The sequence below is a fragment of the Cupriavidus sp. 2KB_3 genome, from assembly GCF_052115685.1.
GTDB classification, from domain to species: Bacteria; Pseudomonadota; Gammaproteobacteria; order Burkholderiales; family Burkholderiaceae; genus Cupriavidus; species Cupriavidus campinensis.
On the sequence record NZ_JBFRHD010000006.1, the window covers coordinates 223,317 to 276,544 of the forward strand.

The window sequence follows — 53,228 nt, forward strand, 5'->3', positions numbered from 1 at the left end:
GGCTGGGGGCTCCAGTCCTCCACCGTCACCAGTCCGCAGACCGCATCGGCGCGTAGCGCGAGCTGCGCCACCAGCCAGTCCGGCGCCACGCGGCTGTCGGCATCGGTAAATGCCAGCCAGCGCGCCTGCTGGGCCAGCAGGTGCTGGGCGCCGGCGCGGCGCGCCTCGCCCACGTTGCGTGCGGCAATCGTCAGGCAGGTGATGCGCTCCGGCGCGTGGCGTTGGGCGATGGCGGCCGAGCCGTCGTCGCAGGCGTCGAGCACGATCACCACGCGCACCGCTTCGCCACCGAGCGCCGGATGGGTGGCCGCCATGGCCAGCGCCCGCAGGCACGCCTCCAGATGGTCTTCTTCATTGTGAACGGGCACGACTACGCCGATCATGCTGGCTCCCGCTGGCGGAGCGGCCGCGCGTTGCGCGACCAGACTTCGAGCAGGAAGTCCGGCTCCAGATGCCGCACATGGCGATACAGGCCCGGTTGCCGCGCGATGGCCGCGTGCACTTGCCGCGTGGGCTGCGTGCGCCCGGCAAACGGCCGCAGCCAGTGGCAGGCCAGGATTACGCCTGCCTCGGTCAGCGCGCCGGCCGCGCGCTGCGCGGTTTCGCGCCAGGCGTCGGGGTCGAAGAAGTAGCCGATCTCGCTGAGCACGATCAAGTCGAAGGGGCCCTCGGTTCCATCCGGCCATTCCGTCGGCAGGTTGGCGGTGGCCACCTTCACGTGCCCGTATCGCGCCATGCGCTCGCGCGCGCAGCCCACGGCGCGGGGCACGAGATCCACGGCGAGCAGGTGGTCGCAGCGCGCGGCGAGGCGCTCGGTCAGCATGCCGGTGGCGCAGCCGGCCTCGAATGCTGTGCCGTAGCGCGCCTCGGGCAGCGCGGCGAGCACCACGTCGCGCTTGCGCGCCTCGTACCAGAGCGACTCCAGGCCCCACGGGTCGGGGTTCTCGAACATGGCGTGGAAGTCCGTGGCGGTAGCGGTCATAGCGTCCCCACATCGCTATCGCCCTGCGCCAGCCGCTGGCCCAGCGCGGCGAGGTCACGTTCGGCATGGCTCTGGCGCAGCAGCACGGGCAGGTCGGCGTACAGCGCGGCCAGCGTCGGGTTGCGGCACAGCGGGCCGGCGCCCAGTGTGTTGCCGGCGTGCTGGATCACGCGCAGCACGGCGGCCTCGATCACGGTGCGGGCGCGCATGGCCGGCACGAAAGCATCTTCGGTGGGATGGTCATCGATCCATCGCGCGGTCTCGCGCAGCAGCGCGGCGCTGGCGTGCAGGTCGCCGTCGATGGCGGCGAGGTGGGCGGCGGCGTGGGGGTCGTCCCGCTTCTTCAGCGCTGCGCGCACGGCGTGGGCCACGGCGTTGGCCAGTGGCAGCGCCGCGCCATGCCAGCAGGCTGCGATACCGGCCCCGCCATGCCAGAAGCCGGGGCGGCGCAGGTAAGCGTCCGGCGCGGTCAGCAGCAGCGCGGGGCAATCGTCGAACAGGACATCGCCACTATCGGTGGCGGCCATGCCCACGGCGTGCCAGCCCTCGCGCGTGACGCGGATGCCGGGGCTGGCCATGTCGACGACGGCCAGCCGCTGCGCGCCGGGCTCCGCCTGATCCAGCCAGCCCGTGACGAGCGCGTGCGAGACCTCGCCGGCGCCGGAACACCAGGCCTTGCGGCCGGTGAGGCGGGCGGGGGTGAAGCGGTCGGTGGCGGTCAGGCCGGCCTGTTGCGCGAGGCGGCGGAGGTCGGGCGAGTCAGTGGTCCGCACGCGCAGGCGTGCATCGGGCGGTTCCGCTGCCCAGATCGCCCAGCGCGTGTCGGGGGCCGGCGTGGCATCGGCAACTTCGGCGAGGATGGCCAGCGCATCGGCATGGGCCTCGAATAGCTTGATGGCTACCGCGCCCCGCTCGGCGGCGATGGTGGCGAACAGTCGCCAGCGCGCCAGTGTCTGGCCATGGCCGGGCAGGGGGATGCCCTCGGCGCCGACGAACTCCTCGATCAGCGTGCCGAGGCGGTGGGCGTGCGCGCCGCGATTGTCCGGAAAGTCGCCCATGGTGCCTCCATCCTCGTGCCAGCATCGGAATCTGTCACTTGGAGGGTACGCACGCCGCCGCGCGGCGCCTGCCGGCAAACGGCGCGCCGCGATGTCAGCCGAATCCCACAGGGGGTTTGGTTACGGCAGGTAGCCCAGCAGGCGCCACCAGAGGTAATCCAGCGGCAGCAGCACCACCACCGTGATGGCCGCCAGCGCCAGGCACAGCCGCGTGCCGTGCCGCAGGCCCACGCCGCCCAGCTGCATGGCGATGACGATGGGCGGCGACTGGTAGGGGAAGAACACCGTCGAGAACACCGGCACCTGCAACATCAGCACGGTTTCCAGCGGCAGGCCGGTGGCGGTGGCCAGGTCGCGCGCCAGCGGCGTCATCACGGCGGGGAGCGCGGGCAGCGTGGACATCAGCCCGAGTACGGCCCCCATCGCACCCAGCGCGCCGACGTTACCGGCGGTGTGGCCCGGCGCCAGCGGCAGCCAGTGCAACAGTGCGGCGCTGATGGCCGTGCCGAGGCCGGTGTGCTCGACTACCGCGCCCAGGCCAAGAAACCCGGCCACGTAAAGCAGCGGCACCAGGTGCACCTGCTCGGTCAGCGCCTTGGGCGAGACCAGCCCGATGCCGGGCAGCAGGCAGACGATGCACGCCGCCAGCGAGATCCAGGCGGGCGAGATGCCGTGCCAGGCGTCGGTGGCGAACGCGGCCACGGCCAGCGCCAGCAGCAGCGCGAGCAGCGTCTCCGGCTTGCTCATGGCCGTGCGTGCGGCGGGCGGCTGCGGCGTCATCGCCGCCGTCTCCGGGAACAGCTTGCAGACCAGCCAGATCAGCACCACGGTCTTCAGCGCGCCCAGCACCGGGAAATGCAGCAGCAGGTAGCTGCCATAGCTCAGGTTGATGCCATAGAGCGAGTTGGCCGCGCCCAGCAGCACGCTGTTGGGGATGTTGGCCGGCAGGATCGAGGTGGGCGGCATGTAGCTGGCCGCCGCCACGGTCAGCACCATGCCGATGCGCCCGTTCGATCCGGGCCGGAAGCCGAGACGGTCTGACAGCGCCAGCACGATCGGCATCAACAGCAGCACCCGGCCCGTGGTGGACGGCATCAGGAACGCCAGCCCCACCGCGCTCATGGCCACCGTGGCAATCACCTGCGGATAGGTGTTGACGCGCTTGTGGAAGATGATGTCCGCCAGCCGCAACGCCAGCCCCGTGCCGCGCAGCGCCACGCCGGTCACCGCGCCGCCGAACATCAGCCACCAGGCCGTGGACGTGAAGCCGGAGAACACCACCGGCGCGGGCGCGATATGGAGGACCACCGCGCACAGGAAGAACAGCAGCGTGGCGGTGGGTTCGGGCAGCACGCCGGTGGCCCAGCAGGACACGGTGGAGACCACCAGCGCGCCGGCCCAGATCAGCGCGGGCGGCGCCCCGGCGGCCTGGCCGGCGATCCAGACTGCGGCAATGCTGGCTGCGATCAGCAGGGCGGCGCGGATGGAGTCTGCCGGCCGGCCGGAAAATTGCGGGGCGGTTGGCGTTGGCGTAGGCGTGGGCGTGGGCGTTGGCGTCGGCGTCGGCGTCGGCGTTGCCGTTGCCGTTGGCTTGGCGGCGGGGGAGGCGGGGGTCGAATCGGCAGGCATCGCGGTGTCTCTTCGGATGCCGGTCGCGCGATTGTTGACGTCTGGCGCCGGCAGCCATTTGTCGTGGTGCCGTATCGTACTGCACGCCTCCGGCGCGTGCCGGAGGCGGAACTGGTGCCCGGCGCGAGGATTTGTCGCTTGTGTTTTCCGGTTCAGCGTGTCTTGCGGAAGGTCAGGTTGATGCGCGTGCGCCCGGTGAGCGCGTGATCGTCATCGGCCAGCGGCGCAATGCCGTGGAAGACCAGCCGCGACGGGCCGCCCCACACCACCACATCGCCATGGGCGAGCCGGATGCGCGCCGGCTTGTCCGCGCGGCGCAGGCCGCCCCAGAGGAAGGTGGCGGGCAGGCCGAGCGAGACCGAGACGATGGGCGCGCGCAGGTCCAGTTCGTCGCGATCCTGATGGAGCGAGAGCCGCGTGCCGGGCAGGTAGCGGTTGATCAGACAGGCATCGGGCGCGAAGCCGGGGTAGCCGGCGCTGGCGGCGGCGCGCTCGGCCAACGCGCGAAACACCTCGGGCATGGGCGGCCACGGCGCGCCGGAATCGGGGTCGACGGGGTCGTAGCGGTAGCCGGTGCGGTCGGAGACCCATCCCGCCTCGCCGCAGTTGGTCATCGCCACGGACATGCGCAGCCCGCCGGGGGTGATCAGGTGGCGGAACGCGGCCTGCGCGCTGACGTGGTCCACGGCGGCCAGCAGGCGGGTATCGACCTCGCGCGCAAAACCCCGCAGCACCATGGCGCCCGGGCCCAGGGGCTCGGTGGCGGGCGGGGTGTCGGGGTCGGTGGGGAGGGCGTCGAAGAGGTCGAAAGTCATGATGGGTGGGGGACCGGGCGGGCGCGGCATGCCGATGATAGCGGCTTGCCGGGTGGCCGGGCGTCGGGGCGTGCAGCGCGTTCACGCTATTGGGGTGCCAACGGGCTGCCAACGGACAGTGACCACCGTTGTAAATGGGCAAACCGGCATGGATTCCGAGTGCGCTTCCGTTATCATCCGCGAGTTCCGTCAAGGGACGATAGCGCGAATCGACAAAAACATAGCGCGCACGGGAATAACCAGAAGGGGTCAATACGATGGAAACCAAGCAATTCGCGCCACGGCGCGGGATGGCACTTGCCCGGCGCATGCTGGGCGCGGGACTGATCGCCGGCATGCTGGCACTGGCCGCCTGCGGTGGCGGGGGCGAGGAGGCGGCCAGCGGCACGCCTGGCGCCGGCGCGCCGTTGACGCCGGCGAATCCGCCGGTTCCGCCGGTGCCGCCGGTGAACAATCCGGACCCCGGCACGCCGGGCGTGACCAAGAGCGCCAAGCGGGGCGTGGCCTACGACCTGGTCAGCGCGCAGGACTTCGCGGCGCTCGCCCCCGGGGTGTCCTGGTGGTACAACTGGGCCGCCAAGCCCAACGGCACGGCGCCCGCCGATGCCACCACCACCTACAGCATGGACTTCATTCCCATGCTCTGGAACGACAACTTCAACGACGCCGCCATCGAGGCCTGGCTGCTGGCCAATCCGCGCGTGAAGTACCTGCTGCTGATGAACGAGCCGAACCTCACCGATCAGGCCAACCTGACCCCGGCGCAGGCCGCCACGGTCTGGCCGCGCTACGAGGCCATTGCCGCCCACACCGGCGTGAAGCTGGTGGGCCCCACCATCACCTGGGGCACCATGCCCGGCTACCAGGACCCGGTGATCTGGATGGACGCGTTCTACGCCGCCTATCGCACCGCCAACGGCAACCGCGACCCGCGCATCGACTACCTGGCCTTCCACTGGTACGACTACGGCCTCGGCGGCCAGCTCGACCGGCTGATGAAATACAACAAGCCGTTCTGGGTAACCGAGTTCGCCAACTGGCACAGCAACGCCGACGGCGCCCAGATCGACACCATCGAGAAACAGAAACAGCAGATGAAGGAAATGGTCGCCATCTGCGAACAACGCGCCGACGTGTTCCGCTATGCCTGGTTCACCGGCCGCTGGAACAACGACATGCACTTCACCAGCCTGCTCGGCGGCGATGGCCAGCTGACGGAGCTGGGCAAGTACTACATCGGGCTGCCGTTCTGAGCGGTATCCATCGAGACACTTCGTTTCGTTTATTGCGACTTTCGTTTGTTTCGATTAAGCTCCGGTCATTCGCTTGACTGACCGGAGCTTTCCATGACCTCTCCCACCCTTCAGAAGACGACCCTGCCGTTGGAAGGCGAGGTCCAGGCCGCCGTGCGCGGCCAGCGCGCACTTGCAGCATTTCTCGCCACGCGTGTGGAAACGCAACGCATCCAGATCTTCGACGAGAACAATGAGGCGCATCAAATCGAGCTGCCTACCTCGGCGCTACGCTTGCTGCTCGACATCCTCGCCGAACTGGCCAACGGCAACGCCGTCAAGATCGTGCCGGTTCACGCCGAACTGACCACGCAGGAAGCTGCGGACATCCTCAACGTGTCTCGACCCCATCTCGTGAAATTGCTCGAAGACGGCGTGCTGCCGTTCCACCGCACCGGCAAGCACCGGCGCGTGCGCTTCGCAGACCTGATGGCCTACAAGGCCGTCCGCGCCGAGACCAGCGACGCCGCCATGGACGCACTGGCCCGCGAAGCGCGCGACCTGGGCATGGGCTACGAATGAGGTGTTCCCCGTTCACGGCGGTGTACGACGCATGTGTCCTGTACCCGGCGCCGTTGCGGGACTTCCTGATGGAACTGGCGCTGACCGGCAGCTTCCGCGCCCGCTGGAGCCGCGAGATTCACGACGAATGGCAGCGCAACCTGCTGCGGAACCGGCCGGATCTCAGCGCGGAACGCCTGACCCGGACAGTCCGGCTCATGAACGAAGCGATTCCAGACTCGGTAGTGAGCGGGCACTTGCCCCTGATCGACGGACTTGTCCTGCCCGACCCGGGCGATCGCCATGTCCTCGCGGCAGCCATTCGTTGCAACGCCAGCGTGATCGTGACCTTCAATCAGAAGGACTTCCCCCAGACCGCCCTGGACCCGTTCGGCATCGAGGCACAGCACCCCGACGAATTCATCGACAACCTGTTTAATCTGGACCCCGGCGTCGTGCTGACCGCGGCACGGCGGCAGCGGGCACGATTCCGCCAGCCGCCGATGAAAGCGGACCACTACCTGAGCGTGCTGCTCCGGCAGGGTCTCGTGCAGACGACCAAGAATCTCGTCGGCTTTCGCGCCGTCCTCTGAGCGGGCCTGGCGCTCAACGCCCCACCGCCTTCATCCCCTCCAGCAACGCCTTATGAAACGCCGCCGGGTCCTGCATCTGGGGGGCGTGGCCGAGTTCGGGGAATTCCACCAGCGTGGTGTTCGGGATTGCGCTGGCCGTGATTTTGGCCAGTTCAGGGTAGCGGCCTAGCCGGGCCTGGACGTCTGGCGGGGCGGCGTCCTTGCCGATGGCGGTGGTGTCCTTGTCGCCGATCAGCAGGAGGGTCGGGGCCTGGATGGCGCCCATTTCGTAGACCACCGGCTGGGTGTAGATCATGTCGTACAGCAGGGCCGAATTCCACGCCACGATCTGCTTGCCCGGACCCCGGTTGAGGCCGGCCAGCATCTGCACCCAGGGTTCGTAGTCGGCACGCCACTGGCCCGCATAGTACGTGGCCTTCTCATAGTTGCGGATGCGGTCGGCGGTGGTGGCCAGCTCGCGCGTGTACCACTGGTCCACGGACAGCGGCGGCACGCCCTTGGCCTTCCAGTCCTCAAGCCCGATCGGGTTGACCAGCACAAGCTGCTGGGTCTCGCGCGGGTACATCAGCGCGTAGCGCATCGCCAGCATGCCGCCCGTGGAATGCCCCATCACCGTCACGTTGCTGACGCCGATGGATGCCAGCAGGTCGTGCGTGTTGCGGGCGAGTTGCTGGAAGGTGTACTGGTAGCGCGCCGGCTTGGTCGATTTGCAGAAGCCGATCTGGTCCGGCGCGATCACGCGGTAGCCGGCGCCGCTCAGCTGATGGATGGTTTCCTGCCAGGTGGCGGCGCAGAAGTTTTTGCCGTGGAGCAGGACCACCGCGCGGCCGTTGGGCTTCTCGGGTTTGATGTCGAGAAAGGCCATCTGCATGGCTTCGCCCTGGGAGGTGAAGCGGTAGCGCTGGACCGGGGCGGGGTAGTCGAAGCCTTCGAGTTCGGGGCCGTAGGCGGGGCCGCTGTCGGCGGGCGGTGTGGCTGATGGTGTGGCCGATGGTGTGGCCGATGGTGTGGCTAATGCCGGGTCGGCGGCATGGGCGAGCGGCGCAGAGAATGCGGCGACGGTTGCGGCGGCAAGCAGGGTCTGGCGGAGCGGGGACATGTCGGGGGCGGGGTGCGAGGAAGAGACAGGATCGTCGCACAACTGACCGCCCCGCGTGCGGGGAAGTTCCGGACGGGCACCTGCTGGCCGCAGGCGCCGTCCGATGCCCGGCGCATCAGGCGAACGTATCGACCTCGCCGCGCGCCAGCGGGCGCGGGGTGCGGGGGGCAGGCGTAGCGGCCACGGCGGGCGCCGTGTCCTTGCCGAAGCCGGTAGCCTGGCCGAATGCGCTGCCGCCGGACTGGCGTTGCGGTTGCTGCTGGCCGCCGTTGCCGGCCTGGGCGAAGCCGTCCGAGCCGACCGAGGCCTGGCCCAGCTGGATGCCTGCTTCCGCCATCGACGTGCGCAGGTGCGGCAGCGCGGCTTCCACGGCGGCGCGCACGGCCTGGTGCGGCGACACGAATTGCGCCTGCGCCTGATCGTTCACCACGTTCAGCACCACCTTCAGCGGACCGAGGTTGGGCGGGTTGAGATCGAGTTCGGCGGTCTGGTTGCCTTGCGTGGACAGGCGCACCATCTGCTGGCCGAGGGCCTGCGCCCACTGGCTGTCGCCAACGTTCGGCGCGACGGCCGGACGCGCGGCGGCTGCGGCGGCGGCCGGCGTGGCATGCACGGCCGCCTGCGCGGCGATGGCCGAGGCCAGCGTGGCGGCGCTGCTGGCGTTCGTGGCGCCGGTATCGGCCGCTTCGCCGGTACGCGCCGCAGCCGCTGCGGCGGCGAACGGGTTGGCGGCGGGAGCGTTGGCGTTCGGCGTGGCGGTGGCTTGCAGGGCCGGCTGGGCGGTCTGGCCGAGGCTCGATTGCTGGCTACCGGACTGGCCGCCGGTGTGGCCGCCCGCGTGGCTGCCCGACTGGCCGCGCGCGTCTTGCGCGCCGGCAACCGGCGCCTGCTGCGTGGCGGCGGCGATCTTGTCGGCGGTGGTCGGCGCGGTGCCCTGGAGCGCGGCGCGTTGCTGGGCGATGGTCGCCAGCGTGTCGGCGGGGCTCGGCGTGGAAGCCTTGGCGGTGGCGGTGGCGGTGGCGTCGGCGGTGGCCGTGGCCGGCAGTTGCGCGAGCGGGTCGGTCTGGGCTGGGGCGGCGGCATCGCCAGCTGCGGCGGCGGCCTGTGCGGCCTGTGCGGCGGCGGCTTGCGCGGCGGCCTGGCCGGTCAGCGTGCTCTGGCCATTGAGACCGCCCAGGCCATTCAGGCCATTCAGCCCAGCAAGGCTGTTCAGCCCGGTGGGGTCGGCAGCGGTCTTGTCGGTCGGGGCCGGTTGCTGGGGCAGCGGTTGCAGCAGCATGGCAGCGGCCAGCGCGGCGGCAGCGGCGGCGGCGTCAGACGCCACGGTGCTGTCTTCGCCGTCTGCGGCATCCTGCGCGGGGTCCGTGGCTGCATCGGCCTTGCTGCCGGCCTTCCCGTCGATCTTCCCGTCGGCCTCCTTGGCCGGGCGCGTATTGGCCTGTGCCGTCTGGGTGTCGCCCTGGTTCTGCGTCGATGCTTCGGCCGACTTGTCCTTGGCAGCCGTGTCCTTGGCGTCCGCCTTGTTGCCGGCGTTGCCGGACGGCTTGGCGGGCACGCGCACGGCCGGCTGGCCGCTGTCGCGGGCGCGCGTCAGCGCGTCCTTGAACGCATTCGCTTCGGCGCTGGCGCGGGCGTCGCCGGCCGCGCCGGAGGTCGGGGTCTTCAGGCCGGCGTTGCCGACGAGCTGGCTGATATCGATCATGTTCTTCTTGGCAGATTAGTTCTGGCCGCTCGCCGGCTGGCGGGCGATACGGGCGGCGTATTCGTCATTGGCGCGCTGTTCGCGCCGCGCGGAAACCTGCTGCTCGCGCACTTCGGCGCGGGTGATCAGCGTGTCGTACGAGTTCTGGCGGCGCTTCTGCTGCTGCCAGTTGGCGCGGCCGGCCAGCAGGTCGGCCTCGGCCTTGGCCAGCGCGCCGGTCTGCTGGCGGATGGCGTGGTCGAGCGAGTCGAGAAAGCGCGAGAAGTCCTGCCAGCGCCCCGAGGTCATGCCTTCCGCCGCGATGGCCTGCATGCGCGTGCGGTACTCGTGGCGGTATTCGGTCAGCGCCAGGAGCTGCTGCTCGGCCTGCGTGCGCAGCCCCTGCAGCCGGCCCAGCTCGCGCGCGGCCTTGTCCGTGTTGTCCTGGGCCAGATCGGCCAGCGTGTTGAGCGGGGTGTGCTTAGCCATGTTGCGTCCTCTCGAAGAGATCGTGCAGGCGGGCGATGGAAGCCTCGTAGTCCGCGCGCTCATGGATGTCCTGTTGCAGGAACGACTCCATGCGCGGGTGCAGGCGGATTGCGAGGTCCAGTTCCGGATCGTTGCCGGGCACGTAGGCGCCCACGCTGATCAGGTCACGGTTGCGCTGGTAGCGCGACATCAGTTGCTTGAAGCGCCGCACGGAGGCGAACTGCGGCGGCTCGATCAGCGCGGTCATGGCGCGGCTGATGGAGGCTTCCACGTCGATGGCCGGATAGTGGCCGCTCTCGGCCAGGCTCCGGGACAGCACGATGTGGCCGTCCAGAATCGCGCGGGCGGAATCGGCGATGGGGTCCTGCTGGTCGTCGCCCTCGGTCAGCACGGTGTAGAAGGCGGTGATGGAGCCGCCGCCCTCGGGGCCGTTGCCGGTGCGCTCCACCAGCGTGGGCAGCTTGGCGAACACCGAAGGCGGGTAGCCCTTGGTGGCCGGCGGCTCGCCGATGGCCAGGGCGATCTCGCGCTGGGCCATCGCGTAGCGGGTGAGCGAGTCCATGATCAGCAGCACGTGCTGGCCCTGGTCGCGGAAGTATTCGGCCAGGCGGGTGGCGTAGGCGGCACCCTGCATGCGCAGCAGCGGCGAGGTATCGGCCGGCGCGGCCACCACCACCGAGCGCTTGCGGCCTTCTTCGCCCAGGATGTTCTCGATGAAGTCCTTCACTTCGCGGCCGCGTTCCCCGATCAGGCCCACCACGATCACGTCAGCGCTGGTGTAGCGGGCCATCATGCCCAGCAGCACGGACTTGCCCACGCCGGAACCGGCGAACAGGCCCATGCGCTGGCCCCGGCCCACGGTCAGCATGCCGTTGATGGCGCGCACGCCCGTGTCCAGCACGGTGTCGATCGGAGCGCGCATCAGCGGGTTGATCTGCTGGCCGGCCAGCGGCACTTCGGTGGCGGCGCTGATCGGGCCGAGCCCGTCGAGCGGCCGGCCGGCGGCGTCGAGCACGCGGCCCAGCAGGCCGTGGCCCACCGGCAGGCGCTTCGAGCCGGGTTCGCGCGGGGAAGCCATGCCGGACGGCTGCGGCGACGGTTCGAGCGGATAGACACGGGCGCCCGGCACCAGGCCGGCGACGTCCGATTGCGGCATCAGGTAGAGGCGGTCGGCGCCAAAGCCGACCACTTCGGCCTCGGCCGTGCGCGGGCCGCCATGGGCGTGCTGCGTGCCCGGCAGTTCGATCAGGCAGTCGCTGCCCACCGGCATGCGCAGGCCCACGGCTTCTAATACGAGCCCGGCGGCGCGCGTCAGGCGGCCACAGGCGCGCTTGCTATCGACCTCGGCAATGCCTGCCGAGGCGCTGGTCAGCGCGTCGCGCCAGCGCGCGGTGTGCAGCGCGGCGGTAGCGACCTCAGCGGCTGCCGACGGGGGCAGCGGCTGGGCCGGCGCGGCGGGCTGGGCGTCATGCATGCGGGGGCTCCCACGGGTCGTTGCGGCCCAGGGCCTTGATCACACGGCTCCAGCGGGTGGCCAGGCTGGCGTCGAGTTCGCCGCTCGCGGCGCTGGCGATGCAGCCGCCGCGCGCTACGGTGGCGTCGGCGCGCACGGTCCAGCCGGCGCCTTCCAGTTCGCCGGCGAGGTGGGTTTCCACCAGCGTCACGTCTTCGGGGTTCAGCAGCAGGCAGGGCGAGCCGGAGAGCGGCGGCTCGGCCGCCAGCAGCTCGCGCGCGGCGGGCAGCAGCGCGGCGGGATCGGTCTCCATGGTCTTGCGGACCAGCTGGCGCGCCACATCGAGCGCCAGTCCGACCAGTGCGTCGGCAATCTCGGTATCCACGCGGCCCAGCGCGTCGCGGAAGTTGCCAGCCAGCTCCTGCAGCCGGGCCGCTTCATTGCGGGCCGATTCCAGGCCGCGCGCATAGCCTTCGCGGTGGCCGTCGCCATAACCCTGGGTCTGGCCCTGGGTGTAGCCCTGGGCATAGCCTTCCTTGCGCGCGCCTTCGCGCATCGCATGCAGGGCTTCGAAGTCGATGGACGGCGGGGGCGGCGGCTCGGCGGGCAGCTGGACGGACTCGAGCGCCTTCTTCAGCGCGTCGCGCGGGTCCAGCGACACCATCTGCCAGCGCTGCCAGGCGTCTCCGCGTGAGCGGACGCGCACCGGGCTGGGCGGCTCGAACGCGCTGAAATTGTCGAACGGGTCGCTGGCACCGGCGCCACTGCCGATGCTGGTGCCGGTGTCGCCGCGGGCGGGCCCGCGGCTGGCGGCAAAGCCGCGCTCAAACGTAGGCATCGTCTCCTCCGCCAATCTGGATTTCGCCCGATTCCGCCAGGCGCCTCACCACCTGCAGGATGGCCTTCTGCTCGGCCTCCACCTGCGACACACGCACCGGTCCCAGCGCTTCCAGGTCTTCGCGCAGCATCTCGCCCGCACGGGTGGACATGTTGCGGATGAACTTGTCGCGCAGTTCCTGCTGGGCGCCCTTGAGCGCCACGATGAGCGATTCGGTAGCCACTTCCTTGAGCACGCGCTGGATGCCGCGGTCGTCCACTTCCAGCAGGTTCTCGAACAGGAACATCTCGTCGATGATCTTCTGGGCCAGGTCGCTGTCGTGCGTGCGCACGCCATCGATGACCGCTTCCTCGTGGGCCGTGCTCATCAGGTTGATGATCTCGGCCGCCGTGCGCACGCCGCCCATGCGGCTGCGCTTCAGGCTCTGGCCGGCCAGCAGCTTGGTCAGCACGTCGGTCAGCTCCTGCAGCGCGCCCGGCTGTACGCCGCCGAAGGTGGCAATACGCAGGATCACGTCGTTGCGCAGGCGGTCCGTGAAGAAGCCCAGCACTTCGGACGACTTCTGGCGGTCCAGGTGGATCAGGATGGTGGCGATGATCTGCGGGTGCTCGTCCTTGATCAGCTCGGCCACCGAGGTGGCGTCCATCCAGTTCAGGGAGTCGATGCCGCCGCCCGGATCGCGCGATTCCAGGATGTCCTCGATCACGGACAGCGCGCGTTCCTCGCCCAGCGCCTTGTTCAGCACGCTCTTGATGAACGAGCTGGAGTCCACGTTCAGTGCCAGGTACTGCTCGGTCTCGCCGCGGAACTCGGCCAGCACCTCGGCCATTTCCTCGCGCGTTACCGACGACAGGCTGGCCATCGCCGAGCCCAGCCCCTGCACTTCACGGGGCGACAGGTGCTTGAACACCTCGGCGGCAGCGTCCTCGCCAATCGCCATCATCAGGATGGCGCTCTTCTGCAGGCCCTTTTCGGGCATTCCCTTACTGGCGTTCGTCATGGGCCATCCAATTCTTGATTACGCTGGCGACCAGGCGCGGGTCGCGTTGCGCGGCGTCGCGCACCAGGGCGAGATCGCTTTCGTACTTCGCGGCCAGGCGCAGGACTTCCGGATTCTGGGCTTCTTCCGGCGGCAGGAGCACGGCCTCGGCGGCTTCCGTCGTCTCGGAGGGCGCGGGCAGCGGCGGGGCGGTGTACTTGCGCAGCACCGGACGCGCCACCTTGAACCACAGGAACATTGCCAGGATGGCCAGCAGCAGGTAGCCGACGCCGGTTTTGGCCAGGTCGATCATCTGCGGTTGCTTCCACAGCGGCAGCTCGGGTTCCTTCTCCGCGTTGTCGGTGAACGGGCTGTTGACCACGTTCAACGAGTCGCCACGGTCGGCCGAGTAGCCCATTGCTTCCTTGGTCAGGTTCTCGATCTGGGCCAGTTCCTTGGCGGAGAGCGCCTCGGTCACCGGCTTGCCCTTGGCATCGAGCTTCTGGCGGTAGTTCACGACCACGGCCACCGACAGGCGCTTCACGCCGCCCGGAGCCTGCTGCACGTGGCGCACCACGCGGTCCACCTCGTAGTTGGTGGTGGCGTCGCGGCGGCTGGTGCTCGGGCCGGTCTTCTCGGCGGTCTGCGTGGTCTGGTTCGCGTTGGCCTGGGCCGGCGGATTAGGCTGGCCCGGCTGGCGCGGCGGCTGCGGCGTGGTCACCGGCGCCACGGCGGCGGCCGGCGGCTGGTTCGACAGCGCGCCCGGCACGCCGCCCACGGGGGAGGCACCCTGCGTGCTCGACTCGCTGGTCTGCTGGCTGCGGATGACCGCCTTGGTCGGGTCCTGGTTCGGCTTGTAGCTTTCGTCGGTGTGCTCGACGGACGAGAAGTCCACGTCGGCGGTGACCTGGGCGTGGACGTTGTCCTTGCCGAGGATCGGCGCGAGGATGGCTTCCACGCGCTTCACGTAGTTCTGTTCCACCTGCTGCACGAACTTGAGCTGGCTGGCGTCCAGCGAGCGGTCGTTGGTGCCGGAGAGCAGGTTGCCGTGCTGGTCGACGATGGAGATCGACTTCGGCGTGAGTTCGGGCACGCTGGACGAGACCAGGTGGCTGATGGCGGCGACCTGGCCTTCATCGACGGCGCGGCCCGGGTAGAGCTGCAGCACGATCGACGCGGTGGGCTTCTGGCGCTCGCGCACGAACAGGGTGGGCTTGGGGATGGCCAGGTGCACGCGGGCCGACTGCACGGCGCCGATCGACTCGATCGAGCGGGCGAGTTCGCCTTCCAGGCCGCGCTGGTAGTTGACCTGCTCGGCAAACTGGCTGATGCCGAACTTCTGGTTGTCCATCAGCTCCATGCCGGTGTTGCCGCTCTTCGGCAGGCCCTGGCTGGCGAGCTTGAGGCGCATTTCGTGCACCTTGTCAGCCGGCACCATCAGCGCGCCGCCGCCTTCGGCGAACTTGTACGGCACGTTCATCTGCTGGAGGGAGGCCACCACGGCGCCGCCGTCGCGCTCGGACAGGTTGCTGTACAGCACCTTGTAGTCCGGCGTGCGTGACCACATCACGCCTACGGCGATGGCCGCGACCAGTGCCGCCCCGCCCAGCATCAGGGGCAGGCGCGGATTGGCCTTGAGCTTGTCGACCAGTGCCGCACCGTTCGGCAGGGTAGCTGCCGCGTTCATGCGCGCGACTCCGGCGCGGCAGGGTTAGTCCTGCCCTTGCCACTTTCGCCTTGGCTGCCGTTAATCATTTCGGCTTGGCTCACATTACGCTGCTGAAAAAACACGCGCACTCCCCGCTGGTTGATAACAGGCCGGGGCGGTGCGTCGATACGCTTGGATCCGCCAGATCCGGCACGGTAGCGATGATCGGCCAGAAGGCTGATGGACAATTGGCTGAATAGGCGAGGTTTTCCCGCCGAATTCATCCTTTGGGCTGGTGGCGCGGGTGGGTACAGTGCGAGCACTGAAAACGGACTGCGTGTGATGTATCAGGCGCGTGGTTCGGGAAACCCTCTCACAGAACCGGACGCGTCATGACGATTTCCTCGATTGAAGGCATGCTCCAGCAACTGCGCGGCCTGGCGCAGGTGGCTGGCGGCGGCAGCACCAACCAGGCCCCGGCGGCTTCCACCGAAGGCTTCGCGGGCGAGCTGCAGCGCTCCCTGCAACGCCTGAACGCCGTGCAGGACCGCGCCTACGGCCAGGCCGAAGCCTTCGAACTCGGCAAGCCCGGCGTGGCCCTGAACGACGTGATGATCGACATGCAGAAAGCCAACGTGTCGTTCCAGACGGCCGTCCAGGTGCGTAACCGCCTGGCCGCGGCGTACCAGGAAATGATGAATATGCCGGTTTGACGACGGCTTTCCGGCCCGCGTAGCGGTTGGCGCGTGGGTTGGGAACGACAAAAAGGCCACGTCGCGCTCCCGCGACATGGCCTTTTTGTCGTCTTTCGTCGTCTGTTATCCCGTCACACCCTGAAATACTCCGCCGCCGCCCGTTCGTAGGCCGGCTTGCAGATCAGGTCACCCGCTTCGCCAGCGTAGACCAGGCAGTCGCCCGGGGTTTCGCGGTTGAGCACGCTGACGCCCTGGGAGATCACCGAGCCGTTGCGGACGTGGCTGCGGCCGATGATGGCGGTGTTGGGGTACATGACCACGCCGTCGCCGATGACCGGGGCCACGCCGTGGTTCTTGCCCACGGTGGAGTTCTGGTACAGCACGAGGTAGTTGCCGTAGGTGGCCTTCGCCAGGACGATGCCGACAGAGTGGCCGATGAAGAACACCTCGGGCATCTCGATCTCGTAGAACAGGTCGATCGCGTTGAGCGCCTTGTTAAGCAGGAACAGCTTGGTGCAGGCCTCGCCGTTGCGCTCGTTGCGCCAGATCGTGTTCGACAGGTAATACAGGTACTGGCAGTACTGCGACGAGTGCAGGTAGTTGAACTGGCCGGGGCGCCACATGCGCACGGCGTCGATGCAGCGGCCCACGCGGGCCAGTGCCTCGTCCATGTGGCGGGACACCACGGGCAGCAGCGCTGCGTGGCGGCCGTCCGGCACCAGGTTGGCCACCTGGGCGCAGGTGTAGGCGGCCAGCGACTCGCGGGTATGGCCGATCAGTTCCATGGCTTGATCCCTTCCAGATGGCTGGCCACCACGTCGCGGACATCGCGCGGGGCCACGCCGAGGCCGCGCAGTGCCGCCGTGCTGCACACGGCAGCCCGTTGCACGGGCGAGGCGCGGGTCAGCGCGATATCCCAGCCGAGCCGGTTGAAGACCTCGGCCAGCTCGCCATTGGACACATTGGCGCCGCTGGCCACGTTGAAGATGCCGCTGGCGCCGCCCGTGGACATCGCGGTCAGCGCGCCGACCACGTCGTCCAGGTGGATGTAGTCGCGCACGAAGCCTGCGTCGCTGTCGAGCGTGAAGGCGCGCTCGGTGGCCGCGCGGATCAGCCATTCGGACAGGAAGCCGGGCGAATCGGCCGACCAGTCGAACACGCACGAGAGCCGCGCCACGGCGGCGCGGCCGGCGGCCACGGTCAGGCAGAGGTTCTCGCCCAGCCCCTTCGACAGGTCGTACAGCGCGCGCGGGCTGGCGGGTTGCAGCGTCAGCGCGGCGGCCTCGTCGCCCACGGGGAGCTGCGAGGTGTCGTACAGCCGCGTGGAGGACAGGTAGACCAGATGCGCGAAGCGGTTTGCGCGCAGCACGTCGGCCAGCAGCGAGACGTGCGCCGTGACGGTGTCGAACGGGCGCGCCGCGAAGTCGGCGGTCAGGCCGGCGCAGTAATACACATGGCCCAGGTCCCGGGTGAAGAGCGCGCGGTCGCCGCGCGCGGGCACCCAGACCTCATGGCCGGCACGCCGCAGCGTGTCCGCCAGGCGGCGGCCGACAAAGCCGGCCCCGCCAATCACCGTACAGCGCATCACTTTCCTCGGGGGCGATCAGTTGACGGGATGGTGGAGCGCCGGGTCACGGTGCCACAGCAGCTTGGGGCTCACGCCCGGCACCACCGCGAAATCCTTGCCCGCCAGCAGCGCCGGGTCCTTGACGGCCACCATGTTGAAGCCGTGCGCCGGGCCTTCCAGGTAGACCTGGTCCACCGGCACCAGCTCCACGGGGCGGCCTTCCATGTTCACGTTCGAGTTGAAGTCGCGCACGGCGTAGACGTGGTAGCCGAAGCCGGTGAGCATGCGGATGATCTCGGCGTTCTGCAGGCCGGCGCTCCAGTCCACGTAGTGGCGGTGCACCTCGAACACGAGGTTCGGCGCTTCGCCGGCCGGGCGGGCCAGCTGCTTCGCCGCGCCCTTGAACACGTTCAGTTCGGCGCCTTCGATGTCGAGCATGATCAGGCCGAGCTTGTCCACGTTCTGCTGGGCGCAGTATTCGTCGATGGTGATGGTCGAGAAGCTGTCGTCACCGGCGGGGCCGTCGCTGTGCTCGGCGTGGGCGAACGAGTCGTGGCCCACCAGGCGCAGTTGCGTGGTGCTGTCCGACCACAGGCCCAGGCGCCAGCTGCGGATGTTCTCCACGCCGTTCAGCGTGGCGTTGTTGCGCAGCATGCCGAGCTGGTCGGCATTCGGCTCGAACGCGTGGCAGGTGCCGCCCGCCTGCGCCAGGCGCCGCGCCATCAGGATCACCTGGTCGCCGAAGTAGGCGCCGCCCACCACGGCATGGCCGCCGCGCTCGCACAGCTTCAGCAGCAGCTTGGTGGTCTGCGGCTCCCACACGTGGTCCGGTTGCGGCGGCGTGCTCATCAGGAAGTCGCGCGCGATCTTGGTGCGGTACAGGAATTCGAACACCGTGCCGTCGGCCAGCGTCTTGCGCAGGCGCGACTGCTCGTTGTACATGGCGTCGACGATCGGGCCGGTAATGTCGTCACGCACGCTGCCTTCGTAGGCGTCCAGGTCTTGCTCGATGCTCTTGCACAGGGCAATGACCTTGTCGCGGGCGGCGGCGCTGCCGCCCACCGTGCGCAGGGCGTCGGACAGCTTTTGCAGATGTTCAGTCGTCATGGGTGGCTCCGCTTGGATTGTCAGGTTCGAATAAAAGGGGTTGTCAATGCTCGCCAAGCCCGGCGAGCAGGGGAAGCGCCAGGTCCTTCGCAGAGACCATGCGGTCCGCGCAGTCTGGCCAGTCAATGCCGATGGCGGGGTCGTCCCAGCGCACGCCGGCACTGCTGCCGGGCGCGAACGGCACCGTCATCTGGTAGAACACCTCGGAGAGCGCCGTGCGGGTCTGGAACCCATGCGCGACGCCCTTCGGGATATAGATCGCCCGCTGGTTGTCCGCCGACAGCTCCACCGCCTGCCATTGCAGGTAGGTGGCGGACGCGCGGCGCAGGTCGAGGATTACGTCGTACACCGCCCCGGTGGTCACGCGCACGAGCTTGTCCTCGGCATGCGCCCCGGTCTGGAAGTGCATGCCGCGCAGGATGCCGGCGCGCGTGTTGCGCGAGACGCTCTGCTGCACGAAGCGCGCGTCGAGGCCATGCTCGGCGAACGCCGCCACGCAGACCGTGCGCGCGAAGAAGCCTCGCGCGTCGGGCAGCGGCTCGGGGTCCACCAGCCAGGCGCCGGCGATGCGGGTCGGGGTGAAGATCACGGCAGGACCACGGTATCGGGAATGGGCACCACGAAGCGGCCGCCCCAGGCGCGGATGCCGGCCATCTGCTCGACCACCTCGTCCTTGATGTTCCACGGCAGGATCACCAGGTAGTCAGGCCGGCTGGCGTAGATGGAATCGGGCGAGCACACCGGAATGCGCGTGCCGGGCAGCAGCTTGTTCTGCTTGGCCGGATTGCGGTCCACCACGTACTCGATCAGGTCGGCGTCGATGCCGCAGTAGTTCAGCAGCGTGTTGCCCTTGGCGGCGGCGCCGTAGGCAGCCACGCGCTTGCCGGCGCGGCGCGCCTCGATCAGGAAAGCCAGCAGGTCGCGCTTGGCCTGGCGCACGCGCTCGGCAAAGCGGGCGTAGCGGTCCGGCGAGGTCAGGCCGCCGGCGACTTCCTCATCCAGGCAGGCTTGCACGGCCGGCGTGGTGGCGCGGCGCGAGGCCTGGTGGCAGGCAAACAGCCGCAGGCTGCCGCCGTGCGTGGGCAGGTGCTCGATATCGAACACGCGCAGCCCGGCGCGGGCGAGGATCGGCACCAGCGCCGTCAGCGACAGGTAGGAGTAGTGCTCGTGGTACAGCGTGTCGAACTGGTTCTGCTCCAGCAGGCGCAGCAGGTGCGGGAACTCCAGCGTGATCACGCCTTCGGGCTTCAGCACGATCGGCATGCCGCCCACGAAGTCGTTGATGTCCGGCACGTGGGCCAGCACGTTGTTGCCGAGCAGCAGGTCCACCTGCCAGCCTTCCACGCGCAGGGCGCGTGCGGTGCGCTCGCCGAAGAACAGCTCGCGGCTGTCGATGCCCTTGGCGCGGGCCGCCTCGCCGGTATTGGCGGAGGGCTCGATGCCCAGGCACGGCACGCCGTTCTGGTGGAAGTACTGGAGCAGGTAGCCGTCGTTGCTGGCGATCTCCATCACGCTGCTCGCCGGGGTCAGGTCGAAGCGCTCGGTCATCGCCGTCACGTAGCGGCGGGCGTGTTCGAGCCACGAGGTGGAGAACGACGAGAAGTAGACGTAGTCGTCGTGGAAATGGGTCTCCGCCGGCGTGGCGTCGCGCAGCTGCACGAGCCAGCACTTGTGGCACACCATGGCGTGCAGCGGGTAGAACATCTCGCCCTGTGCGATGTGCTCCGGCCGGATGAAGGCATTGGAGACCGGCGACAGGCCGAGGTCCACGACGGTTTGCGTCAGCGGCGCGCCGCAGGCGCGGCAGCAGGGGGTAGGAGCGGTGGCAGCAGTGGTCATGCGCAGAATTGCTCGATCTGTTGTTCGGTGATGGCGCGGGCCTGGCCCGGCTCGTGCTGGACCGTGCGATACCAGCGCGCGGTGGCGGCCAGCGCCTCGTCCAGCGTCCAGCGCGATTGCCAGCCCAGCAGCGTGTGCGCCTGAGAGGAATCGAGGTACAGGTTGCGGGCCTCGTGCGGCGCGGCGCCCGGCGGCGGGCAATGCGCCCACTGGAGTTCCGGCCAGTGTGGCTGCAATCCGCCCAGCACGCGCGCGACCGGCAGGTTGTCGCGCGCTTCCGGGCCGAAGTTGAACGCGGTGGCCAGCGCGGCGTCGCCGGCCAGCAGCCGGGCGCCCAGCAACAGGTAGCCGTGCAGGGCTTCCAGCACGTGCTGCCACGGCCGCGTGGCCTGCGGGCTGCGGATCTCAAGGACGGCGCCACGGGCGGCAGCGCGGGCGGCATCGGGAATCAGGCGGTCCTCGGACCAGTCGCCGCCGCCGATCACGTTGCCGGCGCGGGCGGTGGCCAGCTGCACGCCACGCTCGGCCAGGAACGACTTGCGATAGCTGGCGGCCACGAGCTCGGTGCCGGCCTTGCTCGCGCTATAGGGGTCATGGCCGCCGAGCGGATCGGTCTCGCGATAGCCCCAGAGCCATTCCTTGTTGTCGTAGCACTTGTCGGTGGTGACCACGATGACCGCGCGCACGGACGGGCAGGTGCGCACGGCGTCGAGCAGGTTGACGGTGCCCATGACGTTGGTGGACCACGTCTCGGCCGGGTCGCGGTAGCTCGCGCGCACCAGCGGCTGGGCCGCCAGGTGCAGCACGATCTCCGGTTCCGCCGCGTGCAGCGCGCGCGTGAGTGCGGCGGCGTCGCGGACATCGCCCACCGTATGCTGCGCGAGCGCCGGCGCCACGCGCGCGGCCTCGAACAGGCTCGGCGTGGTGTTGGGGGCCAGGGCGTAGCCGCTGACGCGCGCGTCCAGGCGCGCGAGCAGCAGCGCCAGCCAGGCGCCCTTGAAGCCGGTGTGTCCGGTGACGAAGACGCGCCGGCCTGCGAACGCGGAGAGCGCCGCCGACGGGGAGGCAGTCGACACCATTACCAGGTCTTCCAGGGCGCCTTGCCGGATTGCCAAAGGTCTTCCAGCAGGTTCTTCTCGCGCAGCGTGTCCATCGGCTGCCAGAAGCCGGTATGTTCGTACGCGGCCATCTGGCCGGAGCGCGCGAGCTGGCGCATGGGGGCTTCTTCCCAGCTCGTGGCGTCGTCCGGCACCAGGTCGATGACTTCCGGCTGCAGGATGAAGAAGCCGCCGTTGATCCACGCGCCATCGCCGCGCGGCTTCTCGGTGAAGCCGCACACCTTGTCGTTGTCGCGTTCGAGCGCGCCGTAGCGGCCCGGCGGCTGCACGGCAGCCACGGTGGCGCGGCGGCCGTGCTCGCGGTGGAAGGCGATCTCGGCGGTAATGTCGATGTCGGACACGCCGTCGCCATAGGTGAAGCAGAACGGCTCGCCCGGCGTCAGGTATTCGCGCACGCGGCGCAGGCGGCCGCCGGTCATCGAGTCCTCGCCGGTATCCACCAGCGTCACGCTCCACGGCTCGGCCTTGCGGTGGTGCACGGCCATGCGGTTCTCGCGCATGTCGAACGTGACGTCGGACATGTGCAGGAAGTAGTTGGCGAAGTACTCCTTGATGACGTAGCCCTTGTAGCCCAGGCAGATCACGAACTCGTTCACGCCGTGCGCCGAGTACATCTTCATGATGTGCCAGAGGATGGGCTTGCCGCCGATCTCGATCATCGGCTTCGGCCGCAGGTGCGATTCCTCGGAGATGCGGGTGCCCAGGCCCCCGGCCAGGATGACGGCCTTCATGCTGCCACCTCCTCGGCGGCGGCCTCGGGCGCCGCCTGCGTGGCGACCTCGATACCGATCACTTCGAACACGGTGGGCGGCGGCGAGGCTTCCAGCACTTCCAGCGCCAGGCCGAACTGCTCGTCCAGTAGCTGGGCGAGCGCGGACTTGTCCAGTTCGAGCTCGTCGAGCCAGAGCGCCAGCTTGCGGTACAGCGGCAGCGCGTACGGGCGCATGCCGATGGCTTCCACCAGCAGGTCGATGGCCGCGTCGGCCTCGCCGTTGTGGTACTTGAATTCGGCCAGGCCGTAGGCCACCACCCAGTTGCGGTACCAGGTGGAGGTCAGGTTCTCGAGCACGTTGAGCAGCGGCACCCATTCCTTCAGGTGGATGTGAGCGGCCACCGACATCACCAGGTCCTCGGCGGGATACCACGCGCCAGCGAAGAACAGGCCGGAGCGGCGCGGTTCGGTGCGGGCGGGAATCGGCTTGGTCTCGCTGCAGATCTCGGTCAGCTGGTCCTCGAACCAGGTGGCGAAGCGCTGCGCGTCGAACATCTCGCTCTGCTCCGCACGCGGACGGATCGACATGCGGATCTCGTTGAGCTGCTGCACGTCCTCGGCCAGCGCGCAGGCGACGTCGACGTAGCGCTCCTCGGTGTCGCAGATCAGGTCGTCCAGGCCGGCAGCGTGCAGGAACGGGGCCGACACGCGCTGGTGGAAGGTGTTGCCGGAGAAGGTGACCACGGGCACGCCCATCCAGATGGCGTCGCAGGTGGTGGTGCCGCCAGTGACGGGCGCGGTGTCCAGCGCGATGTCGATGCGGTTGTAGGTCACGTACTGCGCTGCGCCGTCACGGTTGATCAGCTCCACGCGGCTGGTGTCGATGCCATGGGCCGCCATGCGCTCGTAGAGCATCTCGCGCACGTTGTCGCGGTCGCAGCCGGTGGCTTCTACGAGCATACGGGCGTTCGGGCAGCGTGCCAGCACGGCGCTCCACAGGCGCATGGTCTTGGGGCCCAGCTTGGCGATGGTGTTGCAGGAGCCGAAGGTGATGTAGCCGTTGTTCAGCGCCGGGGTCGGCTGCACGCGGAATTGCGGGTCGTAGATCTTCAGCGGGTTGGTGACGATCGGGTGGTAGGCGCTGAACACGGGCGCACGGAGCAGCTTCTCCGTGTAGTTGTGGTCGAAGCCCTCCGGATCGGCGGTCCAGTCGGTCACGCGGTACTCGATCTGCTCCATGCCAGTGGTGCCGGGGTAGCCCAGCCACGTCAGCTGCTTCGGGGCCAGGCGATGCACCATGTAGGTCAGGGGCGAGGCGCCCGTGTAGCCGCCCAGGTCGACCATCACGTCGCAGCGCTGCGCGCGCACGGCCTTGACCACGTCGGCCTCGGACATCTTGTAGAGGTCGTGGAAGCCTTCCGCGTAGACGCGGATCTTCTTGGTGATGTTGTCGTTGACGTTCGACAGCGAGAACAGGTGCACCTCGAAGCGCGTGCGGTCCAGGTTGGCGATCAGCGGGATCAGGAAGTAGGCGCAGGCGTGGCGGCGCAAGTCGTTCGACAGGATGCCGATGCGGATCCGCTCGCCTTCGCTGGCGCGCAGCGCCGGGGCTTCCACGGGCGTGCGCGCCAGCGTGCGGGCCCAGTCGGTGGCCTCGCGGCGCAGTTCCTCGGCGCCGATGGTTTCGTCGTAGAGCAGCGAGAACAGCAGGTTGGAGCGGTTCACGCGCTGCAGCGGGTCCAGCGCGCAGGCGCGGCGGAACACGGGAATGGCTTCGATGGTGCTGCCCGATTCGCGCAGCGCGGAGGCGTAGTTGCCCACCGCCACCGGGTCATTCGGCAGCAGCGCGGCGGCCTTCTCGCCGGCCAGGCGGGCTTCGAAATAGTCGCCGGTATAGAACATGGCCGTGCCGAGCACCTGCCACAGGTGGGCGGAGCCGGGCTGGAGTTCCAGGCTGCGCTGGAGCAGCGGAATGCCGGCCGTGTAGTTCTCCAGGGCCACCTCGAGCGCGCCGACCAGGCCCAGGAAGCCCGGATGGTTCGGGAAGCGCTTCATGCCGACTTCCGCCAGGCGCTTGGCTTCCTCGCTATGGTTCATGCCCGACAGGCACAGCGATTCGATGTAATACGGTTCGGGGAGCGTGCCGGCAATGCGCTTGGCAGCGCGGGCGAGCTTCAGCGCGTCCGCATACTTGCTGGCGTTGTAGGCAGTCCAGGCCTGCTGGATCGTCCGCTGCGCGGGACTCGAAACGTTCTTGGTCATGGCGTTGTGCTTTGCATAGGCGCGGGGTCAGCCCGGACAGCAGACGGGCTGATCGATGCATGCACAGTAACAAGGGACGTTCCGCGTCATCGGCCGGAACACGGGCCGAAATTGGCGCTATTTCAGCGTGGGTGCCGTTCTCGGCGCTCGGCGGCCGAGGTGGGATGCGGTCAGGTGAGGGCCGGCACGCCGTCCGGCTGTTCCATCCGGTGCAGCCAGACCAGCAGCTCGGCCACGGCCACATAGAGCTGCGGCGGGATCTGGGTGTCGAGATCCACCTGCATCAGCAGGTTGACCAGCGCCGGGGAGCCGTGCACGTAGACGCCGGCCTCCCGGGCGCGGGCGATGATGGCTTCGGCGGACAGGCCGTAGCCCTTGGCCACCACGCGCGGCGCCTTGTCGGCGGACTGGTAGGAGAGCGCGACGGCGGCGTCGCGGTGCGGATCGTTCGCGCTCATGGCTGGGTTCCTGCCGTGTCGGCGGTCAGGCGTGCTTCCACCTCGGTGGCCGCGCTGACGTTGAGGTTCAGCAGGGAGATGCCGTGGGCTTCCAGCTGGCCGCGGAAGTCAGCGCCTGCTTCGGCCAGACGGCCAGCGGTGGCGCGGTCGTCGGCCACCAGCCGGGCTTCCAGCCCGTGCGCGCCGAGGGTCAGCACGGCATCGACATGCCCGAGCCGGGGCAGGTTCAGGCGCAGCCGGGTGCTCCAGGTCGCGGCATCGGCCGATGTGGGCGAGTGCTCACCTTGCTGCTCGCGCGTGATTTCCCAATCCACAGGCATGCCAGGCCAGGCTTCCACGGTCCAGCGGAACTGCTGCGTGGCGAGCAACTCCAGCTGCTGGCGCACCACGCCTTCGCTGGCCGGGTGGACCGGCGGGCCGACGTCGGCCTGCTGCGGGGCGGCGGGCTGGTCGGGCGCATTCCAGCTGGCGATGATCGCCGCGCGCTGGGCCTGGGCGATATGGTGACCTTCATGCGAGACCTCGGCCGTAATCTGGTACGCATGCGCCGCCGCATTGGCGTGCGCGGCGCGGCGCTGCTCGGCGGCCGGCGTCGATGGCGTGGCCTGGCCGGGCGCGGCGCTGGCGGGCTGGCCAGGCTGGCTAGCCTGGGTCCCGGCGTCGGCGCCATGGCCGCGCGCGGGCTGCGCCGGCACGCCGGTGGTCAGCGGAAAAATAGTCGGGCGCGTCAGTTCCGCCAGGATTGCGGCGCTGGGCGTCGGCGCGGGCGCGGCGGGCGGTCCGCCATAGGGCAGCAGCGCCACCGGCGCACCGGCGCCGGGCGCGGGTTGCTGCGGCGACGTCGCCGCTGGCGGGGCGGTCTGGGCCGGCGAGTTGGGCGCGGGGGGCTGGCGCAGGCCGGCCTGCGGTTCCTGGAGCAGGGCGGACAGCGGGCGCTGGCCCACCACCCATTGCGCCACATGCGATTCGTAAAACAAGCCGCTCTGGTCGACCAGCGTGGCGAGTGCTGCGGACAGCGTGGCCGCCGACGCGTTGCCTGCACCGGGCGCGGTGGACAGCAGCGGGGCCCGCGTCTGTAGCGGCTGTGCATCGCCCGATTCGAACAGATCGAGAATGGCGCGCGCGGCGAAGCTCAGGGTCTCGCGCGTGGAACTGGTCAGCGCGTTGCCGCGCGCATCCATGGCGCCGGGGCCGACCGCGTTGGGCTGGCGGGCCTGGACGGTCTCGCCCGTGGACGACTGCACGTCGCCCTGGGAGACGTCCTGCACCGGCATCAGGGCCGCGAGTTTGTCGATAGCCAGCGCCGGGCGCGAGAGTTGCGTGTCCGGTGCGGCGTGGGGCACCAGGGCCGCCGGGATTTGGATGCCAGTCATGGGCGCGTGTCAGCGGATGGCGATGGACGTGATACGCGTCGGTCGATCCCTTCCGCAAGCACGGAAGGGGCGTGGATTCAGGCGGTGGCGCCGTAGGTGGCGGACAGTTCGAGCTTGCGGCGCGAGCTGTTCAGCAGTTCGCCCAGCTGGGCCAGGCGCGGCATGGTCAGGTCGCGAATCCGGGCATCGTACGCCAGGATGCGCTCCAGCAACTGGAAGCGGCGCAGGCGTTCGTTGTCGGTGAAGGGCTTGCTGTGGTCGAGCAGGCGCAGGCGATCCACTTCGGCCATGTAGACCTGCTGGAGATCGTTGAGCGCATCCCAGTTGGACGCGCGCGCGGCTTCGAGCATCTGCTCCGAGAGCACCAGCAGCTCTTCGTAGCTTCTGACGATGGGGGACATATGGAACATCTCAGGATTCCTGCAGGGCGGGCTGGACGACGGGCGTCAGGGCCTGCTCGGTGTCGGTGGGGGCTGCCGGGTCGATGGCGGTCCAGGCCGAGGCAAGATTCTCGAGCAGGGCATCCACTTCCGACAGCAGGGTGGCATCGCCGCGCAGGTTGGCCAGCATCAGGCGACGGGTCATGTATTCATACAGCGATTCGAGGTTGGCGGAGATCTCCCCGCCGGCCTCGTGGTCCAGCACTGCGCGCAGCCCGTTGTCGATGATGTTGATCGCCTTGGAGATGGCATTGCCGCGCGCCTCCAGCTCGCCATTGTCCAGGTGGAACCTGGCACGGGCGATGGCCGAGCGGGCCCCGTCGTACAGCATCACAATCAGCTTGTGCGGGCTGGCGCTCATGACCCCGGTCTGTACACCGACCTGGGCATAGGCGTTGATGGCTTGGCGCGCGAACATGTTGCCTCCGTTAAATTACTTGCTGCCGGAACCGTTGATGGCCGCGAACTGCTCCGTCAGGTAGCTCTTGGTCTGGTTCAGTTGCGAAATCAGCAGGTCCAGCTGCGTGAACTGGGCGCGGTAGCGGTCCATGGTCGCCGTGACACGGTCTTCCGTCGCCGTGTACTTTTTCTCCAGGTCCTTCAGCGTGGCAGTGATGCCATCGGTGGCAGCGGTCAGCGCGCCGGACGTGCCGTTCAGCGAGTCGACGTAGTCGGTGACGGTCTTGCCCATGCCCGACGCGCCATTCACGCCCGTGAAGAAGTTCGACAGACCCTGGATGTTGCCGGCCAGCGCCTTGTTCAGCTTGTCGTCGTTGATCTGCAGCTTGCCCGCGTTCTCGGGCGTCACGTTGAACTCGATGCCGAGGTCGGACAGGGTGATGGAGCCGCCGTTGCCATCGGACATCGGCGCGGTCAGCATCGAGCGCAGGCGCGTGGCGATGTTGCGCAGCGTGCCGTCGCCGTTCAGCGCGCCGGCGGTGCCGGCATCGGTATCGAACGTGGTCAGCGAGCCGACGGCCGTCAGGATGTTGTTGTACGCGGTGACAAAGCCCTGCACGGCGGCCTTGATGGACGCGTCGTCGCGCGTCACGCTCATGGTGGTGGTGCCCTTGGACTTCAGCGTCAAGGTCACGCCCTGGGCGGCGTCCACCACGGTGTTGCTCTGGCTCGTGACGTCGATGCCATTGATCTTCAGCGCGGCGTTGGCAGCGGCCACCTTCTCGGACATGCCGTTCGGCTGCGTGGCCAGGGCGGGGTCGTAGGCGACGATGTCGCTCACGGCGCTGTCGCTGGCGCTGATGCGCATGCCCGAATCCGTGCCGGTCTTGTTGGACGTCAGCACGATGTGGTACGGCGTGCCCGAGCCGTCGTTGATGATGCTGGCGGTCACGCCGATATTGGCCTTGTTGATCGAGTCGCGGATGCCTTCCAGCGAGGTGTCGGAGCCGATCGTCACCGTCTTGGTGCTGGTCGGCGTGCCGCCCGTGGCGAGGTCGGCGCCGAAGTCCACGGTGATCGTGCCGCCGCCGATGGCGGCCTTCTTGTCCGTTACCTGCTTCGAGACCAGCGATTGCGCCGCGGCCAGCGACGTCACGTCGATCTGGTAGCTACCCGCCACGGCGGTCGCGTCGGTGGTGGCGCTGAGCACGCTGTCCGAGGTCACGCTGGCCTTGACGGCGCTGTACGTGGCGGCGGTACCGAGCGTCTTGGCGGCGGCCGAGTAGGCATCCAGCACGCTCTTGATGGTGCCGTAGCCGGACAGCTTGGCCTGGTAGCTCTTGGCCTGGTTGTTGATTTGCGTCAGCGGGAGTTCTTCCGCTGCCTGGAGCTTGTCGAGCAGCGTTTGCAGCTCGAGGTTGGAACCGACACCGATGGAAGAGATTGCCATGTCTTTTTCTACCTATTGTTATTTGACTTCAACTGGGAGGTTGCAGATATCAGACGGCGTGGCTCACGAACAAGCCCTGGAGCTTGTCGATCGCGCGCGCCAGGCGCACAACGTCTTCATTCGGCATTTGCCGGATGATCTCGCCCGTCTCCTTGTCCACGACCTTGGTGATCACGCGGTGCGTCTGGTCGTCGATCTCGAAGCGCAGGCCGATGGAGGTGGTCTTCAGGACATCGACCAGTTCCTGCACTGCCGTGGCGGTCTCGGCAGGGGCGTCGCCGGAAGCGCCAGCGTCCGCCTGGTGGGCGGACTGGACGGGGCGAACGGCGCGCACCGTGGCGGTCGGCGCGGCGTGGGCCGGGGCGAGGGTCACGGTGTCGGCGGAAATGCGGGCCGCCGGAGTGGAAACGGGATTGGAAGATGCCATGGTCAGCTCCGTCCGGTAGGGCGTGTGGTTCTGCTTGGTGGAAACGCTTTGCAGGCAGTGGGCTGCCTGCAAAACATTCCGGCAAAAAAGCCGGGCCTTGCGGCCCGGCCTTCTTGCGGCGCGGCGATTAACGCAGCAGCGACAGCACGTTTTGCGTGGTCTGGTTCGCTTGCGACAGCACCGAGGTACCAGCTTGTTGCAGGATCTGCGCGCGGGTCATGTTCGACACTTCCGTTGCGTAGTCAGCGTCTTCGATGCGCGAACGCGAAGCCGACAGGTTGTTCACCGTCGTGCTCAGGTTGTTGATCGTCGATTCGAAGCGGTTCTGCACAGCACCGAGGCTCGAACGCAGGTTGTCAACCGTCGACAGGGCCTTGTCCAGCGTGGCCAGCGGGTTGGTCGTGGCTGCTTGTTGGAAGTCCGAAGCTTGCAGCGACGAACCCGTCAGCGTGAAGCCAGCGGTGGAACCGGACACCGAAGCGTCGGTCGGCTTGACGGCGATGTACATCGTAGTCGACGTGGCGGTACCGTTGCCAGCGAAGCCCTTCGACGACAGAGCGGCGTCGTCGGCGGCGGTCAGGCCGGTCATGCTCACTTGCACGAACCAGTTGCCGTTCGAATCCGTCACCACGGATTGCGAGTTGATGGCTGCCGAGGTGTTCAGGCCCAGGGCGCGCTGGATGTCAGCGGCGGCGATGCCGGTTGCCGAAGCAGCCGTCACCGGGGTGGCGGAACCCAGAGCCGTTTGAGCGGCGGCGGAACCGATCGAAGCCGTGGCGCCTTGCGGGCCGGCAACGCTGAAGCCAGCAACGCCGAGGGTCTTCGACGTGATTTGCTTCAGGGCGATCGAAATCGTTTCGCTGTCGTTGGCACCAACCTGGATCGACATGTTTTGATCCTTGGCCAGGACCTTCACGCCGTTGAACTGGGTCTGAGCCGACACGCGGTCGATTTCCGACAGACGTTGCTTGATTTCGTCCTGGATCGACTTCAGGTCCGAAGACGAGTTCGTGCCGTTGGCGGCCTGCACCGACAGTTCACGGACACGTTGCAGGTTGTTGTTGACTTCGCTCAGCGCGCCTTCGGTCGTTTGCGCGATCGAGATACCGTCGTTGGCGTTACGCGAAGCTTGCGTCAGGCCCTTGATGTTGGCGGTGAAGCGGTTGGCGATGGCTTGACCAGCAGCATCGTCCTTGGCGCTGTTGATGCGCAGGCCCGACGACAGACGCTGGATCGCGCTGTTCAGCGACGATTGCGACGTGTTCAGGTTGCTCTGCGTTTGCAGCGACAGAATGTTGGTGTTGATGACTTGCGCCATGGTACGACTCCTATTTGCAATGTTTTAGGCATTCCGGCGGGTGCCGTAACGTTGGCTGCCTGCGTTGCAGGGCGTAGAGTGCCTCCGTTGCAAGGGTTATCGACAGGGCGGTAGGAGACTTTAGAGTGATCTTTGCGAGAGTTTGCGGGCGGGGCCGGAAACCCCCGGCGTTATTGCGGATGCCGGCCGGCCCGGGGAACGAACGGGGCGCCGCCGGGACGGGCCGGCCAGGCCGCGTCAGCGCCGCTTGCGGGTGCGCGGTATATATAGACGCACAAAATCGGGCGACGCCTCGGCGTCCAGCACCGCCGCGTCGGCTTCCGGCGCGTGCGCCGGCGTCACCACGGTAATGGCGCGCTTGTAGACCACCGTCGGCGTGGGATCGTCGCCCGTCTTGCCCAGCAGAATCATGTAATTGTCCGAGGCCAGCACGATCCCGGTCAGCCGCGTGCCATTGGAGAGGTGCACGATGACGGTATTGCGGCTGGCGCTGTGGGCCGCAAAGTGCAGATGCTGCAACTTTCGGCTGGGACGGGGGACCTTTTTTTCCTGCTTCACAACTTCTCCGGAAGAGCCCGCGAGGGTTCTGGCGGCTGTCAACGGTCCGAGGACCAGGCGCATGGATCGAGGCCGCACTAAAAGTGACGGGTGGGGCGCTCTGATCCTGGCGTGATATGAAACATTCACTCTCGGAGCCGGGGCAGGGGCTCACCTTCATCACGATAGCGGGCGCGCCTACCGAGCGGTTGCATGGCGCCATCCGGCCGAGCGGTTCAGTCGGCCTTGCGAAGAGAGAAGGGGAATACTTCAGCCGGGAGGGTAACAAAGTTTTACAAGTGTTGACAAAGTCGGCTAGCAGACGAGGCCTAGAGGTAAAGCTCTATTTATTTTATTGATGCAGTCGGTGTGATTGAAGTCGCACCTTCGTTGTCAGGGTCTGACAGAAAGGCAACGCTTGCGCCGCAATCCGCTCGCGCTAAAGCTTTGCGGGACGCTGGCCGATAACTGCCGATATGCCCGAATGTGCGGTATGGCACGATATACGAGGCGAAAGTGCCGAATTCGCTACAGCCGCTATCAGGGTATTCCCTGATAGAAGCTTGATTTACACCTCATGTAAGCAGGTTTATATTCCTATGTTCGGACCGGTTTACCCCCGGTCTTTCACAGCAGTCCTGAAAGCCTACGAGCACCCCGCGCGTGGGCTTCTTTTTTTTGCCCTCGTCGTTTCGTCGCGGTCTGGTGCCGCAGTGGCCGTGGTCGGCCGGGCCGGAGTGCCCGGAACAGATTAGACGCCACTCGTTGATGCGGCAATTTGACGAACTACCGGCACTTTTCCCCCTATTTCGATTTTCCGCTCAAGAAGCGCACCGGCGCGCCCGATAGCGCTGGTGGCGACACCCGGTTTCCGGTGGATGCCAGACGACCGTCCGAACATCGAAAAAAGAGAGAAAGGTACGCTGAGATGGGCTTGCGAAACATGGGTATCGGAGCACGACTGTCCCTGGCATTCTGTGCGGTGGTGTTGCTGCTGGCGGCCGTGGCGGCCGTGGGCGTGACCGCGCTGCGCGGCATGAACGAGGCGATGCACCAGGCGGTGGAGCAGCGCCTGCTGCGCGTCATCGACCTGAACCGCGTGAAGGAGAGCGCGCTGATGATCGGCGTGCTGGTGCGCGACGGCGCGCTGACCGAGGACGTGGCGCTGGCCGCGCAGAACGCGGACAAGATCATGAAGATGCGCGAGGAAATGGGCGCCGGCCTCGATGCCTTCGGCAAGGTCGTCACGGCCGGTGGCCGCGCCGATTCCGTGGCGAAGTTCGGGCAGCTGACCGAGGCCCGCAAGGCCTACAACGGGCAGCTCGACCTTGTCATGCAGCAATTGCGCGCCGGTGACTTCAATAGTGCGCGCGCTGGCCTGATCGTGACGCTGCCGACCGCCCAGGCCGCCTACTTCGACAATCTCGACCAGTTTGCCGCGATGGGCCGGAAGTTGGCCGTCGACGCCGTGGGCGAGGCCTCCGCCCAATATGTCTTTGCCCGCAACCTGCTGATCGGCCTGGCGGCCGCTGCCGCCGTGATCGCCGCGCTGCTCGGCCTGGCCATCACCCGCTCGGTGACGCGCCCGGCCGGCCAGGCGCTGGACGCCGCCGAGGCGCTAGCCCAGGGCCGCCTGGGCCATCCCATTGCCGTGCGCACCCAGGACGAGATGGGCCGCATGCTCGGCGCGATGGAACGTGCCTTCGGCCAGCTTGGCGTGCTGGTGCGCGGCATCCAGCAGGCCGCCGGCTCGATCGACACGGCGGCGCGCGAGATTTCCATCGGCAATACCGACCTGTCCCAGCGGACCGAGCAGCAGGCGGCCTCGCTCGAGGAGACTGCCGCCTCGATGGAAGAGTTGACCTCCACTGTGCGCCAGAACGCCGAGAATGCCCGCCAGGCCAACCAGCTGGCGGTCAACGCCTCGGACGTGGCCACGGAAGGTGGCAGGGTGGTGCGCAGCGTGGTGGACACGATGGACGGTATCTCGAAGTCCTCCGCGCGCGTGGCCGAGATCATCAGCGTGATCGAGGGCATCGCCTTCCAGACCAATATCCTTGCGCTGAACGCCGCCGTGGAAGCGGCTCGCGCCGGCGAGCAGGGCCGGGGCTTCAGCGTGGTGGCGGCCGAGGTGCGCAGCCTGGCGCAGCGCTCGTCGTCGGCGGCCAAGGAGATCGGCGAACTGATCAACAGCTCGGTGCGTCAGGTCCAGGACGGCGCCAAGCAGGTGGAAGTGGCCGGCAAGACCATGGACGATATCGTTGGCGCCGTGCGCCGCGTGACCGACATCATGGGCGAGATCAGCGCGGCCAGCGAGGAGCAGACCGCCGGCATCGAGCAGGTCAGCCTGGCGATTACCCAGATGGAATCGGTGACGCAGCAGAACGCGGCACTGGTGGAGCAGGCCAGCGCGGCGGCCGAGAGCCTGATGCAGCAGGCCGGCGGGCTGGTGTCCGAGGTGGCGCGCTTCGACCTGGGCGGCGTGCGCGCCCCCGAGGCACGCGCGCCCCAGGCCGTGGTGACGGCTGCGCCGCGCATTGCCGCCCCTGCCAAGGCCAAGGCCCCGGCCCTGGCCGCGCCGGCACCCGCCCGCGTGCGGGCCATCAGCCGCCCGGCCGCGCCCGCGCTGCCGGCCAAGGCAACGACGGCCCCGGCACCCGCCCCGGCGCCGCGTGGCGCCCGCGCCCCGGTTGTGCCGGCTGCGGTGCGTCCGCCGGTGGCGCGCAAGGCGCAGCCGTCGGTGCTGTCCGCGCGCCAGCCGGTTACGCCCGCCAAGCCGCGCCCGGCGGTGACGCCGCAGCGCAAGGAGCCCGTGCTGTCCACGCCGGCCCGCCGCCGTCCCGCCGCCGCGCCCGCGCCTGCCATGGCCGAGGCCGGCGACTGGGAAACCTTCTGATCTGCTGATCTTCTGATCGACAGTAGCGGTCCTACCTTCAGGCGGCGCCCGGCGTCGCCCGGTGTCCTCCTGAAGGTAGCCTGTAAGCCACCTGTAGGCCATACGGCACTTCGGCAAGCGGGGCCGGCGGCATGCGCCTACAATACCGGCTCTCCTTGACCACACAAGAGCAGGCACGGCCGGTCGCGCCGCCGTCTGCCACGCAGGCCTTCCATGTCCGCCTCTCCAGTGCAGTCCTCCCCCCCGCAGCCCGCTCGCGCCCCAGATACCCCGCCGCCAGACGTACCCGTCATGCAGGTGCTGTTCGGCCTGATGCTGGCCATCCTGCTCGGGGCGCTGGAACAGTCGATCGTGGCCGTGGTGCTGCCGGACATCGCGCTCCAGCTGAACGGTTTCGAGGACATGGCCTGGGTGATCTCGGCGTACCTCGTGGCCTCCACCGTGGTGACGCCGATCTACGGCAAGCTGTCCGACGTGCTCGGGCGCCGTTCCGTCCTCTCGTTCTCGATCGTGCTGTTTCTGCTGGCGTCGATCTTCTGCGCCATGGCCACGACCATGCCAATGCTGATCCTCGCCCGCATCCTGCAGGGCCTGGGCGGCGGCGGGCTGATCTCGGTCTCGCAGGCGACCATCGCCGATGTGGTGCCGCTGCGCGAGCGTGGCCGCTACCAGGGCTATGTGAGCGGGGTCTGGGCCGTGGCGAGCATGGCCGGCCCGGTCATCGGCGGTTACCTGGCGCATTTCCTGTCCTGGCGCTGGATCTTCTGGATCAATATCCCGCTGTCCCTGCTGGCGCTGGTGGTGGTGCGCCGCGCGCTGCGCCACCTGCCCGTGGGCGGGCGCCGGCACCGCATCGACTACCTCGGCGCGCTGCTGTTCGGCGGCGGGCTCTCGGGCGTGCTGGTGTTCCTGACCCGTCTGGGGCAGGGCCACTCGCCGCTGGAACTCCACACCCTCGGCCTGCTGGCGGCGGGCGTCGTCGGCATGGTGCTGTTCGTCTGGCAGGAGCGGCGCGCCGTCGATCCGGTGATTCCGCTGTCGATGCTGCGCGTGCCCACGGTGGCCATCTGCTGCACCACGCTGTTCCTGTGCTTCTTCCAGCTGATTGCAATGTCGGTGCTGCTGCCGCTGCGCTTCCAGGTGGTGGGCGGCGCCCATGCCGACACCGCTGCGCTGCGGCTGGTGCCGCTAACGCTGGCCATTCCGTTCGGCGCCTATATCTCCGGGCGGCTGATGTCGTGGAGCGGCCGCTACAAGCCGATGCAGTTGGCCGGCTCGATCATCGCGCCGCTGGCCATCGTGGCGCTGGCGTTCATGCCGCCGCACGCCGTGATGGCGTCCGCGCTGGTGATGATCGTGCTCGGGCTCTCCATCGGGCTGCAACTGCCGAGCGGGCTCGTCGCCACGCAGAATTCGGTGCCGCCGCAGCAGGTGGGCATCGCCACGGCGCTGACCGCCTTCTCGCGACTGCTGGGCGGGGCGGTGGGCGTGGCCGTGCTGACCACGGTGCTGATCGCCCTGCTGCGCCATGGTGGCATGGCCGTGAGCGACCTGAGCGGCGGCGAGGATGTGCTGATGAGCATGTTCCGGCGCGCCATGGGTGCGGCCAGCGATGGCGACGCGGCGGCGGTGCGCGTGGCGGCCGAGCAGGCGTTCCGCACGCTGTTCCTGTTCAGCGCGGCGGTGTCCCTGATCGCCCCGTTCCTGGTGATGCGGCTGCGCGAGACCACGCTGCGCGGCAGCCCGGTGGCTGCTGCGGCCGCGGCCAGCGCGGCGGAGTAATTCTATTTAGCAGTCGTTCTACATAGCATCAAGCGCTGCGCGCCACGCGCCGCCGGGCGCGGGCCGCGAGCCCGGGGCCGAGTACCCAGCGCAAGGTGGGCGCCAGCGCGCCCATCGCCGGCACGGCCAGGGTCCGGCGCATCGAGCGCCGGTGCAGCCCGAGCGCCTCGCGGGCCCAGGGCGGCAGCAGTGCCACGCCGGCATCGGCCATGGTCCGCACGGCCGGCACCAGCAGCGGGTTGGCCACCGGCATCGCCATCACCAATCGCACCACTTCGCGCGTGCGTTCACTGTTAACCAGATAGGGGCGCTGGGCTTCCAGGTAGGCGTGCACCTCGGCGCGCGATCCTGGCACGTCGGGCGCGCCCAGCAGGGTGGCCACGGTGGCTTCCTCGGCGTAATACCGGTCCTGGTCGGCGGCCGATAGCGGGCCGACATAGCGCAGGTATCCCGCCAGGAAACTCGACACTTCGGCCACATGCACCCAGGTCAGCAGCGCGGGGTCGTCGGCGGCGTAGGGCTGGCCGTCCGGCGCCAGGCCGCTGATATTGGCGTGGATGCGGCGCACGCGCTCGATCAGCCGCATGGCGTCGGCGCGGCTGCCGTAGGTAGTGCCGGCGATGAACTGCGCGGTGCGGCCGAGCCGGCCCTGCATGTCGGTGCGGAAGGTCGAGTGGTCCCACACCCCGGCCAGCGCCAGCGGGTGCAGCGCCTGGAGCAGCAGCGCGCTGACGCCGCCGGCCAGCATCGCCGGGAAATCGCCATGCACGCGCCAGCAGACCGCATCGGGCCCGAACAGGCCGGGGTCGCCCGGCGGGTTGTCGTAGTCGATCGACAGGCCGGAGTTGCTGCGCGTCAGCGCGCGCACCTGCGCGCCGGCGTGGCTGCGCAGACGTGTCAGCAGGGGCGGGTTGGCGGATTCCGTGGGGGGGCCGGGGACGCGAGAGGACATGCCGCTGGGGCGCCTCCCTGGCGCCCGGGGCCACGGGTCAATGGGTGGGGGTCGGTGGATCAGTAGTAATGCAGGTCCGTGGCCTTGCCCCAGAATACACGGTACGCATAGACCGTGTAACCCAGGATGGTGGGCAGCACCACCGCCGCGCCGATCAGGATCACCGCCAGCGATTCCGGCGCGCTGGCCGCCTGCCAGATGTCGATCTGGTCCACCACCAGGTAGGGGAACAGGCTGTAGGCCAGGCCGTTGAACGCCATCAGGAAGATCACCGCCGTGCCCGCGAACGGCACCCAGCACCAGCGGTCGTTGCCGCGCGCATGCAGGTCGCGCATCTTGCGCAGCAGACGCTCCACCACCACGAACACGGCCAGGGTGATCAGCGGAATCGGCGCCAGCAGGATGATGTTGGGCAGCGAGAACCATTTCTCGAAGATCCGCGGGCTCACCAGCGGCGTGACCACCGAGATGGCCGCCACCCCCAGCGCCGTCAGCCACAGGCTGCGCCGCGCCCAGTAGATGGCGCGCAGCTGCAGGCTGCCGGTGGTCTTCATGATCAGCCAGCTCGCGCCGAGCAGGCAGTAGCCGGCCACCAGGCACAGCCCCACGGCCACCGCGAACAGCAGGTTCGGCAGGTCGTAGCGGAAGCCGGTGATATAGAGGCCGAGCATCAGCCCCTGCGAGAAGCTGGCCAGCAGCGAACCCGCGTAGAACGCGAAGTTCCACCACGGCTTGTGCGGATCGCGCGCCTTGACGCGGAAGTCGAACGCCACACCGCGGATGATCAGCCCCGCCAGCATCAGCGCCACGGGCAGGTAGAGGTGGGTCAGGATGGCGCCGTGCGCGAGCGGGAAGGCGGTCAGCAGCAGGCCCACACCGAGCACCAGCCAGGTTTCGTTGGCATCCCAGAACGGGCCGATGGAGGCGATCATGCGGTCCTTGTCCGCATCGTCGGCCCGGCGCAGCAGCACGCCCACGCCAAGGTCGTAGCCGTCCAGGATCACGTAGATCAGCATGGCCAGCCCCATCAGAGCCAGGAAGACCAGCGGCATCCAGCCGGCCGGCTGGGTCAGGTCGGGAAGGGTAGCCGGGCTCATGACTTGCTCCTGGGTTGGCCGGGAAGGACGGGTTGCGGGGTCTGGACGGCGGCGGGCGCCTCGGAGGCATCCTCGGCCGGGGCGCCGGCCTTGCGGGCGAGGTGGAACACCACGGAGATATAGGCCACGATCAGCACCAGGTACAGCGTCAGGTACATCGCCAGGGTGCTGCCGATCATCGCCGCCGGTACCTTGGAGGCAGCCTGCGCCGTGGTCAGCACGCCGTAGACCAGGTACGGCTGGCGGCCGATCTCGGTCACGTACCAGCCGGCGACGAGCGCCACCCAGCCGGAGAAGGTCATGGCCACCAGCGCGCGGGCCATCCACGGTGCGGGCTCGCCGCGCTGGCGGAACTGCCAGGCGCCAAGCCACGACACGGCCAGCATCAGCAGGCCCACGCCGACCATGATGCGGAAGGCGAAGAACAGCGGGGCCACGGGGGGATGGCGGTCCGGGAAGGCGTCGATGCCCCGGATCTCGCCATCGAGGTCATGGGCGAGGTAGAGCGAGGCCAGCTTGGGGATGGCGATCTCGAAGTCGTTGGTCTGCGTGCGGGCGTTGGGAATGCCGAACAGCACGGCCGGCGCGCCTTTCTCCGTCTTCCAGATGCCCTCCATCGCGGCGATCTTGGCCGGCTGGTGGTGGAGCGTGTTCAGGCCGTGCAGGTCGCCCGCCACGATCTGCAGCGGAATCAGGATCGCCGCGAGCACCACGCCGGTCCGCATCGAATGGATGACATCGCGCCCACGGTCGCCGCGCAGCCAGCGGTAGGCCGAGACGCCGGCCAGCAGGAAGGCCACGGTCAGCCCGGACGCCAGCAGCATGTGCGTCAGGCGGTAGGGGAACGACGGGTTGAAGATGACTACGAGCCAGCTCGTCACGTGGGCGCGGCCGTCGATCATCTCGAAGCCGGCCGGAGTCTGCATCCACGAATTCAGCGCGAGGATCCAGAACGCCGAGAGCGTGGTGCCGCCCGCCACCAGCAGCGTGGCGATGGTGTGCGTGCGGTTGCTGACGCGCCGCATGCCGAACAGCATGATGCCGAGGAAGGTGGCTTCCAGGAAGAAGGCGGTCAGTACCTCGTAGGCCAGCAGCGGGCCGGCGATGTTGCCGACGGTCTCCATGTAGCCAGGCCAGTTGGTGCCGAACTGGAAGCTCATGGTGATGCCGCTGACCACGCCGAGCGCGAAGGTCAGGGCGAAGATCTTGACCCAGACGCGGTAGGCGGCCATCCAGCTTTCATCGCCGGTCTTGCCGTAGCGCAGCTTGAAGAACAGCAGCACCCAGCCCAGCGAGATGCTGATCGTGGGGAAAAGGATGTGGAAGGTGATATTGGCGGCAAACTGGATGCGCGCCAGCACCACGGGGTCGAGACTGGCAAACACGGGTTACTCCTTGCGGGGGCGGGAGGGCTTTGTGGGGGTCTTGGGGGCTTTTTTGGGGGCGGCGTCGGTGGATTTGTCGCCCCCCCTGTCGCCGTTTTTGTCGCCCCCCATGCCGATGGCACTGGCGAAACGGTCCTTGACGTCGAGCAGCTTGGTCACGCGGGAGCCGAGCCGCATGAGCTTTTCCAGCGTGGCGACGTCGAGCCGCTGCATGTCACCAAACCACGTGGTGACAAGCAGGATCAGGCCGTACATCTCCTTCATGCGCGCCTGGGCGTGGCGGTCTTCCGGGGAGGTGGCGGCCTCCAGCTGGACCTCCCGCAGCATGGACAGCGTGGGATCGATCTCGCGGCGCCGGCGCTCCTCGGCCAGCGTGCGGAAAATCGCCCAGACGTCATCGGGCGCGGAAAAGTACTCGCGGCGGTCCCCCGGCTGGTGGGAGAGCTTCACGAGATTCCAGGATTCCAGCTCCTTGAGGCCGATGCTGACGTTGGAGCGCGAGAAACCGAGCGATTCGGCGATCTCGTCGGCATTCAAGGGGCGCGAGGCGGTGAAGAGCAGGGCGTAAATCTGACCGACCGTCCGGTTGATACCCCAGCGGCTGCCCATCTCACCAAAGTGAAGGACAAAGCGCTGGATCAAGGGCGAGAGCTGCATGAGCGTTTCGAACTTTCAGGAATTTGTGAAAGTTTAATACGGATCAGGCCGTCCTGCAGGAGTTTTTGCGGTGCGTCAAAAGGTCGCTGGCATTGACGGCAGCATCAGCACTCAGACAGGCGGGATTTTCCCCCTTGAAATCCTCGAGCCGGCTCCTACCTTGGGATTGCTCAGGCAGTCGCACCCGTACCGTGGTGCGCTGCGTGTTTCGATTTGTTTGTCGGCTGCAATGGCGAGCGAACTGGAGCGCGTGGCCCGTTCGCCCTTCATTGCGCATTCCTCAGGAGGGTAGATCATGAGCGAGTTCTTCTTCGGAACCGATCTGTTCAACGAATTCGACCGCCTGCAAAGGCAAATGGCGAACCTGGCGGGCGGCTTTCCATCCAGCCTTCGCGCGGACCGCACCGGCACGTTTCCGCTGCTCAATATTGGCGCGACCGATGACTCGATAGAGATCGTCGTCTTCGCTCCCGGCATGCAGGCGGACGGCTTCGACGTCTCGATTGATAAAGGCATGCTGACGATCAGTGGCGAGCGTGCGCCGCTGGAGGCATCAGCCGAAGGCAGCGGCGAAGCGACGCGCGTCTATGCACAGGAGCGGTTCGCCGGCAAATTCCGGCGTGTGATCGAAATGCCGCAGCAGGCAGACCCCGACAACGTCAAGGCCCGCTATGTCAACGGCTGCCTGACCATCAGTGTCGGCAAGCGTGAGGCCTCGCGCCCCAAGGCGATCACCGTTCAGTAACGCCAATGCCCAGGAGTCAGATCATGGACGACATCACCAGCACCCGGGTCGCAACGGCCGGCCAGCATACGACCCAACCGGCGCCCACCCAATATCAGTCTACGGAGAACCGGCCTGGCCGGCCTACCGTGACGCCGCCCGTCGATATCGTCGAGGACGCGCGTGGCATCACGCTATTTGCTGACCTGCCAGGCGTCACCCGAGAGAATCTGGACGTGAAAGTCCACGACGGTCACCTGTTCATCGAGGGCGAAGCGATGGTCGACGTGCCGCCGGGCCTGCGCGTGCAGCATTTGGAGCTGCAACAGCCGCGCTTTGCCCGTACGTTCGCGGTCAGCCCGGATTTCGATACCGCCCGGATTGAAGCCAATCTGCAGAACGGCGTGCTGCGCCTGATGATTCCTCGACGCGAGGAAGCCAAGCCGCGCCGCATCACCGTACACACCAACTGACCGAGCACGCCGGCAGACGCTCGCGCGTCTCGCCGGCGCGAACCGAATGACGAGGACATCATGGAGTTTCATGCCGAATGGCTGACACTCGGCCGCCACCGTACACGCCTGCGCTGCGAGCGGGGCTTTCCGACCGAGCGCACGCGCCAGCTGGCCGAACTGGCAAAGATCGGAATCGAATGCAACCTTAGCGCCCGGGCAAGGCTCGTCGAAGTGGTCGCGCAGCGCGAGGAAAGCTACCTGATCCGGATCGGTACCACGTTCGCCAGAGATAAAGAGGCCGCATTCCATCTCGAACCCGCACTGGCGATCCTGCTGGGGCTTCCGCAGGAAAGGGTAGGGGTGGAAGTTACCGTGGTGGATCAATCAGAAGTCGACACGCATTTCGGCGTGTATGAGCGGATGCTCGCGGAAAAGCTTGGGGCTGTACCCCCGTTGCAATGAGGTGCGGGGCAGAAGATCTCCGCCCCGCGCTCTTCACTTCAGGTCCTTCTACCGGCGTGCCGCAGTACAGACCCGCCAGGGGGGCGCAGTCAAACGCTTCCGTGACGATGGGAAGTCACCGCAACTGTCGTCGGCGACTCGGCCAACGGCACGAAGCGTCGGGTGGTGCCGTCCAGTGCGTCGATGCTGCCTGCCGGGATGTCGTACACCCAGCCGTGCAGATTCAGTCGTCCTTGTTCGAGAGCCAGTGCCACCGAAGGATGTGTGCGCAGATTCGCCAGTTGCGCGATCACGTTTTCACGCACGAGCCCGTCGAGCTTGGCGCGAGGCGTGTCGAAATGGTGCGCGGCGTTGATTGCTTTGGCGGCATCTGAATGGCGCAGCCAGCTCGCAACCGCCGGGAGATGGTCAAGGCACGTACACCGCGAAATGGCGCCCATCGCGCCGCAGTCGGAGTGGCCGCAGATCACGATGTCCTTCACGCCCAGCACCGCGACCGCATACTCGACGGTGGCCGAGACGCCGCCGGGTTCTGGGCCGTACGAAGGCACGATATTGCCGGCATTGCGAATCACGAACAATTCGCCTGGCTCACGTTGCGTAAGGAGTTCAGGCACCACGCGGCTGTCCGAGCAGGTGACGAATAAAGCCTTTGGTTGTTGCGTCGTCGCGAGCTGCTTGAAGAGCTCAACGCGTTGCGGATAGACCTCTCGCTGAAAGCGCAGGAAGCCGTCGATGATGTCACGCATTTGCGTTCTCCACGTCGAAATAGCTGATGCAGGCGCAAGCCGTTCCATTGGTCGCGCTGCCGTCGCTATTATGAACTGAGATTTGGGGCTAGCCGAAGGGGGGCGGGCCGAGGATCGAAAGAAGTGTTGCGGTCAGATAGACTTCCGATACGACCGCCAGGTGCAGCAGCAATCACGAATCAGCCAGGACACGTTGTGACGCTCCCCGTACCGACAGTGTGCGAGCGTCAATTCCGGTTAGCGCCTTCACAAACGCTGTATACATTCCGCAAAGGCCTCGGAGGTGAGCGGACGGCTGATGAGATAACCCTGAATGGCGTCGCATCCGGCGTCCTTAAGCTCGTCGACCTGGTGTTGGCACTCGACGCCTTCTGCGATAGTTTTCATGCCCAGCGAACGGGCAAGACCGACGATGCCGCGAATGACCGCCGAGGCCTTCTCTGAATCCACCAGCGCTCGAACAAACGACTTGTCGATCTTGAGCGTGTCTATAGGCAGTCGGACCAGATAGCTGAGACTGGAGTATCCGGCGCCGAAGTCGTCTAGCGATGTGGAAATTCCCGCTTGCTTCAGCGTCGCAAGAACCGACGATGCCCTTTCGATATCGCTCACGAGAGAGTCCTCCGTGACTTCGATATCGAGCATGGTGGGGGAGATGTCGTTCGCCCTCGCGATCTGGAGAATCCTGTCTGTGAGCCCCACTCCAAGGAGTTGCCGGGCCGACAGGTTGAGACTGATCCGCGGTACGTTTACGCCCATCTGCCGCCATGAGCCGATATGCTGGCAAACTTCATTGAGCAGCCATTCGACGAGAGCGCCTTCATATGGGGAGTCAAGCAACAGATCCAAGAATGCATAAGGCGTCAGCAAGCCTCGTTCAGGATGACGCCAGCGAAGGAGCGCCTCGGCACCGATCAGGGAGGCGTCCGCGAGCGCCATCTGAGGCTGGAAATGGAGCTCGAACTGGTTTGTCGCAAATGCCTTACGAAGATCGAGGCGCAAGGCAGCACGGTCGCGCACGCCCCGGTCGAGTGCCGCGTCGTACGTGCGCACTTGAAACCCGCCCGATGACTTCGCTGCGTACATGGCCGTATCAGCATGACTCAGCAACGCCTCGGCTGTTTCCTGTTCTTCTCTCAGGAGCGCGATGCCAACGCTGGCCGAAAGAGAGATGGATCTGCCGCATGCTTCGAATGGCACTGCGAGGACGTTGAGCACCGAGTGCGCAAACGCTTCTGCTGCGCTTTCAGTGGTATTGCGTAATAACAAGACAAACTCGTCGCCCCCTACGCGCGCGGCGAAGAAAGCAGGCTCGAGAATTGCGAGAAGCCTTTTCGCAAAGCCGCGCAGCAGCTCATCGCCGACAGCATGACCAAATGCGTCGTTGACTTCCTTGAGACGGTCCAAGTCTATATACAGCACCGCCAGGGAAGTGCCATCCGCAAAACCTTGCGAAGCAGACACGGCGACCGCGTGCGATAGTACTTCCATGCACTTGCGTCGGTTCGCCAAGCCAGTCAGAAAATCGTGACCAGCTTCAAATTCCAACTGCGCGGCGTGCTCGTGTTCGCGCGTGACGTCGCGGAAGAGTACCGTAATGCCATCGTCGTGGTGAAATGAGCGAGCCTCAAACCAGGTGCGGAGCGGTGCGTAATAGTCAGTGTGACACCCAGGAAGTCCCGTTGCCGCCGTATGCTGGTAGGTGCGATAGTAGCCGGAGTCCACCAGGTCGGGGTAACACTGCCATATGTCGCGTCCGAGCAGGTTTTTCCGCTCCTGCCGGAGGTATCGCTCAGCCGTATTGTTGAGGTAGGTGAAGCGCCACGATTTGTCTATCGACATGAATCCGTCGCTCAGGCTATCAAGCATTTCACCAAGGTGAGCCGGTGCGGGCTGTCGGGCTCCGGCGTCTGATGTCGGACGGGGAGGACATGAGCCAGTGTGTCGTTCCATTTTGGGCCTTCTGTTCGCATCTGACCCAAAAGTCCTCGCTCTTGCGCAAACCGTGGGTTGCCGCATTTTAACCGCCTTTGCCGGGAATGAGGCTCCTCCTGATGTCAGTCAGTCACGATCAAAGGACCTTGCATCGTGGGAGTTCCCACGCGTCGCCGAGGACTTGGGGCTATCTCCGGTGCTCGTCGTGCGGACATTGGCGTGATGATCAATCACGACATCATCATTCAGGCCGTCTGACGCGGAGCGTCGCGTTTTTCGGGGCCGCAGAAATCAGACAAAGCGAGGCAGGATCAAAAAAGACGCGCGAGCGAAAGCGCGAGTATTGTAGTCCCGCCGCGCTGCCAGACCGGCGCGGACGACGCACAGGGAGTCACCTTTATGTTCAAGATCTATGGGCGAAAGCGCACGGCCAACGGTTATGCGATTCGTGACTTCCTTCATCGCAGCGACATCCCCTTCGAGTGGATCGAGCTCAAATGCGACGAGGACGCCGCGTCGCTTGCACACGTACAGCATCTTTCCGATCCGCGTTTGCCTGTGTGTGTCTTCAAAGACGGCACGCGGCTTGAATGCCCAACTATCCGCCAGATCACCGAGAAGCTCGGCTGGTTCGCCAAGCCCTCTCGCTCAGAGTACGACCTCGCCATTTACGGGGCTGGTCCCGCGGGACTGAGCGCTGCGGTATACGGTGCATCGGAAGGGCTGCGCACGGTGCTGGTGGAGCGCTGGGCCATTGGCGGTCAGGCCGGCAGCAGCTCAAAGATCGAGAACTACCTCGGCTTTCCGAATGGCATTGGCGGCTGGGAACTCGCCGAGCGCGCTCGCGCGCAGGCGATGAATTTCGGTGCCGAGATACTCCTAGCGCGAGCCGGCACGCGCGCGGAATTCCCACCGGGCAAGGGCGTCGTCTATCTGGACGACGGCACGCGCATCACGGCGCGAACATCGATCTGCGCGACCGGCGTGGCTTATCGCAAGCTTGGCCTGGCCGACGAGGAGCGCTTGTTCGGCTTCGGCCTTTATTATGGCGCAGGTGCGAGTGAAGCAGCGCTGATGCACGGCGAGGACGTCTATGTCGTTGGCGGCGGAAACTCGGCGGGGCAGGCGGCCATGTACTTCGCGCAGTCGGCCAATCGAGTCTGCATGGTAGTGCGCGATGCGTCGCTGAAGAGCACGCTCTCGCAATATCTGGTTGACCGCGTGCACTCGGCACCCAATATCGAAGTTAAGACCTGCACGCATGTCACGGCGCTCGCCGGGGACGAGGCGCTGCGTCAAGTCACGCTGACCGATGTGCGCACCGGCCAGCACCGCAATGTGAAGACGCACTGGCTCTTCGTCTGCATCGGCGGCGTACCGCAAACAGAATGGGCAGCGCAGCTGGGCATCGTGCGGGACGAGGCAGGCTATCTGGTCACCGGTCCGGATCTGCGCGAGTTCGAGCATGGCCGTCGGTGGCCGCTAGAGCGCGCTCAGCTGCATCTGGAGACCAGCATGCCGGGCGTATTCGCTGCGGGGGACGTGCGCCATGCGTCGATCAAGCGCGTCGCATCGGCGGTAGGCGAAGGCGCGATGTGCGTGGCGCTTGTGCATCGCTATCTGAACCTGAACGGCGGCTGAACGGCCGCACACGGTGACAGGCGTTCGGCAACGCGCGGCGACCACGGCTCCGATGCGCACCATCCGAATCGAGCCTGCGTGCTGCCCACCGACAAGCATTGCTGCCAAGAGTGCGTGAGGCTCGGAGCGCGACGCCTTGCAAGCGGCGTTGCGCTCCGAGCCTTCCATCAGACGTGCGCGGCTTTCTGCTCCTTCGCCTGGCGCGCCGCTTGGGCATCGGCAGGTTGCTTCTGCACGCGCACCGCATTCGTTCCCGAGTCGTAGGTAATTGTCACCTTGTCGCCATCACGGACATCGCCCCGCAGCAACGCATCGGCAAGTTGCGATTCCACTTCCGCCCGAATCTTGCGCTTGAGCATCCGTGCGCCGAACTCGGGGTCATAGCCGATCTCCGCCAGATGATTGCGCAGCGCATCGTCGAACGACAACTCAATGTCCTTTCCGGCCGCGGTGCGCTGCACGCGCTCGAGCTGCAGATCAACGATGCTGCGGATCTGCGCTTTGCCGAGCGCATGAAACACCACGACCTCATCCACCCGGTTCAGGAACTCGGGTCTGAAGTGATGCCGCAGGACCTCCATCAGACGGTCGCGCAGCGCAGGGTAGTCGAGCTGTTTCTTGTCGGCGCGCATGTTGTCCTGGATCATCTGCGAACCGATATTGCTTGTGGCGATGATAATCGTGTTCGTGAAATCCACGAGACGTCCCTTGCCGTCGGTGAGACGGCCTTCGTCGAAGAGCTGCAGCAGGATGTTGTGCACCTCCGAATGCGCCTTCTCGATCTCATCGAGCAGCACCACGCTATATGGGCGGCGCCGCACCCGCTCAGTCAACTGCCCACCTTCCTCATAGCCGACATAGCCCGGAGGCGAGCCCACCAACCGCGCCACGGTATGCCGCTCGGAGTACTCGCTCATGTCGATGCGTACCAGCGCGTTCTCGTCGCCGAACACGGAGACGGCAAGCGCTTTGGCGAGCTCGGTCTTGCCCACGCCGGTCGGTCCGAGAAAAAGGAAGCTTGCAGTCGGCTTGCCGCCTTCGGTGAGACCGGCACGTGAGAGCCGGACAGCCTGCGCGACGGCGCTGACCGCCTCGTCCTGGCCGACCACACGCTCCCTCAGGCGCTCTTCGAGACGCAGCAACTTCTCTCGGTCCTCAGCGGTGAGTTCGGACACCGGCACGCCGGTGAGCGACGCCACGACCTGCGCGATGTCCTCCGCCGTCACCTTCTGCGAACTGGTGCCGCGCTCTTTCTTCCACGCTTCGGTCGCATCGTTAAGGCGCTCCTGCTCGGAGATGAGCTTTCCTTCCAGTTCCTTCGCCTTGTCGAACTGCTTGGCGGCGCTTGCCGCATCCTGTTCCTGGCGCGTACGGCGGATGCTGGCCTCGATGTCGTGCAGATGCGTCGGCCTGGAATTCGACGCGATGCGCACGCGAGCGGCCGCCTGGTCAAGCAGGTCAATGGCCTTGTCCGGCAGGAATCGTGCGGCAATATAGCGGTCCGACAGCTTCGCCGCGGCCGCGATGGCCTCCTCGGTGATCTTCACCTTATGATGTGCTTCAAGGCGGTCGCGCAGCCCCCGCAGGATTTCGATGGTTTCCGCGACGCTCGGCTCGGGTACGCTCACCGGCTGGAAGCGGCGCTCGAGGGCCGAGTCCTTCTCGATGTATTTTTGGTACTCGTTGAGCGTTGTGGCGCCCACAAGGTGCAGTTCGCCGCGCGCGAGCGCCGGCTTGAACACGTTACCAATGTCGAGCCCGCCTTCGCCGCCGCCCTGGCCGGCACCGACGATAGTATGGAGTTCATCGATGAAAACGATCAGCCGGTCCTGGTTCTCGTCGATCTCGTCGAGAACCTGCTTGACGCGCTCCTCGAACTCGCCACGATACTTTGCTCCCGCCACCACGCTATTGATATTCAACTCGACGACGCGCTTGCCGCGCAGCACCTCAGGCACCTGGTCCTGGACGATGCGCTGTGCAAGTCCTTCGACGATCGCCGTCTTGCCAACACCCGGCTCGCCGATCAACACCGGGTTGTTCTTGCGGCGGCGCGCAAGAACCTCGATAGTCGTCTCGATTTCCTTGTCGCGGCCGATCACCGGATCGAGCTTGCCGCGCCGTGCAAGATCGCTGAGATCGCGCGCGTACTTGTCGAGCGTTGGCGTGGTGGAGCGGCCCTCGACGGTGCCTTCCTCTGCGCCCTTGCCGACCACCTTGACCGTCTTCTGCCGAAGAGCGTGCGACGATAGTCCGTACTTGCGCAGCAACTCGCCCGCGAAGCCGTCCTCCTCTTCGACAAGCCCGATGAGGATATGCTCCGGCCCGACATAGCTGTGGCCGAGTTCCCGCGACGCGGTGAGTGCGTTCTCCAGCGAGCTCTTTGCGCGCGGCGATACGCCGATGTGCTCCTCGTCCGTCTTCTCGCCGCGAGTGCCGCGCGGAGCGTTCTTATCGACGTCCTTCTTGATCTCTTCGGGATCGAGCTTGAATTCGCGCAGGATCTCCTGCACCACGTTGTTGTCGGCGAGTGAGAGCAGCAAGTGTTCTGTATCGACCTCGGACTTGCCGAACTCGACCGCCGCTTGCGCGGCCGCCTGCAAACGGTCCAGGCCACTCTCGCTCAGGAACGTCTGCAGGTCGACGGCTTCGCGCGCGCGGCGATGCCGGCGCGGCCTGCCGCCAGCCCTCACCGCGCGTTCACCCGCGCTCTCGCCCCCATCGCCTTCTGCTGCCGGCTCGCGCGTCGCCTCCGACCGTCCGAGAGATTGCCGCTCCCCCCGCCTGCCTTCGAGCGGCGACCACATGTCGTCGAAGAGACTTTCGAAGAGCCCGCCGTGAAAGAGGGATTCAAGTGGCGAAAGGCCGCGCTGGTTGCGTACCATGAACGCCATGTAGTGCTCGTCGCACAGCGTCAACAGACGGCGCTGGCCGTTCTCGGTGATCGTGATCTGCGAAGTCGCCGGCTTTCCACAAACGCTGCAAGTGGCCATGATGTCTCCGTTGGATGGGCAGTGGAGGTTTGAAGGCGAGGAGTCCTGCGCGTCTGCGCTCTTTTCCTCGGAGCTCTTGCGCAGGAAACAGGGGTGCCACCTAATCGGGGTCCAATAGCATCGCTATGCTCCTGTTCCGGCGCCGCTACAGCGGCCAGAGCCGTCAGTGACTTGTGCCGGGGCGTCGCCGACACCTGTCAGCCCTTGGCATATTCGAACTCCGGCAGCTTTTTCAGCGTCTCCTTGCTTGCGCCGGGGAGGATTGCCTTCGGCGCAATCTGCTTGAAATGCTGAACAGGGATGGCGACGCGATGCGTCGCCATCCCGAGAAAGCCGCCCACGTCGATAATTGCGGCCGAGAGCGAGCCATCGGGCGCCACAATCAGGTCGTCGACGCGGCCGATCTTTTCGTTCTTTTCGTTGTAGACATCGGAGTGGATCATCTTCGACGCACGCCAGCCCGTTGCAACCAGTTGCGCTTCGGTGACAGTTACGCCGAGTGTCGCCTTGCCGGCGACAGGCACATCCTGTGCGATCGCGCCGCTGGCCCCCAAGCCACCAGCGGATAGCGCAAGCACGAGCGCCGACAGCCTTGCGGCCGATGGAAGGTTAGTCTTCATGGTGTTCTCCAGAAAGCGCAGGGGGATACGTCGACGCGGAGCGCAGGATGCGCACACAAGTGCAGCGGCATCTTCTGCTTGTCGGGCAGGAACTGATCATCCAGACGAGGGCGAGTGCGCTGGCGGCGGGGCGAACAGCACGAGGAGGCCGAACTGCATTCCCGCGGCGCCGCGCGCGATCATCCACCTTGCGCGTCCGAGCTTCCTCCATTGTTGGGTACCGGGAATGTCGTCAAGCATACGTCCGGGAGGTGCGCGCTTCTTCCGGGTTCCTGCACAGAGGTGTCGGATTCCTGCGCGTGTTGGTTGCTCAAGGATGGTGTCGCGCGCGCATCACCCGATCGTCGGGCGGTGATGCGCTAGACGGAAAGCGCGGGGCGTGCAGCCCGCATACCGATGAAACACCTCGGTGAAATGCTGCTGCGTTTGAAAGCCCGCGCGTGCCGCGACATCAATGAGCGGGAGACTTCCTTCGAAAAGCATCAACTGCGCAAATTTCAACCGCTTGGTAATCAGATAGAAGTGCGGCGCCAGCCCCGTCGCATTCTTGAAAGCATGCGCAAAGTGCGACGGGCTCATGTGCAGAAGCGCGGCGAGGTGCACGATCTGGATGTTCTCCGCAATGTGTTCATGTATGAAGTGCTCCACGACGCCCAGATTCTTTTGGGACAGACTCGTGCCCACCTCGCGGGCATTGGCGTCGCGTCCGTACCGACCCGCGAGATGAAGTGAGATGACGTCAGCGAACGCGGCGAGGCACATGGGGTTGGGGCTAATGTCGGCGTGCAACGCGGTAAGCATGTCAGCCGCTTCGCGTAGGAAAGGGTCCCACGCCGTGAACCAGCGCGGGATATCACACGACCTGGTACCGAGCGCTTTTCGAGCGGTTTCCCTTAGCTTTGACGAACTGAGGGCGAGGACAATGCCGCACGGATCGACGTCATTGTCGACTTCGATGCGAGCCCACGCCGGCACGATCGCGATGAACGGCGCACTGACTTTAATACGGTGAGCGGAGCGCGGGCTGCCTCCATCGGCGCTCGCATGCGCGGTGGTTCGGTCCGCCGGAATGACACACAAGATCCATTGCGCCGACTCTACCGCGCAGTCCGCGCAAGACGCGCCAATCGAGTGGCAGTGAAGACAACGCAACTCTGAAGGACGTGACATTTTGCTCCATGGTGCGTTTGCCAAGGAGGGGGGCGTAGTCGTGGCCCCTCGAAGTCTAGTGTGCCCTTTCCGGCTATGTTAGGTTTGTTTCGTCATACATATGGGCGCGCCGCATGTATCGCCGGGAAGAATGTGAATCAGATGCGCTCTTCGCGATCCTTCGCGGCGAGCTCGGCAATTGCGGCATCGACGGGATCGTCGCGCTGCCGCATCAGCCAGTAGACGCTGCCCAGCGCAACCAGCCCGCCCGCGAGTGCGGCGATGCTGGCCGCGTCCGTGGCTGGATCGAGGATGATGAACTTGCGCGCGATCGCGAGCATTGCCACGAGGATCACGGTTTTCACCTGCACAATGTGATCGCGCCTTGACATGACGCGGGTGATCGAGTGCTTGAATTCCATCGCGATCAAAAGCGTCATCACCATCCCGAAGACCGCTTGGAAGATCGCATGATCCAGAGTATCGAATGCTCCTGAGAGCAACAGCGCGATGACCGCCCGAATCAACTGCCACAGAGATACGACGATGATCACCGAGATCACGACGCTCAGGATATGGGCGATGATCTGCTCAAAGCGCTCATAGAAGGTCAGCACGCGCCATTGCAGCCGAAGCTTGTCAAGGTTCACGGGAATTGGTCGGCTTCATTTGCTTATCGATCGGCTCGCAGGAAGGCGCGGTGACGGCGGCAACGGAAGGCCGAGCAGCCCGTGTGATGTTGCGCCGTGCGTGAGGCCGTTTCTTTCGCCTTTGTGCTGACTCTTTTCCCTGACCTGCTTTGCGTACGAGGTGGCTGTGTTCTGACTCGCACCCTACCGCAATGCGAACTCGCAACAGGCCAAGAAACTCCTACTGCCATCCAGTGGGATGGTGATAGGATGGTTGTAAATCAGATCAGCCAGCGAGTCACATGGAACGAAAAATGGACCTTGCAGCACAGGGCGGCGCTCTTCGCCCGAAGGGCGGCGAGACCGAAAAAATCACGATCAACCTTGGGCCAGTGGATCTCGGGCAGATCGATCTGTTAGTGGAAGAGGGCTTCTATTCGAACCGCACGGATCTGATCCGGACCGCCATCCGCAATCAACTTGCGGTGCACCAGCAGGCCATTCGTGAGACGGTGACGCGCCGCGCGCTGGTGCTCGGCCTGCAACATTTCTCGAAGCAGGATCTGGAGGCCGCCTTGGCCGCCAACGAGAAACTGGCCATCCATGTCCTCGGCCTGGCAAGCATTGCTGCCGATGTGAGCCCCGCGCTGGCATCGGCGACGATTGAATCGGTCGTTGTACTCGGCGCGTTTCACGCACCGTCCGCGGTAAAAGCCGCGCTGGCGGGACGCATACGGTAGTTTGCGGCAATCTCGCCGCGCCCGGTTCTCCGGGCCAGATGGGAAATCAACGTGAAAATGAACGACGCGTTTCTCGCCTCGATGCATGAGGCCATGCATCTTCTTCAGACCGCAGGCCCTCTCGAAGCAACCGCCGTTATCCAACGCGCCCTTCGCCAACACTCGGCGGACGCACCTACGCCGGCATCGCCGCCGATGCCGCCGATGCCGGCGCAGGTGGTCCAGCAACTGCTGGAGCATCGCACCGCCGAGCCGGCTGCGGCGCCGGCTCCAGCCCCACGTGCCGAAGCCGTGGCAAAGCCGGGAAACTTCAGTCAGCGACGTTTCGCCAATGGGGCCGGCAAGCGCGCTTACAAACTTTACGAGCCGACGAGCGAGGCGTACGGCCCGATGCCGCTGGTCGTCATGCTCCATGGCTGTACGCAGGATGCCGATGATTTCGCAGCGGGTACGCGCATGAACGCGCTCGCCGACAAGCTCGGCTTCATGGTCATGTATCCGATTCAGCCGGCCCATGCCAATTCCTCGAAATGCTGGAACTGGTTCCGCCCAGGCGACCAGCAAGCGGGGCGTGGTGAGCCGTCGATCCTCGCCGGCATGACGCAGGAGGTCGTCGAGCGCCACAGCGTCGATCCCGATCGCGTCTACATTGCGGGCCTGTCAGCGGGCGGGGCGATGGCCGCCGTGATGGTCGAACGCTATCCGGACCTGTTTGCCGCGGCCGGCGTTCACTCGGGACTTCCGGCGGGCTGCGCCCATGACCTGCCGTCGGCGCTCGCGGCGATGAAAGGCGGCAAGGGCCTGGGCGCTTCCAGGCGCGGCGCCGAGCCGCACGCACCGCCACGGCGCCCCTTGATTGTCTTCCACGGCGATGCCGATCACACCGTGCACCGTGCCAACGGCGACCGGCTGATCGAGCCCTACGAACAGGGCAGTGCCCAGAAGCGGATCGAGCGCGACACCGGCCGCGCCGGCCGTCGCTACACGCGCAGCCTGATCACCACGCCGTCGGGCGTCGATGCCGAATACTGGCTTCTCCACGACGCCGGACATGCCTGGTCAGGCGGAGGCACAGGCGGTTCGTACACCGATCCGAAAGGGCCGGACGCCAGTACGGAGATGCTCCGGTTCTTCCTGGCCCATCCGCGCCGTCCGCTTCCTCACCGATAACAGAAAGTCCGCAGATGCGCCGCACTCAGGGCGGCGGCATGGTCCTTTCGTCGTGGCAGAACGTGCGTTGCGCGAAGTGCACTACGATACTCATCGTCCCCTGTCGATCACTGACGACGGGGGGCGCACTGCCATGCGTGGGTGGATTGGTACGCGGCGCATCTTTGTCGCCTATTCTAAGAAAGTCCAAATGTGGCCGCGCCGATGCCGCGGATACGCCGTGCCCTAGTGCTTAACGAGTGCACCCCTGTCGCGTTGCCGACAAGATTGCGGCGTTCTCGTTGCAGGACGATTGGCAGGCTGCGGCGAGCAAGATGAACCTTTCGCTTGGTTTCAGCGCCGATGCGTAACAGTCTGAGCCTTCATATTCTGTGCGAGGACGGAGAGCACGTGCTCTGTCGAGGGCGCCGCTCAGACAAAGGCGGCGTCGGCA

General features: G+C 66.8%; 50 protein-coding genes (1 of these 50 only partly in view). 12 read left to right on the forward strand and 38 right to left on the reverse strand.

All coding sequences use genetic code 11. The features are described 5' to 3' along the window. From AB4120_RS08540 to alkB, 5 genes are all read right to left on the reverse strand, one after another. A protein-coding gene (locus tag AB4120_RS08540) for a glycosyltransferase (protein WP_149138773.1) crosses the window boundary here: on the reverse strand, nucleotides 1-383 show its 5' portion. The gene continues 307 nt to the left of window position 1, outside the view; 383 of the gene's 690 nt are visible here — the first part of the coding sequence; its start codon is at nucleotides 381-383; the stop codon falls past the left edge of the window. Then, nucleotides 380-982: a class I SAM-dependent DNA methyltransferase gene (locus AB4120_RS08545; RefSeq protein ID WP_149138774.1), complete on the reverse strand. Its 603-nt coding sequence runs from the start codon at nucleotides 980-982 to the stop codon at nucleotides 380-382. Before AB4120_RS08545 ends, AB4120_RS08540 begins: the two co-directional genes overlap by 4 nt. Then, the gene (locus tag AB4120_RS08550; RefSeq protein ID WP_262389743.1) at nucleotides 979-2,040 is read right to left on the reverse strand and encodes an acyl-CoA dehydrogenase family protein; all 1,062 of its coding nucleotides are present in this window, start codon (nucleotides 2,038-2,040) and stop codon (nucleotides 979-981) included. Before AB4120_RS08550 ends, AB4120_RS08545 begins: the two co-directional genes overlap by 4 nt. Before the next feature lie 120 nt (nucleotides 2,041-2,160). Beyond that, nucleotides 2,161-3,669, reverse strand: coding sequence for an SLC13 family permease (locus AB4120_RS08555; protein WP_149138775.1), 1,509 nt, complete (start codon nucleotides 3,667-3,669; stop codon nucleotides 2,161-2,163). A gap of 152 nt (nucleotides 3,670-3,821) precedes the next feature. After that, on the reverse strand, nucleotides 3,822-4,484 hold the full coding sequence (gene alkB / locus AB4120_RS08560) for a DNA oxidative demethylase AlkB (protein WP_149138776.1): 663 nt from the start codon (nucleotides 4,482-4,484) through the stop codon (nucleotides 3,822-3,824). A 257-nt stretch (nucleotides 4,485-4,741) separates the two neighbouring features. Here alkB and AB4120_RS08565 point away from each other — a divergent pair, with 257 nt between their 5' ends. From AB4120_RS08565 to AB4120_RS08575, 3 genes are all read left to right on the forward strand, one after another. After that, nucleotides 4,742-5,737 carry a glycoside hydrolase family protein gene (locus tag AB4120_RS08565; protein ID WP_262389744.1) on the forward strand — a complete coding sequence of 332 codons (996 nt, stop codon included), beginning with the start codon at nucleotides 4,742-4,744 and terminating at the stop codon, nucleotides 5,735-5,737. Nucleotides 5,738-5,830: 93 nt separating this feature from the next. After that, complete coding sequence (locus AB4120_RS08570; RefSeq protein ID WP_149138777.1) at nucleotides 5,831-6,298, forward strand: helix-turn-helix domain-containing protein; 468 nt, start codon at nucleotides 5,831-5,833, stop codon at nucleotides 6,296-6,298. Further along, nucleotides 6,295-6,870, forward strand: a complete 576-nt coding sequence (locus AB4120_RS08575; protein WP_149138778.1) for a PIN domain-containing protein — start codon at nucleotides 6,295-6,297, stop codon at nucleotides 6,868-6,870. The genes AB4120_RS08570 and AB4120_RS08575 overlap by 4 nt, the downstream gene beginning before the upstream one ends. 13 nt (nucleotides 6,871-6,883) lie before the next feature. Here the strand turns inward: AB4120_RS08575 and AB4120_RS08580 are convergent, their stop codons facing one another. The 7 genes from AB4120_RS08580 to fliF form a co-directional block, all read right to left on the reverse strand. After that, nucleotides 6,884-7,969, reverse strand: coding sequence for an alpha/beta fold hydrolase (locus tag AB4120_RS08580; protein ID WP_441642142.1), 1,086 nt, complete (start codon nucleotides 7,967-7,969; stop codon nucleotides 6,884-6,886). A gap of 115 nt (nucleotides 7,970-8,084) precedes the next feature. Next, complete coding sequence (locus AB4120_RS08585) at nucleotides 8,085-9,671, reverse strand: flagellar hook-length control protein FliK (protein WP_441642143.1); 1,587 nt, start codon at nucleotides 9,669-9,671, stop codon at nucleotides 8,085-8,087. Between the two features lie 15 nt (nucleotides 9,672-9,686). Further along, nucleotides 9,687-10,139 (reverse strand): flagellar export protein FliJ, encoded by a 453-nt coding sequence (gene fliJ, locus AB4120_RS08590; RefSeq protein WP_149138779.1) that lies wholly within the window; start codon nucleotides 10,137-10,139, stop codon nucleotides 9,687-9,689. Further along, nucleotides 10,132-11,613 carry a flagellar protein export ATPase FliI gene (fliI, locus tag AB4120_RS08595; protein ID WP_262389745.1) on the reverse strand — a complete coding sequence of 494 codons (1,482 nt, stop codon included), beginning with the start codon at nucleotides 11,611-11,613 and terminating at the stop codon, nucleotides 10,132-10,134. The genes fliJ and fliI overlap by 8 nt, the downstream gene beginning before the upstream one ends. Next, the gene (fliH, locus tag AB4120_RS08600; RefSeq protein ID WP_149138780.1) at nucleotides 11,606-12,430 is read right to left on the reverse strand and encodes a flagellar assembly protein FliH; all 825 of its coding nucleotides are present in this window, start codon (nucleotides 12,428-12,430) and stop codon (nucleotides 11,606-11,608) included. Before fliH ends, fliI begins: the two co-directional genes overlap by 8 nt. Continuing rightward, nucleotides 12,417-13,430 carry a flagellar motor switch protein FliG gene (fliG, locus tag AB4120_RS08605; protein WP_144202960.1) on the reverse strand — a complete coding sequence of 338 codons (1,014 nt, stop codon included), beginning with the start codon at nucleotides 13,428-13,430 and terminating at the stop codon, nucleotides 12,417-12,419. The genes fliH and fliG overlap by 14 nt, the downstream gene beginning before the upstream one ends. Continuing rightward, nucleotides 13,414-15,096 (reverse strand): flagellar basal-body MS-ring/collar protein FliF, encoded by a 1,683-nt coding sequence (gene fliF, locus AB4120_RS08610; protein ID WP_149138781.1) that lies wholly within the window; start codon nucleotides 15,094-15,096, stop codon nucleotides 13,414-13,416. The genes fliG and fliF overlap by 17 nt, the downstream gene beginning before the upstream one ends. A 353-nt stretch (nucleotides 15,097-15,449) precedes the next feature. Here fliF and fliE point away from each other — a divergent pair, with 353 nt between their 5' ends. After that, nucleotides 15,450-15,770, forward strand: coding sequence for a flagellar hook-basal body complex protein FliE (fliE, locus tag AB4120_RS08615; protein ID WP_149138782.1), 321 nt, complete (start codon nucleotides 15,450-15,452; stop codon nucleotides 15,768-15,770). A 113-nt stretch (nucleotides 15,771-15,883) separates the two neighbouring features. Here fliE and AB4120_RS08620 read toward each other — a convergent pair whose 3' ends face one another. The 16 genes from AB4120_RS08620 to AB4120_RS08695 form a co-directional block, all read right to left on the reverse strand. Further along, on the reverse strand, nucleotides 15,884-16,537 hold the full coding sequence (locus tag AB4120_RS08620; protein ID WP_187645218.1) for a hypothetical protein: 654 nt from the start codon (nucleotides 16,535-16,537) through the stop codon (nucleotides 15,884-15,886). After that, the gene (locus tag AB4120_RS08625) at nucleotides 16,528-17,337 is read right to left on the reverse strand and encodes an NAD-dependent epimerase/dehydratase family protein (protein WP_441642144.1); all 810 of its coding nucleotides are present in this window, start codon (nucleotides 17,335-17,337) and stop codon (nucleotides 16,528-16,530) included. The genes AB4120_RS08620 and AB4120_RS08625 overlap by 10 nt, the downstream gene beginning before the upstream one ends. A gap of 18 nt (nucleotides 17,338-17,355) precedes the next feature. After that, nucleotides 17,356-18,426 carry an FkbM family methyltransferase gene (locus tag AB4120_RS08630; protein WP_144202951.1) on the reverse strand — a complete coding sequence of 357 codons (1,071 nt, stop codon included), beginning with the start codon at nucleotides 18,424-18,426 and terminating at the stop codon, nucleotides 17,356-17,358. Between the two features lie 43 nt (nucleotides 18,427-18,469). Then, nucleotides 18,470-19,015 (reverse strand): dTDP-4-dehydrorhamnose 3,5-epimerase, encoded by a 546-nt coding sequence (gene rfbC, locus AB4120_RS08635; RefSeq protein ID WP_149138784.1) that lies wholly within the window; start codon nucleotides 19,013-19,015, stop codon nucleotides 18,470-18,472. Continuing rightward, nucleotides 19,012-20,265: a class I SAM-dependent methyltransferase gene (locus AB4120_RS08640; protein ID WP_149138785.1), complete on the reverse strand. Its 1,254-nt coding sequence runs from the start codon at nucleotides 20,263-20,265 to the stop codon at nucleotides 19,012-19,014. Before AB4120_RS08640 ends, rfbC begins: the two co-directional genes overlap by 4 nt. Next, nucleotides 20,262-21,344 (reverse strand): CDP-glucose 4,6-dehydratase, encoded by a 1,083-nt coding sequence (rfbG, locus tag AB4120_RS08645; RefSeq protein ID WP_441642145.1) that lies wholly within the window; start codon nucleotides 21,342-21,344, stop codon nucleotides 20,262-20,264. The genes AB4120_RS08640 and rfbG overlap by 4 nt, the downstream gene beginning before the upstream one ends. Next, nucleotides 21,344-22,114: a glucose-1-phosphate cytidylyltransferase gene (rfbF, locus tag AB4120_RS08650; protein ID WP_144202939.1), complete on the reverse strand. Its 771-nt coding sequence runs from the start codon at nucleotides 22,112-22,114 to the stop codon at nucleotides 21,344-21,346. The genes rfbG and rfbF overlap by 1 nt, the downstream gene beginning before the upstream one ends. Further along, a complete protein-coding gene (locus AB4120_RS08655) occupies nucleotides 22,111-24,357 on the reverse strand; it encodes an O-linked N-acetylglucosamine transferase, SPINDLY family protein (RefSeq protein WP_149138787.1) in 2,247 nt (748 codons plus the stop codon). Before AB4120_RS08655 ends, rfbF begins: the two co-directional genes overlap by 4 nt. Nucleotides 24,358-24,527: 170 nt before the next feature. Beyond that, nucleotides 24,528-24,815, reverse strand: a complete 288-nt coding sequence (locus tag AB4120_RS08660; protein WP_149138788.1) for an EscU/YscU/HrcU family type III secretion system export apparatus switch protein — start codon at nucleotides 24,813-24,815, stop codon at nucleotides 24,528-24,530. Continuing rightward, nucleotides 24,812-26,188: a flagellar hook-length control protein FliK gene (locus tag AB4120_RS08665; protein ID WP_441642146.1), complete on the reverse strand. Its 1,377-nt coding sequence runs from the start codon at nucleotides 26,186-26,188 to the stop codon at nucleotides 24,812-24,814. Before AB4120_RS08665 ends, AB4120_RS08660 begins: the two co-directional genes overlap by 4 nt. A 77-nt stretch (nucleotides 26,189-26,265) precedes the next feature. After that, nucleotides 26,266-26,598: a flagellar protein FliT gene (locus AB4120_RS08670; protein ID WP_149138791.1), complete on the reverse strand. Its 333-nt coding sequence runs from the start codon at nucleotides 26,596-26,598 to the stop codon at nucleotides 26,266-26,268. A gap of 1 nt (nucleotide 26,599) precedes the next feature. Further along, nucleotides 26,600-27,046, reverse strand: coding sequence for a flagellar export chaperone FliS (fliS, locus tag AB4120_RS08675; RefSeq protein WP_149138792.1), 447 nt, complete (start codon nucleotides 27,044-27,046; stop codon nucleotides 26,600-26,602). A gap of 15 nt (nucleotides 27,047-27,061) precedes the next feature. After that, nucleotides 27,062-28,477 carry a flagellar filament capping protein FliD gene (gene fliD / locus AB4120_RS08680; RefSeq protein WP_149138793.1) on the reverse strand — a complete coding sequence of 472 codons (1,416 nt, stop codon included), beginning with the start codon at nucleotides 28,475-28,477 and terminating at the stop codon, nucleotides 27,062-27,064. Nucleotides 28,478-28,526: 49 nt separating this feature from the next. Next, nucleotides 28,527-28,904 (reverse strand): flagellar protein FlaG, encoded by a 378-nt coding sequence (locus AB4120_RS08685; RefSeq protein ID WP_149138794.1) that lies wholly within the window; start codon nucleotides 28,902-28,904, stop codon nucleotides 28,527-28,529. 127 nt (nucleotides 28,905-29,031) lie between these two features. Beyond that, nucleotides 29,032-30,222: a FliC/FljB family flagellin gene (locus AB4120_RS08690; protein ID WP_149138795.1), complete on the reverse strand. Its 1,191-nt coding sequence runs from the start codon at nucleotides 30,220-30,222 to the stop codon at nucleotides 29,032-29,034. A 237-nt stretch (nucleotides 30,223-30,459) separates the two neighbouring features. Next, nucleotides 30,460-30,780 (reverse strand): RNA chaperone Hfq, encoded by a 321-nt coding sequence (locus AB4120_RS08695; RefSeq protein ID WP_149138796.1) that lies wholly within the window; start codon nucleotides 30,778-30,780, stop codon nucleotides 30,460-30,462. Nucleotides 30,781-31,702: 922 nt separating this feature from the next. On the opposite strand from AB4120_RS08695, the gene AB4120_RS08700 reads away from it, so the two are divergent. Together AB4120_RS08700 and AB4120_RS08705 are read left to right on the forward strand one after the other, a co-directional pair. Next, complete coding sequence (locus AB4120_RS08700) at nucleotides 31,703-33,655, forward strand: methyl-accepting chemotaxis protein (protein WP_262389746.1); 1,953 nt, start codon at nucleotides 31,703-31,705, stop codon at nucleotides 33,653-33,655. A gap of 213 nt (nucleotides 33,656-33,868) precedes the next feature. After that, complete coding sequence (locus AB4120_RS08705; RefSeq protein ID WP_441642147.1) at nucleotides 33,869-35,437, forward strand: MDR family MFS transporter; 1,569 nt, start codon at nucleotides 33,869-33,871, stop codon at nucleotides 35,435-35,437. Between the two features lie 28 nt (nucleotides 35,438-35,465). On the opposite strand, the gene AB4120_RS08710 is transcribed toward AB4120_RS08705, so the two are convergent. Genes AB4120_RS08710 through AB4120_RS08725 form a run of 4 tightly spaced genes read right to left on the reverse strand, consistent with a single transcriptional unit; the run spans nucleotide 35,466 to nucleotide 39,528 of the window. Next, nucleotides 35,466-36,389, reverse strand: coding sequence for an oxygenase MpaB family protein (locus AB4120_RS08710; RefSeq protein WP_441642148.1), 924 nt, complete (start codon nucleotides 36,387-36,389; stop codon nucleotides 35,466-35,468). A gap of 59 nt (nucleotides 36,390-36,448) precedes the next feature. Further along, the gene (locus AB4120_RS08715) at nucleotides 36,449-37,486 is read right to left on the reverse strand and encodes a cytochrome d ubiquinol oxidase subunit II (RefSeq protein WP_149138799.1); all 1,038 of its coding nucleotides are present in this window, start codon (nucleotides 37,484-37,486) and stop codon (nucleotides 36,449-36,451) included. Continuing rightward, complete coding sequence (locus AB4120_RS08720; protein WP_149138800.1) at nucleotides 37,483-38,871, reverse strand: cytochrome ubiquinol oxidase subunit I; 1,389 nt, start codon at nucleotides 38,869-38,871, stop codon at nucleotides 37,483-37,485. The genes AB4120_RS08715 and AB4120_RS08720 overlap by 4 nt, the downstream gene beginning before the upstream one ends. Before the next feature lie 3 nt (nucleotides 38,872-38,874). Next, nucleotides 38,875-39,528, reverse strand: coding sequence for a GbsR/MarR family transcriptional regulator (locus AB4120_RS08725; RefSeq protein WP_149138801.1), 654 nt, complete (start codon nucleotides 39,526-39,528; stop codon nucleotides 38,875-38,877). Between the two features lie 295 nt (nucleotides 39,529-39,823). On the opposite strand from AB4120_RS08725, the gene AB4120_RS08730 reads away from it, so the two are divergent. The 3 genes from AB4120_RS08730 to AB4120_RS08740 are packed head-to-tail and all read left to right on the forward strand — an operon-like array spanning nucleotide 39,824 to nucleotide 41,169. After that, entirely contained in the window at nucleotides 39,824-40,273 is a 450-nt protein-coding gene (locus AB4120_RS08730; protein ID WP_149138802.1) for an Hsp20/alpha crystallin family protein, read from the forward strand. Nucleotides 40,274-40,296: 23 nt separating this feature from the next. Next, complete coding sequence (locus tag AB4120_RS08735) at nucleotides 40,297-40,725, forward strand: Hsp20/alpha crystallin family protein (protein WP_149138803.1); 429 nt, start codon at nucleotides 40,297-40,299, stop codon at nucleotides 40,723-40,725. Between the two features lie 60 nt (nucleotides 40,726-40,785). Continuing rightward, complete coding sequence (locus AB4120_RS08740; RefSeq protein WP_441642149.1) at nucleotides 40,786-41,169, forward strand: hypothetical protein; 384 nt, start codon at nucleotides 40,786-40,788, stop codon at nucleotides 41,167-41,169. A gap of 89 nt (nucleotides 41,170-41,258) precedes the next feature. Here AB4120_RS08740 and AB4120_RS08745 read toward each other — a convergent pair whose 3' ends face one another. Together AB4120_RS08745 and AB4120_RS08750 are read right to left on the reverse strand one after the other, a co-directional pair. Further along, nucleotides 41,259-41,918 (reverse strand): carbonic anhydrase, encoded by a 660-nt coding sequence (locus tag AB4120_RS08745; protein ID WP_149138804.1) that lies wholly within the window; start codon nucleotides 41,916-41,918, stop codon nucleotides 41,259-41,261. 246 nt (nucleotides 41,919-42,164) lie between these two features. Next, nucleotides 42,165-43,787 carry a sensor domain-containing protein gene (locus tag AB4120_RS08750; RefSeq protein WP_149138805.1) on the reverse strand — a complete coding sequence of 541 codons (1,623 nt, stop codon included), beginning with the start codon at nucleotides 43,785-43,787 and terminating at the stop codon, nucleotides 42,165-42,167. A gap of 465 nt (nucleotides 43,788-44,252) precedes the next feature. Between AB4120_RS08750 and AB4120_RS08755 the strand changes: the two genes are divergently transcribed. Further along, nucleotides 44,253-45,494, forward strand: coding sequence for an NAD(P)/FAD-dependent oxidoreductase (locus tag AB4120_RS08755; protein ID WP_149138806.1), 1,242 nt, complete (start codon nucleotides 44,253-44,255; stop codon nucleotides 45,492-45,494). 167 nt (nucleotides 45,495-45,661) lie between these two features. On the opposite strand, the gene AB4120_RS08760 is transcribed toward AB4120_RS08755, so the two are convergent. The 4 genes from AB4120_RS08760 to AB4120_RS08775 all read right to left on the reverse strand — a co-directional run bounded on the left by AB4120_RS08760 (nucleotide 45,662) and on the right by AB4120_RS08775 (nucleotide 50,906). After that, nucleotides 45,662-48,487, reverse strand: a complete 2,826-nt coding sequence (locus tag AB4120_RS08760; protein WP_441642150.1) for an ATP-dependent Clp protease ATP-binding subunit — start codon at nucleotides 48,485-48,487, stop codon at nucleotides 45,662-45,664. Nucleotides 48,488-48,684: 197 nt separating this feature from the next. Beyond that, nucleotides 48,685-49,107 carry a PRC-barrel domain-containing protein gene (locus tag AB4120_RS08765; protein WP_149138807.1) on the reverse strand — a complete coding sequence of 141 codons (423 nt, stop codon included), beginning with the start codon at nucleotides 49,105-49,107 and terminating at the stop codon, nucleotides 48,685-48,687. Between the two features lie 333 nt (nucleotides 49,108-49,440). Beyond that, entirely contained in the window at nucleotides 49,441-50,187 is a 747-nt protein-coding gene (locus AB4120_RS08770; RefSeq protein ID WP_262389747.1) for a helix-turn-helix transcriptional regulator, read from the reverse strand. A 227-nt stretch (nucleotides 50,188-50,414) separates the two neighbouring features. Beyond that, the gene (locus tag AB4120_RS08775; RefSeq protein WP_149138809.1) at nucleotides 50,415-50,906 is read right to left on the reverse strand and encodes a phosphate-starvation-inducible PsiE family protein; all 492 of its coding nucleotides are present in this window, start codon (nucleotides 50,904-50,906) and stop codon (nucleotides 50,415-50,417) included. Between the two features lie 293 nt (nucleotides 50,907-51,199). On the opposite strand from AB4120_RS08775, the gene AB4120_RS08780 reads away from it, so the two are divergent. Then, a complete protein-coding gene (locus AB4120_RS08780; protein ID WP_149138810.1) occupies nucleotides 51,200-51,625 on the forward strand; it encodes a CopG family transcriptional regulator in 426 nt (141 codons plus the stop codon). Between the two features lie 51 nt (nucleotides 51,626-51,676). Continuing rightward, nucleotides 51,677-52,795: an extracellular catalytic domain type 1 short-chain-length polyhydroxyalkanoate depolymerase gene (locus AB4120_RS08785; protein ID WP_149138811.1), complete on the forward strand. Its 1,119-nt coding sequence runs from the start codon at nucleotides 51,677-51,679 to the stop codon at nucleotides 52,793-52,795. Nucleotides 52,796-53,228: the final 433 nt, after the last annotated feature.

What these genes read in the sequence shown, in the direction of transcription:
- AB4120_RS08545 (WP_149138774.1), bottom strand. Translation starts at nt 982, where the DNA reads ATGACCGCTACCGCCACGGACTTCCACGCCATGTTCGAGAACCCCGAC.
- AB4120_RS08550 (WP_262389743.1), bottom strand. Translation starts at nt 2,040, where the DNA reads ATGGGCGACTTTCCGGACAATCGCGGCGCGCACGCCCACCGCCTCGGC.
- AB4120_RS08555 (WP_149138775.1), bottom strand. Translation starts at nt 3,669, where the DNA reads ATGCCTGCCGATTCGACCCCCGCCTCCCCCGCCGCCAAGCCAACGGCA.
- alkB (WP_149138776.1), bottom strand. Translation starts at nt 4,484, where the DNA reads ATGACTTTCGACCTCTTCGACGCCCTCCCCACCGACCCCGACACCCCG.
- AB4120_RS08565 (WP_262389744.1), top strand. Translation starts at nt 4,742, where the DNA reads ATGGAAACCAAGCAATTCGCGCCACGGCGCGGGATGGCACTTGCCCGG.
- AB4120_RS08570 (WP_149138777.1), top strand. Translation starts at nt 5,831, where the DNA reads ATGACCTCTCCCACCCTTCAGAAGACGACCCTGCCGTTGGAAGGCGAG.
- AB4120_RS08575 (WP_149138778.1), top strand. Translation starts at nt 6,295, where the DNA reads ATGAGGTGTTCCCCGTTCACGGCGGTGTACGACGCATGTGTCCTGTAC.
- AB4120_RS08580 (WP_441642142.1), bottom strand. Translation starts at nt 7,969, where the DNA reads ATGTCCCCGCTCCGCCAGACCCTGCTTGCCGCCGCAACCGTCGCCGCA.
- AB4120_RS08585 (WP_441642143.1), bottom strand. Translation starts at nt 9,671, where the DNA reads ATGATCGATATCAGCCAGCTCGTCGGCAACGCCGGCCTGAAGACCCCG.
- fliJ (WP_149138779.1), bottom strand. Translation starts at nt 10,139, where the DNA reads ATGGCTAAGCACACCCCGCTCAACACGCTGGCCGATCTGGCCCAGGAC.
- fliI (WP_262389745.1), bottom strand. Translation starts at nt 11,613, where the DNA reads ATGCATGACGCCCAGCCCGCCGCGCCGGCCCAGCCGCTGCCCCCGTCG.
- fliH (WP_149138780.1), bottom strand. Translation starts at nt 12,430, where the DNA reads ATGCCTACGTTTGAGCGCGGCTTTGCCGCCAGCCGCGGGCCCGCCCGC.
- fliG (WP_144202960.1), bottom strand. Translation starts at nt 13,430, where the DNA reads ATGACGAACGCCAGTAAGGGAATGCCCGAAAAGGGCCTGCAGAAGAGC.
- fliF (WP_149138781.1), bottom strand. Translation starts at nt 15,096, where the DNA reads ATGAACGCGGCAGCTACCCTGCCGAACGGTGCGGCACTGGTCGACAAG.
- fliE (WP_149138782.1), top strand. Translation starts at nt 15,450, where the DNA reads ATGACGATTTCCTCGATTGAAGGCATGCTCCAGCAACTGCGCGGCCTG.
- AB4120_RS08620 (WP_187645218.1), bottom strand. Translation starts at nt 16,537, where the DNA reads ATGGAACTGATCGGCCATACCCGCGAGTCGCTGGCCGCCTACACCTGC.
- AB4120_RS08625 (WP_441642144.1), bottom strand. Translation starts at nt 17,337, where the DNA reads ATGCGCTGTACGGTGATTGGCGGGGCCGGCTTTGTCGGCCGCCGCCTG.
- AB4120_RS08630 (WP_144202951.1), bottom strand. Translation starts at nt 18,426, where the DNA reads ATGACGACTGAACATCTGCAAAAGCTGTCCGACGCCCTGCGCACGGTG.
- AB4120_RS08640 (WP_149138785.1), bottom strand. Translation starts at nt 20,265, where the DNA reads ATGACCACTGCTGCCACCGCTCCTACCCCCTGCTGCCGCGCCTGCGGC.
- rfbG (WP_441642145.1), bottom strand. Translation starts at nt 21,344, where the DNA reads ATGGTGTCGACTGCCTCCCCGTCGGCGGCGCTCTCCGCGTTCGCAGGC.
- rfbF (WP_144202939.1), bottom strand. Translation starts at nt 22,114, where the DNA reads ATGAAGGCCGTCATCCTGGCCGGGGGCCTGGGCACCCGCATCTCCGAG.
- AB4120_RS08655 (WP_149138787.1), bottom strand. Translation starts at nt 24,357, where the DNA reads ATGACCAAGAACGTTTCGAGTCCCGCGCAGCGGACGATCCAGCAGGCC.
- AB4120_RS08660 (WP_149138788.1), bottom strand. Translation starts at nt 24,815, where the DNA reads ATGAGCGCGAACGATCCGCACCGCGACGCCGCCGTCGCGCTCTCCTAC.
- AB4120_RS08665 (WP_441642146.1), bottom strand. Translation starts at nt 26,188, where the DNA reads ATGACTGGCATCCAAATCCCGGCGGCCCTGGTGCCCCACGCCGCACCG.
- AB4120_RS08670 (WP_149138791.1), bottom strand. Translation starts at nt 26,598, where the DNA reads ATGTTCCATATGTCCCCCATCGTCAGAAGCTACGAAGAGCTGCTGGTG.
- fliS (WP_149138792.1), bottom strand. Translation starts at nt 27,046, where the DNA reads ATGTTCGCGCGCCAAGCCATCAACGCCTATGCCCAGGTCGGTGTACAG.
- fliD (WP_149138793.1), bottom strand. Translation starts at nt 28,477, where the DNA reads ATGGCAATCTCTTCCATCGGTGTCGGTTCCAACCTCGAGCTGCAAACG.
- AB4120_RS08685 (WP_149138794.1), bottom strand. Translation starts at nt 28,904, where the DNA reads ATGGCATCTTCCAATCCCGTTTCCACTCCGGCGGCCCGCATTTCCGCC.
- AB4120_RS08690 (WP_149138795.1), bottom strand. Translation starts at nt 30,222, where the DNA reads ATGGCGCAAGTCATCAACACCAACATTCTGTCGCTGCAAACGCAGAGC.
- AB4120_RS08700 (WP_262389746.1), top strand. Translation starts at nt 31,703, where the DNA reads ATGGGTATCGGAGCACGACTGTCCCTGGCATTCTGTGCGGTGGTGTTG.
- AB4120_RS08705 (WP_441642147.1), top strand. Translation starts at nt 33,869, where the DNA reads ATGTCCGCCTCTCCAGTGCAGTCCTCCCCCCCGCAGCCCGCTCGCGCC.
- AB4120_RS08710 (WP_441642148.1), bottom strand. Translation starts at nt 36,389, where the DNA reads ATGTCCTCTCGCGTCCCCGGCCCCCCCACGGAATCCGCCAACCCGCCC.
- AB4120_RS08715 (WP_149138799.1), bottom strand. Translation starts at nt 37,486, where the DNA reads ATGAGCCCGGCTACCCTTCCCGACCTGACCCAGCCGGCCGGCTGGATG.
- AB4120_RS08725 (WP_149138801.1), bottom strand. Translation starts at nt 39,528, where the DNA reads ATGCAGCTCTCGCCCTTGATCCAGCGCTTTGTCCTTCACTTTGGTGAG.
- AB4120_RS08730 (WP_149138802.1), top strand. Translation starts at nt 39,824, where the DNA reads ATGAGCGAGTTCTTCTTCGGAACCGATCTGTTCAACGAATTCGACCGC.
- AB4120_RS08735 (WP_149138803.1), top strand. Translation starts at nt 40,297, where the DNA reads ATGGACGACATCACCAGCACCCGGGTCGCAACGGCCGGCCAGCATACG.
- AB4120_RS08740 (WP_441642149.1), top strand. Translation starts at nt 40,786, where the DNA reads ATGGAGTTTCATGCCGAATGGCTGACACTCGGCCGCCACCGTACACGC.
- AB4120_RS08745 (WP_149138804.1), bottom strand. Translation starts at nt 41,918, where the DNA reads ATGCGTGACATCATCGACGGCTTCCTGCGCTTTCAGCGAGAGGTCTAT.
- AB4120_RS08750 (WP_149138805.1), bottom strand. Translation starts at nt 43,787, where the DNA reads ATGCTTGATAGCCTGAGCGACGGATTCATGTCGATAGACAAATCGTGG.
- AB4120_RS08755 (WP_149138806.1), top strand. Translation starts at nt 44,253, where the DNA reads ATGTTCAAGATCTATGGGCGAAAGCGCACGGCCAACGGTTATGCGATT.
- AB4120_RS08760 (WP_441642150.1), bottom strand. Translation starts at nt 48,487, where the DNA reads ATGGCCACTTGCAGCGTTTGTGGAAAGCCGGCGACTTCGCAGATCACG.
- AB4120_RS08765 (WP_149138807.1), bottom strand. Translation starts at nt 49,107, where the DNA reads ATGAAGACTAACCTTCCATCGGCCGCAAGGCTGTCGGCGCTCGTGCTT.
- AB4120_RS08780 (WP_149138810.1), top strand. Translation starts at nt 51,200, where the DNA reads ATGGACCTTGCAGCACAGGGCGGCGCTCTTCGCCCGAAGGGCGGCGAG.